Raw genomic sequence first — 55,487 nt, forward strand, 5'->3', positions numbered from 1 at the left:
CGGCCCCTTCGCCCCCGCCCCCGGCGGGCGCCTCGCGGGGGTCGATGCGCGCCTCGCCATGCCCGGCCACGTGGCGACCCCCGGCGGGCGCGGCGGCGGCGCCGGGGTGCTCGCCGCCGTGCGGGCGGGACAGGTCGAGCCCACGGCGGGGTCCGTGACCTATGGCGGGTACGACCGGCGCAGCTTCGCTCCGGCCGCGCGCGCCCGCCGCATCGCCTATGCCGCGGGCGAGGCGATCCTGGTCGAGGGCCCGTTGCGCAAGAACCTGCTCTACGGGGCGGCGAGCCCGCCGGGCGACGAGGACCTCGTCGACCTCCTGCGTCTCGTCGGCCTCGACACCCTGGTCTACGCCCGCGGCCTCACCGGCCGGGTCGATCCCGCCGCCGAGCCCGAGCTCGCCCGCGCCATCGTCGCGGCCCGGGCCCGGATGCGCGACGCCCTGCGGGCCGAGAGGGCCGAGCGCCTGGTCGAGCCCTTCGATCCGGCGCTCTACAACCATCAGGCCGATCTCGGAGAAAACATCCTGTTCGGCGAGCCGGTGGGGCCGGCCTTTGCGCGGGCGCGCCTCGCCCGCCATCCCTACCTGCGGGCGGTGCTGGAGGCGGAAGGGCTTGTGCGTCCGCTCACCGAGATCGGCCTCGCGGTAGCGCGCAATTCCGTCGAGATCTTCTCCGACCTGCCGAACGACCACCCGCTCTTCGACGCCTTCTCGCTCTTCCCGGCCTCCGAGCGCGGCTATTTCGAGGATCTCGTGGTGCGCCAGCCGGACGCCACCCTGCGCCGCGGCCCCGGCGGGCAGCGCGACCGCGAGCGGCTGATCGGGCTGGCGCTCCGCTACAGCGAGACGCGCCACCGCTTCGGCCTGATGGACGAGGCCCTGGAGGAGCGGATCGTGGCGGCGCGCCACTCCTTCGCACGCATGCTGCCGGCTCCGCTGCGCGGCGCGGTGGAGTTCTACGATCCCGACCGGGTCAACCCGGCGGCGAGCCTCGAGGAGAACCTGCTCTTCGGCCGGGTCAGCACCGGCGAGGCGGGCGCCGAGGCGCGGGTGCGGACCCTGGTGCGGCGGGTGCTCGCCGAGGAGGGGCTGGAGGGCCAGGTCTACCGCCTCGGCCTCGACAGCCGGGTCGAGCCGGGCGCGGCGGTCGGCCTCACCGAGGGCGCCCTCGGCCCCCGCGAGCGCGTCGCCGTCGACCTCGTCCGCTGCCTCGTGCGCCGGCCCGACATCCTCGTCGTCGCGATCCTGCTCGAAGAGCGCAAGCCCGAGAACTTTCGCGAGCGCCTCGCCGCCCTGCGGGCCGCCCGCGCGGGCCGCGGCCTGATCGTCTGCCTGCCGGACGCGATCGAGCCGGCCGAGCTGCCGGATTTCGACGCGGTGATCCACGTGGCCGGCAACGCCCTGGTGGACGCCTGACTCCGCATCCGACCGGTGCGGATCGATCGAGACGGTCAGGCCGCCCGCAAAGCGGGGCGCCCGGATAGCTCGGGCAGCGCGCGGGCGACGATGCAGCCGAAGGTCGCGAGCGCGAAGAGCAGGCCGAAGGAGAAGCCCGTGGCGTCCATGCCGACCCGCATCATGGCGGTCAGCGGCGTCGCGATCAGCAGCCAGCGCTCGGGCGCGCGCAAGGCCCCCGCCCGGTGGGCCGCCACCACGAGGAGGGCGGTGGCCGGCACCAGCGGAGCGAGGTCGTAGACCGGCACGTAGGGCGACAGCATCGGCGCGGCGGCGAGCAGGGTCGCGGCGCGCAGGCGCGGATCCGGGCAGCTGGTCCAGACCCGCCAGGCCAGGGCCAGGGCGGCGAGGCTCACCGCGATCTGGAGTGCCCAGGCCGCCGCCATCGAGCCGCCCGCGAGGCGAACCGCGCCGAAGGCGCTGGCATTGAGGTCGAGCCCGGCCGCGGCGTTCTGGAGGATGATGCGGTTGGTCTCGCCGAGCGTGCCGAGGAAGCCGAGCCAGGGCGCCGTGCCGAAGGCCGCGAGCGCGGCGAGGCAGAGGGCGGCGACGGTGGCGAGGCAGGCGGCGAGGCAGCGCCAGCGGCCGGTCGCCAGGAGCAGGCAGGGCGCGAGCGCGGCGAGCTGCGGCTTGTAGGCGACGAGGCCGAAGCAGAGCCCGGCGATGAGCGGGCGCCGGTCCACCAGCACCGCCCCGACGGTGAGGAAGGCCGCCGTGAACAGCCCGTTCTGGCCGTAGGTGAGGTTGCAGAAGACGAGCGGATGCGCGAGCCCGATCAGCACGGCCGCGCGGCCGCCGACGAGGCGCAGCGCCAGGGCGAACAGGCTCACCGAGGCGAGGCTCCAGGCGAGGAAGGCGGCCTGGGGCGGCAGCAGGGCCGCGGCCGAGGCGGGCAGCAGGAAGACCGGCGGATAGTGCCAGGCGAAGCGGCATTCCGGCCCGAAGGCGGCGCTCAGATTCGCGAGATGGCGCTGGAGGTCGTAGCTCTCGGCCGCCGCTCCGCGCAGCGCCGCCTGTCCGGCGACCCAGACCTGGGTGAAGTCGTTGCCGAGGATGTCGCCGAGCCAGTTGCGCCGCGGCTCCGGCCCGCTGCCGAACACGATCGCCACGAGGCCGAGGGTGAGCGGCACCATCCACAGGCTCGCGAGCCGCGCGAACCAGAACAGGCGCGCGTCGCTCGTCAGCAGGTCGCGGAGATCCCGGCCGAGCGCCGGCAGGCTCGATGATACGGGCATCCATCCCTCCCGGACCATCCGGAAGCGGACAGGCTAGTCGAGGAGCGGTTCCGGGCGGGTAAACGGCCGGATCCGGCACGACAGGCCCCCTCTCCCGTTCGGGAGAGGGCTGGGGTGAGGGATGAGAATTTTTCGGAGGGGTCGCGTCGATCTGCAACGAGCCTCTCCTCCCCCTTGCGGGGAGAAGCCGGAGGTGGGGGTGGCGCAGAAGGCACCGGAACGTTTGATCCTGCGCCACCCCCACCCCTCACCCCTCCCCGCAAGGGGTAGGGGGACCCGCGCTTTGTCCGGCGGCGCTTCAGCCCCGCAGCTCGTCCTGCAAGAAGGCGCGCACGTCGTCGCGGCCGATGCCCGGGGCGATGAAGCTCTGGCCGATGCCCCGGGCCAGGATGAAGGTCAGCGCCCCGTCGCGCACTTTCTTGTCCTGGGCCATGGCGTCGAGAATCGATTCGGCGTCGCCGCTGCCGCCCGGCACGTCCTGGAGGCGCGTCGGAAGGCCGGCCATGGCGAGGTGGTTGGCCACCCGGCCCGCCTCCTGGCCCGAGCACAGGCCGAGCCGCGCCGAGAAGCGGAAGGCCAGCGCCAGCCCGATGGCGACGCCCTCGCCGTGGACGAGGCGGGCCGATTCGTAATGCGTCAGCCGCTCCAGGGCGTGGCCGAAGGTGTGGCCGAGATTGAGCAGCGCCCGCTCGCCGTCCTCGCGCTCGTCGCGCACCACGACGCCGGCCTTGGCGCGGCAGCAGATCGCCACCGCCTCGTCGCGCTCCGGCCCGCCCGAGAAGATCCCGCGCCAGTTGGCCTCGCACCAGTCGAAGAAACCGGGATCGGCGATGAGCCCGTATTTCGCCACCTCGGCATAGCCCGCCCGCATCTCGCGCTCGACCAGGGTATCGAGGGCGGCGGTGTCGGCGAGGACGAGGCGCGGCTGGTGGAAGGCGCCGATCAGGTTCTTGCCGTGGGGCGAGTTGATCCCGGTCTTGCCGCCGACCGAGGAATCGACTTGGGCGAGCAGGGTCGTCGGCACCTGCAGGAAGCGCACGCCGCGCCGGAGCGTCGCCGCCGCGAAGCCCGCGAGGTCGCCGACGACGCCGCCGCCGAGCGCCACGACGAGGTCGCCGCGCTCGATCCTCAGCTCCAGCAGGCGGTCGCAGACCGCGGCGTAGCAGGCATAGGATTTCGAGGCCTCGCCCGGCGGTACGGCGATGATCCCGCAGCGCAAGCCCGCCTGTTCGAGGCTCGCGCGGATCCGCTCGCCGTAGAGCGCGGCCACGGTCTCGTCGGTGACGATGCCGGCCGCCTTCGCCCCGAGGGCGGCGGCCTGCGCGCCGACCGCATCCACGAGGCCGCGGCCGATCAGGATGTCGTAGGCTCGGCCCCCGTCGAGGGGCACGTGGACGCTGAGATGGGACATGGTCGCTTCTGTCACTGGGCCGCCACGGCGGGCGGTCCGAGATAGGCGTCGAGGGCTTCGAGCACGTCCTGCACCACCCGGTCATGCGCCACGTCCCGGGAAAGGACCATGATCTGCGACTGGGCGTAGACTGGGTGACGCGCCTCCATCAGGGCGCGCATGGTCGCCTCCGGGTCCTCGGTCTCGAGGAGCGGGCGGTTGCCGCGCTTGCGCACCCGGCGCATCAGCACGTCGAGCTCGGCCTTCAGCCAGATCGAGACGCCGAGCTCGATGATGCGGCCGCGGGTGGAATCCCGCATGAAGGCGCCTCCGCCCGTGGCGAGCACCATCGGGCCGGCGCGCAGCAGGCGGGCGATGACGCGCTCCTCGCCATCGCGGAAGCTCGGCTCGCCGTAGATCGCGAAGATGTCGGGAATCGTCAGGCCGGCCGCGGCCTCGATCTCGATGTCGGCGTCCTTGAAGATCAGGCCGAGCCGCTGCGCGAGGCGCCGGCCGACGGTGCTCTTGCCCGCGCCCATGAGGCCGACGAGCACGATCGACCGGGCCCCGAGGGCCCGGCGGATGCGCGCTTCGATCGGTTCTTCGCCCGGCGCCGCCGGCTCGTTCATCGCGACTGACATGGTATCGAGGCGGGGTCTTAGCGCGTTTGTCAGATACAGGGAACGGCCGCGCGACGCGTCGGCGGCGGGCCGCGCCGCTGTGGCATCACGGGTCTTGCCTTCGCCGCCAGCGCGTGATGCAACCCCCTCGCCCCTCTCGGTTGCCTTCTCCTCCCGGCACCGCCCCGTCCGATCGAGACCGAACCGACGTGCCGACGCTGTTCCGCTTCTTCGCGACCATCGCGATCCTGGCCGGCCTGATCTTCGCGGGAATGTTCGCGCTGGCGACCTTCGTGAAGCCGGTGCCGCGCGAGATGAGCGTGACGATCCCGCCGGCCAAGTTGCAGCCGGGCAACCGGTGAGCGCGGGCCCGGAGGTCGCGGCCTATCTCGACATGCTGGCCGCCGAGCGCGGCGCGGCGGCCAACACCCTCCAGGCCTACCGGCGCGACCTCGACCACTATCTCGCCTACCTCAACGCCGCCGATCTCGACCTCGACGCGGTCGAGGCCGGGACGCTGCGGGCCTACCTCGTCGGCCTGGAGGAGCAGGGCCTGAAAGCGTCCTCGGCGGCGCGGCGGCTCTCCTGCGTGCGCGGCTTCCACAGGTTTCTGTACGCGGAAGGGCTCGCGGAATCCGATCCGAGCGCGCCGGTCTCCGGCCCGCGCCGCGGCCGGGCCCTCCCGAAGGTGCTCGATGTCGCCGAGGTCGACCGGCTGCTCGCCGTCGCCCGCGACGCCGTCACCGCGGCGAGCCGGCCGGGCGAGGCCGCGCGCGCCCGGCGCATGCACAGCCTGCTGGAGCTTCTCTACGCCACGGGCCTGCGCGTCTCGGAACTCGTGGCGCTGCCGCGCTCGGCCGCGACCACGCAGGAGCGCACCCTGGTGATCCGCGGCAAGGGCGGCCGCGAGCGGCTCGTGCCGCTCACCGACCTCGCGCGGGCGGCGATGCGGGCGCATCTCGACGGCCTCGCCGACGAGGGGTCCTGGCTGTTCCCTGCCGACAGCGAGAGCGGCCACCTGACCCGGCAGGCCTTCGCCCGCGACCTCAAGACCGTGGCCACCGCGGCCGGGATCCGCACCGACCGGATCAGCCCGCACGTCCTGCGCCACGCCTTCGCGAGCCATCTCCTCCAGAACGGCGCGGACCTGCGCATCGTGCAGGAATTGCTCGGCCATGCCGACATCTCCACGACGCAGATCTACACCCACATCCTCGACGCGCGGCTCAAGGGCATGGTCCGCGACCTGCACCCGCTGATGGACGACGCGCGCAGCGAATGAGAACGGCCCCCGGACAGGTTCGTCCGGGGGCCGCTGTCGGCTTCATGGACCGACTGGCCTCAGGCAGCCGAGACGTCCACGCGGATGTTGCCGCGGGTGGCGTGCGAATAGGGGCAGACCACGTCGGCGCGGCGGACGAGGTCCTCGGCCTGGGCCTTGTCGATGCCCGGCAGGGTGGCCTTGAGGGTCACGGTGAGGCCGAAGCCGGTGCCGTCGTCGCGCTTGCCGATGCCGACCGTCGACTCGACCTTGGCGTCCTCTGAGATCTTCAGCTTGTCCTGCGCGGCGACGAACTTGATCGCGCCGAGGAAGCAGGCGGCGTAGCCGGCCGCGAAGAGCTGCTCGGGATTGGTGCCCTGGCCACCGCCGCCGCCAAGCTCCTTCGGGGTGGCGAGGCCGATGCTGAGGCGCCCGTCATCGGTCGCGGCGGAACCCTCGCGGCCACCGGTGGCGTGGGCATGGGCGGTGTACAGAGCCTGCATGGTGTCCTCCTGTCTCGCGGCGCGGCCCGCTCCGGGCCCAGCCGCCTCGATTGCGCACAATCGAGATAGCGCGTCTCGCACGAACCTGCATTGCGCGCAATCGATACGGGACCTGCGCTGAATTCATTGTGCACGGGTGGTGTTCTGGCTACGATATTGCTTTACCTACCCCGGCGTGCAGCGCCGTGCGGGCTGCCCCATGGGAGTTGTATGCGATGTCAGCTCGGCCAGAGCCGCAGGCGCGGGCTCCACGCGCCGTCAAGGTCCGGGACCCGGCGGAGGTTCCGCATACGGTCGACGCCAACGATCCCCAGCGTCTCGACAACCAGCTCTGCTTCGCCGTCTATGCGGCGGCGCACGCCTTCGGGCGCGCCTATCGTGCTCTGCTGAACGAGCACGACCTCACCTACCCCCAATATCTCGTCCTGCTCGTCCTCTGGGAGGAGGAGGGGCTGACGGTGAAGGAGATCGGCAACCGCCTCTTCCTCGATTCCGGGACGCTGACCCCGCTGCTCAAGCGGCTGGAAGCCTCGGGCCGGGTGCGCCGGGCTCGCGACCGCACCGACGAGCGCCAGGTCAGCATCTTCCTCACGGAAGGGGGCCGGGCCCTGCGCGAGTTGCTCGCCTGCGTGCCGAACCAGGCCGGCGGCATGACCGGGCTCGAGATGGAGGATCGCCGCGCCCTGCTCGACCGCCTCGTCTCGCTCCGTGACGGGCTCCACGCCGGCGTGCATGCCTGAGGGTCTGAAGACTCCAGCAGGCGCCCACGAACACGAAAAAGACCGCCTCCGTGGAACGGAGGCGGCCAGAACATCGGACCCGCGCGCCCTGCGCGGATCGATCTCGCCGATGGCTCGCGCTCCCTGACGCCGAACCGGAAACCGATTCCGGCGGGGAGCGCGCGCCGCTCAGCCCTTGGTCTTGAGGTAGGCGATCAGGTCGTCGAGCTTCTTGTCGTCCTTGATGCCCGGGAAGACCATCTTGTTGCCGGGGACCTTGGCCTTCGGATCCTTGATCCACTCCTTCAGGTTCGCCTCGTCCCAGGTCAGGCCCGAGTTCTTGAGGGGAGCGGAGTAGTTGTAGCCCTCGTAGACGCCCGCCTTGCGGCCGACGATGCCCTTCAGGTCCGGACCGACGCCGTTCTTCTCGAAGTTGTGGCAAGCCTTGCAGGGAGCGAACGCCTTCTCGCCGGCGGCCGCATCGCCTTCCGCCTGGGCGGCGACGGGCAGGAGCAGCGCGAGGGCGGCGCCGAGGATCACGTGACGCATGGATTTTCCTCCGTTGGGCAGCTAGGGCCGCCGTGGCTTATGGCAGAGCTTTTACGATTAGAACAGGTCGAGACTGAGCATCGCTGCGGATCTAGGGCATAATCGAGAAAGTGAAGCCCACACCCTCGTGAGCGGACGCCGGACGAGGCCCCCGCGGCCCCATCGCGCGTGCGCTCCGCGGCCCTATCGGCTAGCATGCCGGCAAATGGCGCCCTCCCCTTTCGCCCTTCGGATCCTGCACGGCCGAAGCTGAGCGGAGGCTGAAGCGGGGCGGCCAGGGACGAACGCACGAAGGGTCAGAGCCCATGTCGATCCGCTTTCCGGAGCCCGATCCCGGGATCCTCGCCCGCCGCGAGGCGATCCTGGAGGGCCTGCGCCCGCTGGTGGGGCCCGAGGCCCTGGTCACCACCGAGGACGAGCGCCGCGCCTTCGAGACGGACGGGCTCACCGCCTACCGCAAGATGCCGCTCGCCGTGGTGCTGCCCTCGACCACCGAGGAGGTCTCGGCGGTGATGGCCTATTGCCACGCCAACGGCGTGCGCGTGGTGCCGCGGGGCGCCGGCACCTCGCTCGCGGGCGGGGCCATCGCGCAGGAGGACGCCATCATCCTCGGCGTCGGCAAGATGACCCGCGTCCTCGACATCGATTTCGAGAACCGCGCGGCGCGGGTGCAGAGCGGCATCACCAACCTCGCCATCTCGGGTGCGGTCGGCCACGAGGGCTTCTTCTACGCCCCCGACCCGTCGAGCCAGCTCGCCTGCACCATCGCCGGCAACATCGCCATGAATTCGGGCGGGGCGCATTGCCTGAAATACGGCGTGACGACCAACAACCTCATGGGCGTGACGCTCGTCATGAACGACGGCACCGTGGTCGAGATCGGCGGCGACCATCTCGACGCCGCGGGCTACGACCTGCTCGGCCTGATCTGCGGCTCGGAGGGGCAGCTCGGCATCGTCACCGAGGCGACGGTGCGGATCCTGCGCGCGGCGGAAGGCGCGCGGCCGGCGCTGGTCGGCTTCTCGAAGGTCGAGGATGCGGGCGACTGCGTCGCGGCGATCATCGCGGCCGGCATCATCCCCGTCGCCATCGAGTACATGGACCGCGAGGCGATCCTGATCACCGAGGATTTCGCGAAAGCCGGCTACCCGCGCGACGCCGAGGCGATGCTGATCATCGAGGTCGAGGGCTCGGACGAGGAGTGCTCGTCCATGCTCGCCCGCATCGAGGCGATCGCGCAAGGCTTCCGCCCGACCAGCCTGCGCGTCTCGAAGTCGGAGGCCGAATCCGCTGCGATCTGGAAGGGCCGCAAATCCGCCTTCGGCGCCACCGGCCGGATCTCGGACTACATCTGCATGGACGGCACCATCCCCACCGGCCAGCTCGGGCCGGTGCTGGAGCGCATCGGCGCGATCTGCGCCGAGAAGGGCCTGCGCGTCGCCAATGTCTTCCACGCGGGCGACGGCAACCTGCACCCGCTGATCCTGTTCGACATCAACAGGCCGGGCGAGTTGCAGAAGGCCGAGGCGGCCGGCGACGAGATCCTGAAGCTCTGCGTCGAGGTCGGCGGCTGCCTCACCGGCGAGCACGGCGTCGGCATCGAGAAGCGCGAGCTGATGCGCTTCCAGTACGATCAGGCCGACCTGGAGCAGCAGATGCGGGTCCGCAACGTGTTCGACCCGCACTGGCTGATGAACCCGGCCAAGGTCTTCCCGCTGGAGGGCCGCGTGGCGGCGTGAGCCGCTCCCCTCCCCCTTGCGGGGAGGGGCCGGGGGGGTCGTTCAGGATGGAACGCCGAGCATTGGTCGGCACCGCCCCCGCCTCCCAGTCCTCCCCGCAAGGGGGAGGAGAGCCCGCCCGGCCCGGCGCGGACGAGCTGACTTACGGAACGGCCGTCACAGCTTCACGCCATGCTCCGCCACGTGCTGCGCCACGATGGCGTCGAGGGAGGCGTCGGCCGTGAAGCCGAGCCGGTTCGCCGCCTGCGTGTCGAAGGCCTCCGGCCAGGTCTCGATGATGCGCATCACCGCCGGGTCCGGCTCGTGCCGGATCAGGGCGACGGCCTTGTCGCCCGCGACGCGGCGCAGGGCCTCGATCTCCTCGGCCACCGTCGCCGAGATGCCGGGCATCGTCATGGTGCGGCGGGTGCCGAGGCCCGAGAGGTCGAGGCCGGCGGCGTGGAGGAGGAAGTTCGTGGCCGCGCCGGGGCTGGCGAACCAGTGCCGCACCGTGTCCGGCACCGGCAGAACGGCCGGCAGGCCGGCGAGGGGCTCGCGCAGGATCCCGGAGAAGAAGCCCGAGGCCGCCTTGTTCGGCTTGCCCGGCCGCACGCAGATGGTGGGCAGCCGCAGGCCGATCCCGTCGAGGAAGCCGCGGCGGCTGAAATCGGCGAGCAGCAACTCGCCCATCGCCTTCTGCACGCCATAGGACGAGGCCGGGGCCGGGATGAAGTCGTCGCCGATCACCGGCGGCAGGGGCTGGCCGAACACGGCGAGCGAGGAGGTGAACACGACCCGCGGCCGGTAGCCCTCGGCCTCGCTCAGCGCACGGATCGCCTCGAAGAGCAGGCGGGTGCCGTCGAGGTTGACCCGGTAGCCGAGATCCATGTTCGCCTCGGCCTCACCCGAGACGACGGCCGCGAGATGGAACACGATGCCGGGCCGCTCGGCGAGAGCCGCCTCGGCGGCGCCGGGGAGCGAGAGGTCGGCGGCCTCGGCCCGGACCGGGCCGCTGAAGCCCGCCGGCACCTCCGGCTGCACCACGTCGACCAGGGTGAGCGCGCTCAGCGGCTCGTTGCCGACGCGGCCGGATTCGACCAGGGCGGCGGTGAGGCGCCGGCCGATCATGCCGGCGGCGCCGAGGATCAGGGCGTGCATGGGGATCTCCTCTGAGGACGTAGCCATCGTTTCCCCCACCCCCAACCTCATCCTGAGGCCCGCTTCGCGGGCACCTCAGGATGAGGTCGGGAATGGGGGAAGCCCAATCGGCTGGGCATCACCCGCAACGGGCTGGGACTTGGCGGTCTCAGCGCATCATCCCGAGGGCGCGGCCGAAGAAGTCGCGTCCGCCGAAATTGCCGGATTTGAGGGCGAGCAGCATCGGTTCGCCGGCGGCGGTGCGCAGCACCGGCACCCCGGCCGCGATCTCGGGGCCGACCCGGAAGGCGCGCAGGCCGAGATGGTCGACCACCGCGCCCGAGGTCTCGCCGCCCGCCACCACGAGGCGGCGCACGCCGCGCGCGACGAAGGCGGCGGCGAGATGCGCCAGCGCGCCCTCGATGGCGTGGCCCGCCCGCTCGACGCCGTGGCGGGCCTGGAGCGCGCGCACCGCCTCCGGGCTTGCGCTGCTCGCGATCAGGACCGGGCCGGACTCGACCCGCTCGCCCGCCCAGGCAAGGGCCTCCTCGATCGCGGCGCCCTCCGCGATCAAGCGCTCGGGGTCGAGGCGCAGCACCGGCATCAGGGCCTCCGCCGCCTCGATCTGCTGCAGCGTCACTTGCGAGCAGCTTCCGGCGAGGCAGGCGGCCAGCCCCCCGACCGGCTCGGCGAGCACGTCCGCGGCCGGATCCGCGGAGCCGGGCTGCGCCAGCGCCCGGGCGAGGCCGAGCCCGAGGCCCGACGCACCGCAAGAGACCTTATGCGCCAGCGCGGCGCGGCCCAGCGTCTCGAGGTCGGCGTCGAAGATCGCGTCGGCGATGGCCGCCGCCTTCCCCTCCCCGGCCAGGGCCGCGAGACGCTCGCGCACGGAATCCGCACCCTTGGCAACGGTCGCCATGTCGATCAGGCCGACCGGGCCCGCGCTCTGGCGGGCGAGCACGCGCACGAGGTTGGCATCCCGCATCGGGTTGAGCGGGTGGTCCTTGAGCGGGCTCTCGTCGAGCGGCACGGCGCCCACGAAGAGGTGGCCCTGGTAGACGCTGCGCCCGGTCTCCGGGAAGGCCGGGGTGACGAGGGCGATGGCCTCGCCCGCATCCTCGCGCAGGGCGTCGAGGACGGGGCCGATATTGCCCTGATCCGTCGAATCGAAGGTCGAGCAGATCTTGAACATCACGTGGGCGGCCCCGCGCCCGCGCAGCCAGGCATCCGCCTCACGGGAGAGAGCAACCGCTCGGTCGGCAGGGATCGAGCGGCTCTTCAGGGCAACGACGACGGCGTCGACCTCAGGCAAGGCAAGGTCGTCGGCCGGGATGCCGATGGTCTGGACGGTGCGAAGCCCGGCCTTGGTCAGGGTGTTGGCGAGGTCGGAGGCGCCCGTGTAGTCGTCCGCCACGCAGCCGAGGGAGAGGGTCATGCGCGCTCTCCCCGGTAGGACGTGAACCAGCCGAGGCCCTCGACCGTGCCCGCGGCCGGGATGTACTCGCAGCCGACGAACCCGTCATAGCCGAGCCGGTCGAGCTCCGCGAACAGGAAGGCGTCGTCCATCTCGCCGGTGCCGGGCTCGTGGCGGTCCGGCACGCTCGCGGTCTGGACATGGCCGACGATCGGCATCAGCGCGCGCAGCCGCATGGTCACGTCGCCATGCAGGATCTGGCAATGGTAGAGGTCGAACTGGAGCTTCAGGTTCGGCAGGTTCAGTTCGCGGATCAGCGCGGCGGCGGCGCCGAAATCGTTGAGGAAGTAGCCCGGCATGTTGCGGGCGTTGATCGGCTCCAGGACGAGGTCGAGGCCCTTCTCGGCGAGCCGTTCGGCCGCGTGAATCACGGCTCGGCGATAGGCGGCCTGCGCTTGCGGATCGGCCGCGTCGGCGAGGCCCGCCATCATGTGGAGGCGCTTCACGCCGGTGGCCTCGGCGTAGCGCAAGGCCGTCTCGACGCCGGCCTTCACCTCGTCGAAGCGCTCGGGCAGCGCTGCGAGGCCGCGCTCGCCCGCGGCGAAGTCGCCGGGCGGCAGGTTGAACAGGGCCTGGGTCAGGCCGTGGCGGGTCAGGCGCTCGGCGATGGCCTCGGGCGGGTGCTCGTAGGGGAACAGGAACTCGACGGCGGTGAAGCCCGCATCCGCGGCCGCGGCGAAGCGGTCGAGGAAGGCGTGCTCGTTGAACATCATCGAGAGGTTGGCGGCAAAGCGGGGCATCGGTTCTCCTCGAAGTCTCGCGCCTCGGCATCGACGGATCGGTTCCGAGGCGCGGTCCGGCGCATGAGCGCCGACGCCCGTTCGGGCTTGCGCCGCGCCTTCGGACGGCTGAAGGCGCGGCGATCTCAGGCCTTGGACGGGGGGAGCGTCGCCCCCGAGAGCTGCGCGTAGATCCGCGCCACCGAGGCGTCGTCGTCGCGGCCCATGCCGGCGCCCGAGGCTGCCAGGAACATCTGCAGCGCGGCCGCCGCCACCGGCACGGGGTAGCGCTCGGTTCGGGCCATGTCCTGCACGATGCCGAGATCCTTCACGAAGATGTCGACCGCGCTCTTCGGGCTGTAATCGCCGTCGAGCACGTGCGGCATCCGGTTCTCGAACATCCAGGAGTTGCCGGCCGAGGCGGTGATGACCTCGTAGACCTTGGCGAGGTCGAGGCCCTGCTTGGCCGCGAAGCTCATCGCCTCGCTGGCGGCGGCGATGTGCACGCCGGCGAGCAGCTGGGTGATCATCTTGAAGGCCGCGCCCTGCCCGGCCGCGTCGCCGAGCTCGTAGAGCTTGCCCGCCATGGCATCGAGGGCCGGCCGCGCGGCGGCGAAGGCCTGCCCGGAGCCCGAGGCCAGGAAGGTCAGCGTGCCCTCGGCGGCCCGCGCGGCGCCGCCGCTCATCGGGGCGTCGAGATAGAGCCGGCCGGTCTCTTCGAGCCGCGCGGCGAGGCGCCGGGCGATGGCCGGGTCCATCGTCGCCGAGGAGACGAAGACGGCGCCCGGCCGCATGGTCTCGGCCGCACCGCCGGGGCCGAACAGGACCGCCTCGGTCTGGGCCGCGTTCACCACGACGCAGACCACCACGTCGGCGCCGTCGGCCGCCTCGGCCGGAGTGGCGACGCCGCGCCCGCCCGCGGCCTCGAAGCGCGCCACCGCCTCGCGGTTCACGTCGCAGGCGGCCACGGAGAAGCCCGCCTTCAGGAGCGAGCCCGCCATCCCGGCGCCCATGGAGCCGAGGCCGATCACCGCGGCGCGGCCCGTCTGTGGTGTGGTGCTCATCGGATTCCGTCCTGTGGTCCTGACGATGTGGCGTCCGCCCCCTCCCCCTTTGCGGGGGAGGGTGGCCCCCGAAGGGGGTCGGGAGAGGGGAGGCGACGGCGCCGCAGGGGTCTCGCGCCCGTCACACCCGCCCAGCCCTTGTCTGAAGCGGGGTTCGCTTCTCCCGCCTCGCTCCGCTCGGCACCCTCCCCCGCAAAGGGGGGAGGGTTGAGGTCGCGGCTCAGCGGTTCACCAGCCCCTTCGGCGTGACGAAGACGCAGAGGGCACCGACCACCAGCATCACGGCGAGCGCGTACATGCCGGCCGCCGTGCTGCCGGTGCTGTCGCGCAGGGCCCCGATCACGTAGGGGCTGACGAAGCCGGCGAGGTTGCCCACCGAGTTGATCAGCGCGATGCCGGCCGCCGCGCCGGTGCCGGCGAGGAAGGCGGTGGGCAGCGACCAGAACAGGGGCGCGCAGGTGAGCACGCCGCCGGCCGCCACCGAAAGCGCCGCGATGGCGACGACCGTGCTGCCCGTGCCCGCTGCGACGACGAAGCCGACGGCGCCCAGCAGCGCCGGGACGATCAGGTGCCAGCGGCGCTCGCGCATCCGGTCGGCGCTGCGGCCGAGCAGGATCATCACGAAGACCGCGAACAGGAACGGGATCGCGCTGACGAGGCCGATATTGAGGTTGCCCTGGATGCCCGACGCCTTGACGATCGTCGGCATCCAGAAGGTCAGCCCGTACTGGCCGGTGACGAAGGCGAAGTAGATCAGGCTCATGAACCACACGCGGCCGTTGCGGAACACGGTGGCGATGGAGTGTGGGCTCTCGGTCTTGCCCTCGCGCTCGGCGGCGATGTCGCGCTCGATCACTGCCTTCTCCGGCTCGGAGAGCCAGGTCGCGTCGGCAGGCTTGTTGTCGAGATAGAAGAACACGGCCGCGCCGACGAGGATGGCGGGCACCGCCTCGATCAGGAACATCCACTGCCAGCCCGACAGGCCGTGGGCGCCGTTGAACGCGTCCATGATCCAGCCCGAGAGCGGGTTGCCGAAGATGCCGGAGACGGGAATCGCCGACATGAACACGGCGATGACCCGGGCTCGCCGATGAGAGGGGAACCACGAGGTCACGTAGAGGATCACGCCCGGGTAGAAGCCCGCCTCAGCGAGGCCGAGCAGGAAGCGCATGATGTAGAAGGAAGTGGCCGAGTTCACGAACATGAACGCGCCGGAGATCAGGCCCCAGGTGATCATGATCCGCGCGATCCAGACGCGCGCGCCGACCCGGTGCAGGATCACGTTCGAGGGGACCTCGAACAGGAAGTATCCGATGAAGAACAGGCCCGCGCCGAGACCGTAGACCGTCTCGCTGAACTGCAGCTCCTGCGACATCTGCAGCTTGGCGAAGCCGACGTTCACGCGGTCGAGATAGGCGATCACGTAGCAGAGCATCAGGAACGGCACGAGGCGCCAGAACACCTTCGTGTAGGTCTGCTCCACGAAATCCTTCTGCGGCACGGCGCCGGGCGCCGCAGCGGCTTGCACGGACATGAGCGTTCTCCCTGGCCGACCGATTCCGGGCGGCTGCACGATTCACCGCTCGTCCGGCGGCGCTGGAGTGATGCGTACCATCGGTTTGGCAGCGCTGCCAACTTTTTTTGGCAGCGCTGCCAATTTGGTTGTGACGGCTGCGCGCGCTTGTTATGCCTTCGCAGCCGCTCCAGCCCCTCGTCCCGACGCGCCCTCGCGCGCCGAACCGGCGGCCAGTTCGGCTCGGGAGCGCTCCAGGGCCCGGCATGACCATCCATCAGACACCCGGACGCCTCGTCACCATCGCCGACGTGGCCCGCGAGGCGGGCGTCGGCGAGAGCACGGTCTCGCGCGTGCTGCGCGGCCACGGCTCCTTCTCGAAGAAGGCGGGCGAGCGCGTGCTGGAGGCGGCCACCCGGCTCGGCTACGTGCCGAACCGGCTCGCCGGCTCACTCGCGGGCAACGCCGCCTCGGGGGGCTCGGGGCTGGTGGGCATCATCATCCCCTCGCTCGCCAACATCGTCTTCCCCGACCTGCTGCGCGGGCTCACGGGCGCGCTCGACGTCACCGGATTCCAGAGCGTGATCGGGGTGAGCGACTACGATCCCGAGCGCGAGGAGGCGCTGGTCTCAGGGCTCCTGTCCTGGCGCCCCGCCGCCCTGGTGCTGACGGGGCTGGAGCACACGCCGGCCACGGTGACGCGCCTGCGCACGGCCGGCATCCGGGTCGTCGAGATGATCGATACGGACGGACCCGGCCTCGACCTCGTGGTCGGCTTCTCGAACCGGGCGGTGGGCCATGCCAGCGCCCGCCACCTGATCGGGCGCGGCTACCGGCGCATCGCCTATGTCGGGCACGATCTCGGGCGCGACCTGCGTGCGGCCAAGCGGCTCGCGGGGTTCGAGGCGGCGCTCGCCGAATCGGGCATGGCCCTCCACGCGAGCGAGCTCGTCGACGGTCCCTCCTCCTCGGCGGCGGGGCGCGCGGCCCTCGACGCGCTGATGGCGCGGGTGCCGGATGTCGACGCGGTCTACTTCTCCAACGACGACATGGCGCTCGGCGGCTATTTCTGCTGCCTCGGCCACGGCTGGGCCGTGCCGGGCCGGGTCGCCCTGTTCGGCTGCCACGCCCTCGACATCACCGCGTCGATGCCGCAGCCGCTCTCGACCATGCGCACGCCCCGCCTGGAGATCGGCCGCACCTGCGCCGAGCGCCTCACGGCGGGCGGCCCCCCGGGCACGGTCGATCTCGGATTCGAACTCAGCGAAGGAGCGACGGCATGAGCGGCGAGGCACGTCTGCGCGAGGAGATCTGCCGCTACGGGCGCTCCCTGTTCGAGCGCGGCCTGACCCCGGGCTCGTCGGGCAACATCTCGCTGCGGCTCGACGACGGCGGCTGGCTGGTGACGCCGACCAACGCCTCCCTCGGCTTCCTCGACCCGGCCCGGATCGCCCGGCTCGATGCCGGCGGCAACCTCGTCTCGGGCGACAAGCCGACCAAGGAGATCCCCCTTCACACCGCCCTCTACGAGAGCCGGCGCGAGGCGCGGGCCATCGTCCACCTGCACTCGACGCATTCCGTGGCGGTCTCGATGCTGCCGGGGATCGACCCGAAGGCGGTCCTGCCACCGCTGACGCCCTATTACCTGATGCGCACCGGCGGCACGGCGCTCCTCCCCTATTTCCGCCCCGGCGACCCGGCGGTGGCCGACGCCATCCGGGGCCTCGCCGGGCGCTACAGCGCGGTGCTCCTCGCCAACCACGGCCCCGTGGTGGCGGGCGAGAGCCTGGAGGGCGCGGTCTTCGCCACGGAGGAGCTGGAGGAGACGGCCAAGCTCTACCTGCTCCTGCGCAACCTCAACCCGCGCCACCTGAGCCCCGCCCAGGTGCAGGACCTCGTCGCGCATTTCGGCCTGACCCTGCCGGAGCACGATCATGACCATGACCATGGGCACGACCACGGCTGAACGCGGGAATCGGCGCCGGCCGGCGAGGCGCTCGACCGGTATTGCGGCAGGTTCTCAACCGCTCGCGGGCCGCAGCAACCCTAACATTTAACGTTAAGCCCAGCTTAAGATCTTGGGTCCATCATCCGAAGAGTCATCCGGAGCCGGTCGACACTGCTTCCGGCACGCTTTCGAGTGAAGGAAACGTTAATGGCCCGCTCCAAGCTCGTCGTCTTGGCGCGCTCCCTCACGCTCGCTGCGAGCGTCGGCGCGCCGTGCCTCGCCCATGCGGCCGACCTGCTTCCGCCCCCTCCCCCGCCGCCCATGGCGCCCCCCCCGGTCGATGTCGGCGGCGGCTGGTACCTGCGCGGCGATGTCGGCGTGAGCGCGCTGCGCCTCAACAAGTTCGAGGGCACGGACCGGGCCGGCTTCATCGGGCCCGAGGGCGGCTATCAGCGCGAGCAGACCGAGATCGGCGACCAGGCCTTCGCGGGCGCCGGCGTCGGCTACCAGTTCAACGCCTGGCTGCGCGGCGACGTGACAGCCGAGTACCGCACCTCCGCGAGCCTGCGGTTCGGCGAGAGCTACGCCAACTGCTTCTCCGGAAGCTGCAGCGGCCTGACCCCGCCCTTCCCGCGCGGCTACGACTTCTACAACGGCCACATCTCCTCGATCGTCGCCATGGCCAACGGCTATGTCGATCTCGGCACCTGGTACGGCGTCACGCCCTTCATCGGCGCCGGCGTGGGCTCCGCCTTCCACCGCACCAGCACCATGACCGATTTCGGCGCCGGCACGGCGCTCGGCGGCATCGGCGTGATCCGGGGCCGCGACACCACCAGCCTCGCCTGGGCGCTCCATGCCGGCCTCGCCATGAACGTGACGCCGAACCTGAAGCTCGAGGTGGGCTACCGCTACCTCAACATGGGCACGGCGAAGACCGGCACGCTGCAGTGCTTCGAGACCTCGATCTGCCCCGACACCACCTACAAGTTCAAGGATATCGAGGCGCACGACGTCAAGGTCGGCTTCCGCTACATGCTCGGCGGCTTCGTCGCGGCGCCGCTGCCGCCGATCATGCCCGAATACCAGCCCGCCCCCGGCCCGCTGGTGCGCAAGTACTGAGCCCGACGAAGGCTCGCGATCTCGGGGCGGCGCGGAGCAGATCCGCGTCGCCCTGATCGCATTTACGGTCTTCCTTCATGCTCCGGAAACCGTGGGCATTAGGGTTAAGCAGTTCACAAGCTTTATCGTTCAGTCTCGCCGGGAGGCCGGCAGCGATCCGGTCGCTGCGTCGTCCGGAGTCTTCCATGAACGCCTTCGAGGTCCGCCCGGTCCTTGCGGCCCTGCTTCTCGCCGCCGGGCTCGGCCAGGCCCAGGCGGCCGACCTTCTGCCCACGATGCCCCCGCCGCCGCCGGAGCCCGTCCCGGTTGAGATCGGCTCAGGCTGGTATCTGCGCGGCGACTTCACCCAGGCCCATTACGGCCGGCCCCGCGACGACACGCGGCCCGACCCGAACGATCCGGGCGTGCCCCCCCTCGTCGGCCTGCGCGTCAGCGATGCCGGCGGCTATGGCGGCGGCATCGGCTACCGCATCAATCCCTGGCTGCGCATCGACGCCACGGTCGACCAGCGCGTGGACAGCCGCTTCCGCACCTTCTCCTCGCGCTCGAACTTCGTCACCGGCGGCAATATCGAGACCGGCCGCGTCGATGCCCTCACCGCTCTCGTGAACGTCTACGCCGATCTCGGCACATGGTGGGGCTTCACCCCCTATATCGGCGCGGGCGTCGGCATCGCCGATATCGGCACGACCCGCTCTTTCACGCAGACCTCCTGCTTCATTGATGCCTGCGACGGGACGCCCGGCGTCGGCCCCCGCGAGGCGGTGAAGCGGGCCGACCGCTCCGTCGCCTCGCTCGCCTGGTCGCTCACCGGCGGCGTGTCCGTCGCCCTCGGCCGCGGCTTCAGCCTCGACGCGGCCTACCGCTATGTTGACCTCGGCAAGATGCGCACCGGCGTCGACAGCTTCGGCTACGGCACCCGCCTCAAGAGCCTGACGTCGAACGAGTTCCGTATCGGCCTGCGCTACGACTTCGCCGCGCTTTCGCAGGTGCTGCCGGTCGGCGCCAGCGCCTACGGCAACTGACGGACGCATCCGATCTGATCGAAGCTTGCGGCCCGGCGGTCCTCATGGACCGCCGGGCCGTCGTCGTTTTCTGGCGACGCGTGGCATCGTGCAGAATTCGGAACGCCGGACCGGGCATCCGAAACGGAGAATTAAGGTTACCAGGGCAAGAATCGCATCGAGCTTCGTATTACGGCGGCGCGTCCGCCACGGGGATCCTCCGATGCGTACCGCGTTCTTCGCAATGTTGGCAGCCTGCACGACCATCGCCCCGGTCCGGGCCGCCGATCTCGGCTACGACTTCCTGCGCGGCGCGGATTACGACGAGCCGGTGGTGGCCTCCACGCCGATCATCGATTGGGGCGGCCTCTATGTCGGCGCGCATGGCGGCTACAGCAACGCGGCTTTGGGCTTCCGGAACGTGTTCCAGCCGCTGGTCTACAGCGAATCGCGCAACACCACGGGCGAGTCGAACTTCAACGCCTCGACCCTGCTCCAGCCGCAGTCGAAGCGGGCCCGCGGCGGCAGCTTCGGCGCCTATGCCGGCTACAACATCCAGTACGGCGACGTGGTGTTCGGCTTCGAGGGCGACTACACCCGCTTCGATCAGGTCGGCGCGACCTTCGACTCGCAGGCGCGCGTCCTCTCGCGGGCCGACGGCATCCTCGAGCGGGTCTCCATCGACGGCATCTCGAGCACGCGGATCAACGAGTACGGCACGGTCCGCGGGCGGCTCGGCTACGCCTATGGCAGCTTCCTGCCCTACATCACCGGCGGCCTCGCGATCGGCAACATGCAGATCAACGACAGCGTGAACTACCGGAACTACGGCTACAACCTCGCGACCTACAACGCGAACCTGGCGCTCGCCTCCGGCAACCCGGCCTACGTCACCCGGTTCGGCTACGCCGCCTTCAACCCGAACAACCCGGATGCGAGCCAGCCCTATACCTACGTGCTGGGACGCAACAATTCCAAGATCGTCGGCGGCGTCGCCCTCGGCGCCGGCGTCGAATTCGCGTTGACCTCGAACATCATCCTGCGCGGCGAGTACCAGTACGTGCTGTTCGACGACTTCAACGGCCACAAGGCCAACGTGAACACCCTGCGCGGCGGCGCGGCGGTGAAATTCTGAGGCCGCCGATGCGCCGCTTCCATCCGGGCCCCGCCCGCTCCCCGCTCGCGCCGGCCCTGCTCGCCGCCCTCGCCTGGATGCTCGCGAGCCCGAGCCCGGCCGCCGCCCAGGGCTACCGGCCGGTCCGGCCCTGCGGCCCGCCGCCCTGCCGGCCCCTGCCGCCGCCCGGCCCCGGCTACTATGGCCCGCCGGCCCTCATCCGCGGCTACCTGCCGCGCCCGCACACGCTGCCGATGTACAACGAGCCGCCCGCGCGGCCGCCGGCCTACTGAACCCGCCCGAAGGTCCTTACCCCGCCGATCCTCGTCTCGACCTCATCCTGAGGTCGCGGGCGGGAGCGACGGGGCGAAACCCGCAGGTTCCGCTCAGACGCCCTACTGAAGCCTCAGCTCTCCAGCTCGCTGTCCCAGTAGAGGTAGTCGAGCCAGGTGTGGTGGTACTGGCGGTGGTCGAATTCCGGCTGCCGGGGATGCAGCTCGTAGCGGGGCGGGCGCCGCGGCTCGTTGAGGAGCGGCATGTCGGCCTCGGCCGGCGTGCGGTTGGCCTTGCGCAGGTTGCACGGGCTGCAGGCGGCGACCACGTTCTCCCAGCTCGACAGGCCGCCGCGGGAGCGCGGCACCACGTGGTCGAAGGTCAGCCCGCCGGCGGGCAGGCGCAGGCCGCAATACTGGCAGGCGAATCCGTCGCGCAGGTAGATGTTGTAGCGGGTGAAGGCCGGGCTGCGCGCCAGCGTGACATAGTTCTTGAGCGCCACCACGCTCGGCACCCGGAGCGCCCGGCTCGGCGAGCGCGCCTCGACGTCGTAGCTCGCGACCAGGGTGACGCGGTCGAGGAACAGGGCTGTGAAGGCGTCCTTCCAGGACCACAGGGACAGCGGATTGTAGGAGAGCGGCCGGTAATCCGCGTTCAGGACGAGGGTTTGGAGGTCCATCATCGGCACGGCTCTTCGAACGGCGGCCCTGCCGGACAACGCGCGAGCCTGTGCCTGCGCGCCGGACGGGGGCGGAAATCGACGGGAAGGGCTGGAAGCGGCCGCCGCGTCGCGGAGCGACGGCACGATGACGGACGGAACGGCGGGCGCCCGGGGCGGCCCGGCGGGGGGTAGGGATCCGGCGCGTGGCGGGACCGTTGCGGCGTACCGCTCGGCCGCGCCCCCTCGCCCGGTGACGAAAAGGCCCTGTCCATCGACCCTTAGTCTAATATCACGGTGACACCCTTGTGAAGCCGCGCCCCCGCGCGGCGCACAGGTGCCTCCGCGCGCCGGGCATGCCGGCCGGCGGGCATGGTGGGTGGGCATGGGCAGGCTTTCGCCCTATTGGTCCGGCAGAGATCGCCGCGCGGCCTGTTCCGTGCGGGCCATGCCCGTTCGCCGGGCAGCCCCGAGGCGGCACATTGCCGCCGACCAGAAGGATGCCCGACCGAGAATGCCGATGCGCCTGAGCCCGAGCCGCTGCCCATCCGCGCCCGCCCCGACCGGACCGCGACCCCGACCGAGCCGGCCGCGCCTCGCCCTGGCCTTCGTCGCGGCCTTGCTCCTCGCACCCGGCGCGCTGGCGCAGCAGCCGGCCCCCGCGCCCGCCCAGGCTCCCGCCCAGCACGCGCCCGCCCCGGCGCAGCCCCCCGCCGCGCAGGCCCCGGCCGCCAAGCCGGCGGAGGCCAAGCCCGCGGAAGCCAAGCCCGCGGAAGCCAAGCCCGCGCCGCAGAAGCCGGAGATGTCCGAGCAGGGCAAGCAGGTCCGCGCCAAGCTCGACGCCGCGAAATCCGAGCTGGAGCGGCGCGAGAAGGAATTGCAGCGGCCCGACCTCACCGCCGCCGATCTCGCCGCGGTGCGCGACGGCGTCGGCCCGGTCACCGACCAGATCCGCACGATCATCAGCCAGCTCGACGCCCCGCTGGAGGCGGCCCGCGAGCGCCTCACGCAACTCGGGCCGAAGCCGAAGGATGCCGAGGAGAGTCCCGAGGTCGCCCAGGAGCGCGTCGAGCGCGAGGCCGCCGTCGCCCGCATCGACGAAGCGCAGCGCCTCGCCCGCTCCCTGCTGGTGCAGGGCGACCAGATCATCGACCGGGTCTCGAACAAGCGGCGCGAATCCTTCACCCGCGGCCTGTTCGAGCGCACCCAGCCGCTCGTGAGCCCCGGCCTGTGGACCCGCGTGACGGCGGACCTGCCGCGCGACACCCGCTCCCTGCAGAGCGCCTTGTCCGATATCGGCGTCCTGTTCGCGCGCAACGGCACGATCTGGAACCTGATGCTGCTCGGCGTCGCCTTCGGCGTCTCGGTGGCGCTCTATCTCGGGCGCCGCAACATCGCCCCGCGCCTCGGCCGCCGCGACGCCACCGACACCGCGCCCTCCCGGCGCGCCACCCTGCTCGGCGCCTGGCGGGTGATCCTGCTCGGCACCCTGCCGGCGGTGGCGGGCAGCTACGCGGTCTACTACGCCCTCGACGCCACCGACCTCCTGCCCTCCCGCCTCCTGCCCTTCGCGGGTGCGGTGCTCGGCGGCTTCGCCTTCATCGCCTTCGTGGAGGCGCTCTGCGACGGCCTGCTCTCGCCGGAGAAGCCCGCCTGGCGGCCCGCTCCTGTAAGCGACGCCGCGGCGACCCGGGTGATGCGCCTAGCGGTCGGCATCGCCACGGTCATCTCCGTCGTGAAGGCGATCGAGGCGCTCAACAGCGGCATCTCGGCGGCGCTGCCCGTCTCCATCGCCACGCGCGGCATCGGCGCCCTCGCCATGGCGGCGATGCTCGCCATCGGCCTCCACCGATTCGCCGACACGGAGGAGGAGGAGGAGGCCTGCTTCGGCCCCTACGTGCCCACCAAGACCACCACCGGCATCGGCGGCCCGGCCCGCCTGATCGGCTGGGCCGCGGTCGGCATCATCGCCGCAGCGGCGGCGGGCGGCTATGTCGCCTTCGCGAGCTTCCTGATCGACCAGCTCGTCTGGGCGACGAGCGTCCTCGTGCTGCTCTACCTGCTCGTGCAGAGCGTCGAGGCCTTCGTCGGCGGCTCGCTCAGCGACGGGGCGCGCTTCGCCACCACGCTGCAGGCCAATACGGGCCTGCGCAAGCGCTCGCTCAACCAGATCGCGGTGCTGACCACGGGCGCGGTGCGCGTCGTGCTGTTCCTCGTCGCGGCCCTGCTGATCCTCGCGCCCTGGGGCCTCGATTCGACGGACGTGATGTCCTCGGTCCGCTCGGCCTTCTTCGGCTTCAAGGTCGGCGACGTCACGATCTCGCTCTCCACCATCGCGATGGCGGTCGGCATCATGGTGCTGGGCGTCGTCGTCACCCGGGCGATCCAACGCTGGCTCGACGGCACCTACCTGCCGGCCACCGACCTCGATGCGGGCCTGCGCAACTCGATCTCGACGGTCTCCGGCTATTGCGGCTTCCTGATCGCGCTCGCGGTCGCCTTCTCCTATCTCGGCCTGAGCCTGGAGAAGCTGACCATCGTGGCCGGCGCCCTCTCCGTCGGTATCGGCTTCGGCCTGCAATCCATCGTCAACAACTTCGTCTCCGGCCTGCTCCTGCTCTGGGAGCGCCCGATCCGCGTCGGCGACCAGGTGCTGATCGGCGACAGCGAGGGCATCGTGAAGCGCATCTCGGTGCGCTCCACCGAGATCCAGACCTTCGACCGCTCGGCGGTGATCGTGCCGAACTCGAACCTGATCTCGGGCGTCGTGAAGAACCGGGTCCGCGGCGACCGGGCGGGCCGGGTGACCATCACCGTCAACGTGCTGCGCAACCAGGATCCGGTGCGCGCCGCCGAGCTGATGGTGCAATGCGCCGCCGCCCTCCCCGAGGTGCTGAAGGATCCGGCCCCGCGGGTGGTGTTCCGCAAGATCGGCGACCCCTTCCTCGAGTTCGAGCTGATCGCGATGATCGTCGACGTCTCGCTGTCGCTGAAGGTGCAGAACGACTTGAACTTCTCGGTCTTCAAGACCTTATCGGGGGAAGGCTTCATCCCGCCGATGGGTCCGGGCGCCAGCATCGTCACGGTCCAGGGGCTCGACGGGATGCAGGACGCCATGTCCGAGATCGCGAACCGGTTCGGGCGGGGTGGCACGCCGAAGCGCGAGGCGGCCGAGTAGGCCGCGACCGGAGGACGGGACGGTGGTCAGGCGGATCGGGATCGGGATGGCCGGCGCGGCGGCGCTGCTTCTGGCGGGCTGCGCGGCCGATGCGCCCACCACCTCCGCGATCCCGGCCCTGTACCTGCCGCTCGCCAATACCAGCGCGCAGGTGGACGCGCAGACCGCGCGCGACATGATCTCGGCCTATCGCCGCAACCGCGGCGAGGGCCCGCTCACCGTCGATCCGGAATTGCAGCGCCTCGCCGAGGCCGAGGCCGCCGCGATGGCGCTCGCCGACCGGCCGAGCAAGGCGCAGACCGTGAAGGGCGCGGTGGGCCGCCTCGGCTACGCCTCGCCGAACGCCAACCTCTCGGCCGGCTACCACACCCTGGCCGAGGCCTTCTCCGGCTGGCGCGACAGCCCGCCCCACAACGCGGTCCTGCTCGATCCGGAGGCCCGACGGATGGGCATCGCCACCGCCTTCGCCCCGGGCTCGAAATACAAGGTCTACTGGGCGCTGCTCACCGCGAAGTAGGCGGCCTGCCTCAGGGCAGCCCCTTCAGCGGGGTCGGAGGCGCTTCCTTGAGGAGCGTCACGGTCACGCGGCGGTTGGCGGCGAGGTAGGGGTTGTCGGGAAACAGCGGCTCCGTATCCGCCTTGCCCGAGACCGAAGCGAATCGGTCGTCCGGCACGCCCGATCCCGCCAGGATCTCGCGCACGCTGATGGCGCGGCTCGCCGAGATCTCCCAGGGCGGCGCCAGCCGGCGCTGGCCCGGTCGGTCGGTCGCGGTGAAGCCGGTGACCGCGATGCGGTTCGGCATCTGCCGCAGGACCGGCGCGAGCGCCTCCAAGAGGCGGCGCGTCCGCTCCGTCGGCCGGCTCGACCCGTCCGGGAACATCGAGCGCCCGTCCTGGTCGACGATCGACACGTCGAGGCCCTGCTCGGTCTTGGCGACGATGACGTGCTTGGAGAGCTCCGCGATCTCGGGCAGGTCCTGCAGCGCCTGGCGCAGGGAGGCGGCCGCGAGCCCGAAATTCTCGGGGTCGCCCTGGTTGTCGAGCCCGTCCTCCGCGCTCGGCACGTCGCGCGGCGGCGTGGTCCGGTCCGAGGCGCGCTCGGGCGGGATGTCGCGCAGGTATTTCAGCTTGTCGGCCGCCGGCAGGCCCTTGTAGTCGATCACGCCGGCGAAGCGCGATTCCTTGTTGACGCCGAAGGCGTCGCGCATCGAGCCCGCCACCGCCTGCATCTTCTTCTGATCCTGCGTCGAGTACGCCGCGATCATCACGAAGAAGCTCATCAGGAGCGCCATCAGGTCCGCGAAGGTCACGAACCAGCCGTGGCCGCCATGCGCACCGCCGCGCTTCTTCTTGGCCACCTCACCGCACTCCGCTCAAGTGTCGCCGGCCCCGGCCGGCGAACGCCGCCGCACGCGCGGCGGCGCGCGGTCGCGCTTGCCGGGTGCGGGTCACGCGGCCGCCTCGGTGAGCGATTCGCGGTGGTTGTGCGGCAGGTAGGCGACCAGCATCTCGCGCACCAGGGTCGGGCTCTTCTGGTCGCGGATCATCAGGATGCCGTCGATGATGAGCGAGCGGGAGACGTCCTCCTCCTCCAGCTTCACGTGCAGCTTGTCGGCGATCGGCAGGGTGACGAGGTTGGCGATGAGCGCGCCGTAGAGGGTGGCGAGCAAGGCGGTCGCCATGGCGGGGCCGAGCTTCGAGGGGTCCGACATGTTGGCGAACATCGTCACCATGCCGAGGATGGTGCCGATCATGCCCCAGGCCGGGGCGCAGTCGCCGAAGGCGCGGTAGATCTTCGAGCCCTCGTCGAGATGCATCAGGAAGTTGTCGCGGTCCCGCTCCATCGTGTCGCGGATGAACTCGCGGTCGTAGCCGTCGGCGATGTAGCGCGCGCCCTGCGCCAGGAACGGGTCGGCGATCTCCATGTTCTCCAGCGCCATCGGCCCGCTCTTGCGGACCACGTCGGCGATCTTGGTGATCTCCTCGATGAGGTCGTGCGGCTTCACCGCGCGCATGGTGAAGGCGTAGCGCAGGCCCATCGGCAGGCCGTGGGCGATGGTCGAGAAGGGAAAGCGGATGATCGTCGCCATGACGGATCCGCCGAAGATCACGATCACCGCGTGCTTGTCGAAATAGGCGGCGAAGTTGCCACCGTCGATCATGATCAGCGTGAACACGACGCCGATGCCGCCGAGCAGTCCGACTCCGGTTGCGAGATCCATCGGGACACGACCTGACGCGCGAATTCGGATGGGCAGAGGCGCCGCGGCGCTTGTCGCGGGCTCGCCCCCAGCGTTAGGAAATCTTGCTGAACGAACCGTAAAGGCGCCGTCCCCTGAAGGGCCGCGTCATGCACCGTTCAGGCTGGGCCGGGCATAAGCCCTTCTGCAACGGGGAGAATGCCGGCACACGGCAGCGCTTCCCGCGGCGAAGGGAGCACGACCCGGCCTGCATCCTGCGGCACGGGTACAGGAGAAGCGGCGCGGATGCCCGAAGGGGCCCGGCGCCGAGAGCGGGCAACCGGAGTGTCCATGTCGCTGGTTCGTCTCTACGCGCGCGTGCTGGGACTGCTCGGCACCGACCGCAGACTCGCCTGGGGGCTGGCGGGCGCCAACGTCATGCTGGCGGTCACGGCCTTCGCCGAGCCGCTGCTCATGGGCCGCATCATCGATCAGCTCACGCATCTGAAGCGCGGCGGCGACGCCATGGGCACGATGCTGCCGCTCATCCTCGCCTGGGTCGCCTTCGGCTTCTTCACCATCGCCGCGGGCGTCGCCATCGCGCTGCATGCCGACCGACTCGCCCACCGCAACCGGCTCTCGGCCATGGCCGGCTATTTCGAGCACGTGCTCGACCTGCCGCTCGCCTTCCATGCCAGCACCCATTCCGGCACCGTGCTCAAGGCGATGCTGGAGGGCGGCAACGGCATGTCCACCTTCTGGCTCGGCTTCTTCCGCGACCATTTCGCGGCGCTCGTCTCGCTCGGCGTGCTGCTGCCGATGACCCTGTTCGTGAACTGGAAGCTCGGCCTCATCCTCGTGGTGCTGGTGCTCGTCTTCACGGCGCTCACCACCTTCGTGATGCGCCGCACCGAGACGCTCCAGGGCCGGGTCGAGCTGTACAATTCGGGGCTGGCCGCCCACGCCTCCGACGCGCTCGGCAACGTCGCCGTGATCCAGTCCTTCACCCGCGCCAAGGCGGAGAAGGATGCGATGCGCGACATCATCGGCAACCTGCTCGCGGCCCAGATCCCGGTCCTGTCCTGGTGGGCGCTCGCCAACGTGGCGACCCGCGCTTCGGCGACCATCACCATGACGGCGATCTTCGTCACCGGCATCATGCTCTACCAGGCCGGCACGACCACGGTCGGCGAGGTCGTGGCCTTCATGGGTCTCGCCACCGCCTTCGTCGGCCGCCTCGACCACGTGGTCGGCTTCGTCAACGGCGTGTTCCAGCAGGCCCCGAAGATCGCCGAGTTCTTCCAGATCTACGACACGGTCCCGGCCGTGCACGACCGGCCGCACGCCAAGCAGGTCGCCCGCCTGAACGGCGAGGTCAGCTTCGAGGGCGTCGAGTTCTCCTACGACGGCCGCCGCCAGGCGCTGGACGGGGTGTCCTTCTCGGCGCGTGCCGGCGAGACGGTGGCGCTCGTCGGCACCACGGGCTCGGGCAAGTCGACCACGCTCGGCCTCCTGCACCGCAGCTTCGACCCGGCCTCGGGCGCCATCCGGGTCGACGGGATGGACATCCGCGACATCGGCCTCGCCTCCCTGCGCCACAACATCGGCGTGGTCTTCCAGGAGCCGATGCTGTTCGCCCGCTCGATCCGCGAGAACCTCCAGGTCGGCCGCCCCGACGCGACCGATGCCGAGATACTCGACGCGCTGGACCGCGCCCAGGCCTCCGCCTTCATGGCGCGCCAGCCCGACGGTCTCGACACGGTGATCGGCGAGCGCGGCCGCTCGCTCTCCGGCGGCGAGCGCCAGCGCCTCTCGATCGCCCGGGCGCTCTTGAAGAACCCGCCGATCCTGATCCTCGACGAGGCCACCTCGGCCCTCGACGCCGCCACCGAGCGCAAGCTCCAGGCGGCTCTGGAGACGGTGATGGAGGGGCGCACCACCTTCGTGATCGCCCATCGGCTGGCCACGATCCGCAACGCCGACCGCATCCTCGTCTTCCACGAGGGGCGGATCGTGGAGAGCGGCACCTTCGACGAGCTGGTCGATCAGGACGGCCGCTTCGCGGAGCTCGCTCGGGCCCAGTTCATGGCCGCCGAGGCCGAGACCGACGACGACCTCGCCATGGCGGCCTGAGGCGCGCGACCTCGAGGCACGCAAAAAGAGGCCCGCCGGAAGGCGGGCCTTTTGCAGGTGCTCTGGGGATCGCATGGAGTGCAAGGTGAATGCGCCGGCACCGCCTGGGTTCCGCTGCCCGTGTGTGATCCGGCACCTCCGGGTTTCCAAAGGGATCATCCCTTTGGTGGGGTGTCGGGGCGAAGCCCTGACGGAAGATCCCGGGCTCTGTCCGTCCCTTAGAGAGGGATGATCCCTCGCGACACCCGGATCAGGGGGCCGGCAGGCCGGCGCGGCGGGCCTGCATCTTGGCCTGGAGGCGGGCGCGGCGGGCCGCGATCACCGTGCCGTTGATCTCGCCGCCGAACAGGAACATCGCCGCGAGCCAATAGAGGAAGACGAGGAACACCATCGCCGTGGCGAGGCCCCCGTAGGTGGAGGCGTAGGCGCTCGAGAAGCGGTCGAGATAGAAGCCGAAGCCGAGCCCGGCGAGGAACCAGAGCAGCAGCGTCGCGGCGATCCCCGGCAGCACCATCAGGATCGGCCGGCGCCCCGCCGCCACGAATTTGTGGGCGATGACGAGCACCAGCACGAGGAGGAAGGCCGTCACCGCGATCCGCCCGATCGCCACGGTCAGGCTCAAGGGCTCCAGACCCGGCGCCACGTTGATCAGGGTGCGCCAGATCAGCGGCCCGAGCACCACGAGGAAGGCGAAGGCCAACATCGCGAAGGCACCGCAGATCACGTAGCCGATCGATTCGAGGCGCGTCAGCCACCAGGGCCGCATCTCGCGGATGCCGTAGGCGCGGTTCAGGCCGACCCGCAGGCTCTCCACCCCCGAGGACGAGAAGTAGAGGGCGAGCAGCGCGCCGAGCGTCAGCACGCCGCCGCGCTGCTCGGTGAGCACCCGGTGCACCTCGCCGACGATGGGCTTGGCCACCTCCTTCGGCCAGGCGTCGAGGATCAGCACCCCGGCCTCGTCGGCGAGCGACTTCGAGCCGAATACGCCGGCGAGCGCCGCGAGCAGGATCAGGAAGGGGAACAGCGAGGTCAGCATCGACAGGGCGATGTGGCTCGCGATGGCCCAGCCGTCATGGGCGACGAAGCGCTGCGCGGCGATCGCAGCGATCTCGAGGGGGCGGCGCGGGCGCGGAGTGGGAGGCATGTCGGGTCCGGTCTCTACACCGGATCCGCGCCGGGGCGGGAGTGCCTGCCCCCCGGCCTCCCCAGGCGCGGCGCCGGGCTGGCTCGCGGGCTGAGTCCCCGATACAGGGTCCGGGCCTCCCTCCCCCAAGCATCCCCATGGCACGATCCGCATCCGAATCGGCGAACCCGGCGCTGCGCCTCGTCCCCGGGCTCTTCGTCGTGATCTGGTCGAGCGGCTTCATCGTCGCCCGGCTCGTCGCGCCCCATGCCGAGCCCTTCACCTTCCTGTCCCTGCGCTTCCTGCTCACGGTCTGCGTGCTCGGGACGGTGGCGCTGCTCGCCGGCGCGCGCTGGCCGGTGGGCTGGCGCGGCTGGCGGGACGCGCTGCTTGCCGGGATCCTGCTGCAGGGCCTCTATCTCGACGGGGTGTTCTGGGCGGTGAGCCACGGCCTTCCCGCCGGACTGACCGCGCTGATCACGAGCCTGCAGCCGCTGCTCGCGGCCCTGGTCGCCGGCCCGCTGCTCGGCGAGCGAGTCTCGGGACGGCGCTGGCTCGGCATCGGGATCGGCGCGCTCGGGGCCGGGCTGGTTCTCGTGCCGAAGCTCGGCCCCTCCGCCGACGCGATCCCGCCCGCCGCCCTCGCCGTCTGCTTCGCGGCGACGCTCGCGCTCACCGCCGGCACCCTGTGGCAGAAGCGCTTCGCCGCGGCGGTCGACCTGCGCACCAACGCGGCCGTGCAGTTCCTCGGAGCCGCGCTGCTGACCGTGCCCCTCGCCCTCCTCCTGGAGGACGGGCGCTTCGACCCCAACCCGCCCGCGCTCGCCGGGCTCGCCTGGGCGGTGCTCGGCCTCTCGGTGGGCGGGGTCCTGCTCCTGCTCGGGCTGATCCGGCGCAAGGCGGTCGCGGGCGTCTCCGCCCTGTTCTACCTCGTGCCGGCGGTCTCGGCCGTCATGGCCTACGCCCTGTTCGGCGAGACCCTCACCCCCGTGCAGGTCGGCGGCATGGTGATCGCCGTGCTCGGCGTGGCCCTGGCGAGCCGGGACTGATCCGAACGGCGACGCGCCCGCCGCATCGCCATCTGCCCGCGCGACGGCGGGCTCCCATATTGCACCATGGTGCAATGCGGCGCGAATTCACTTTCGTTCAGAGCCGGTGCAAATAAAAAAATATCTCCACCTCGGCGTAGCGCCCTATAACGGGGCCCGAGAACCAATCGCTTACACAGGTGCGCACATGTCAGCCTCCCCCGCTCTCCAGACCGAACCGCAGGACATCGTCGCCCTGGCGACGGAGGCCGGGGCGGCGGCCGGGAAGCTCGTCGCCGAGGCCACGCGCCGGGTGCGCGCCCGGGTGCTCGGCCAGGACGGCAAGATCGACGCCGCCAAGCTCGAGACCGAGCAGCACGCCACCCACGGCCTCGCCTGGCTCGCGGTCTACGGCGAGGCGGTGCGCGAACTCGGCGCCTACGCGGCGAGCCTCCAGGCCGCCGGCCGCCTCGGCGAGACCGAGACGCTCCTCGTGAGGATCGGCGCGGGCGAATACCTCGACCAGATGTTCGGCGGCATCCCGATGAGCCAGGGCGAGATGGTGCGCCCCGTGGGCTCCCTCGGGCTCTCGGCCAAGGAGCTGGCGCAGTTCCGCACCGACGCCGTCGAGGCGATGATCGCCACCGGCAACACGCCCCAGAACCGCGCCGCGCTGGTCGCCAAGATCCGCGAGGGCGGCGGCTCGGCGACGATCGGCGATTCCGGCCTCGACGAGGACATGGAGGCGATCCGCTCCGAGATGCGCCGCTTCGGCAAGGCCGAGGTGGTGGAGCAGGCCCACGAATGGCACCTGAAGAACGCCTACATTCCGATGGAGATCATCGAGAAGATGGCCGAGCTCGGCGTGTTCGGCCTCACCATCCCCGAGGAATACGGCGGCATGGGCATGCCGAAGGCCGCCATGTGCGTGGTCTCGGAGGAGCTGTCCCGCGCCTATATCGGCGTCGGCTCGCTCGGCACCCGCTCCGAGATCGCGGCCGAGTTGATCCTCGGCGGCGGCACCGAGGAGCAGAAGCAGAAGTTCCTGCCCAAGATCGCGAGCGGTGAGATCCTGCCGACCGCGGTCTTCACCGAGCCGAACACCGGCTCCGACCTCGCCTCGCTGCGCACCAAGGCGGTGAAGGACGGCGACACCTGGAAGATCTCGGGCAACAAGACCTGGATCACCCATCCCGTGCGCGCCGACATCATGACCGTCCTCGTGCGCACGAAGCCCGAGGAGAAGGGCCATCGCGGCCTCTCCATGCTGATCGCCGAGAAGCCGCGCGGGGACGACGCGAACCCCTTTCCCGTCGAGGGCCTGTCCGGCGGCGAGATCGAGGTGCTCGGCTACCGCGGCATGAAGGAGTACGAGCTCGCCTTCGAGAACTTCGCCGTGCCGGGCGAGAACCTGCTTGGCGGCGTCGAGGGCAAGGGCTTCGCCCAGCTCATGCAGACCTTCGAATCGGCCCGCATCCAGACCGCGGCCCGCGCCATCGGCGTGGCCCAGTCGGCCCTCGACATCGGCCTGCGCTACGCCGAGGAGCGGGTGCAGTTCGGCAAGGCGCTGATCAACTTCCCCCGCGTCGCCGACAAGCTCGCGATGATGGCGGTGGAGATCAACATCGCCCGCCAGCTCACCTATTTCTCGGCCCGCGAGAAGGACGAGGGCAAGCGCTGCGACCTCGAGGCCGGCATGGCCAAGCTGCTCGGCGCCCGCGTCGCCTGGGCGGCGGCGGACAACGCGCTCCAGATCCATGGCGGCAACGGCTTCGCCCTGGAATACAAGATCAGCCGCGTCCTCTGCGACGCCCGCATCCTCTCGATCTTCGAGGGCGCAGCCGAGATCCAGGCCCAGGTCATCGCCCGCCGCCTGCTCGAGACGGCCTGATCCCGGAACTGCTGCTCTCATGTCCCCTCCCCTTGCGGGAAGGGGTTCGGGGTGGGGGTGGTTCAGGATGAGGCGTAGCGGTGCCTCCTGGCCCACCCTCACCTCCGGCTCCTCCCCGCAAGGGGGAGGAGAGGCCCAGCGCGATCCGACGTGATCGCTCGTGCACAAGTCTCCATTCTCGAGCGTGCTGTTCTCCCGTTCCTGATCCGCTTCAGCCGCAGACCTCTGGGCGATATCCGGATCCTTCGATGCGTTCATCCCGATACGAAGCCGGCATATGAACTCGCTGTAAGGAAATGTGCTTCTAGATCGCGCATCGAGATCTTCGGAGCGAACTCGCGTGTCGTCGCACATCGCAGCCCGCGTATCGGGTAACCTGGTCCAGCACTGGCAGGACAGCCGGCGTGCCGGCGGTGCGATCCCGAGCTACGAGAGCGTCGTGCTCGGGCGCCTCGGGCGACTGGCCGACCGCTGCGCCCTCGTGGCGACCCGCGACGGGCGGGCGTCCACCATCCTGTGGGGCGGGAAGGGCTTCGCCGACTGGCTCGATCAGGACGTCCGCGGCCTCTCGCTGGCGGCCCTGCCGGACGAGGTGCGCCGCTCCGTCGAGGAGGTGGTGATCTCGGCAGCCCGGGCCGCCGCGCCGGCGGAGGCGCGCTGCGACCGCCTCGCGGAGGGCGTCGTCACCACCCATCGTCTCGTCGGCGTGCCCCTGTCCCAGGGCGGCGCCGATCCGCTGATCCTCATCCATCTCGGCGACGAGGCGGTGCGGACCGAGCTGGCCCGGGCCCTGTTCGGCGCGACCGAGCAGGGGATGCTCGCCCTCACGGCCCTGCGCGACGCGTCCGGGGCCATCACCGACTTCGAGGTCGTCGCCCTCAACCAGGGCGCCGCCCAGATGTTCGGCCGCGCGGAATCCGAGCTGCAATGGCAGCACCTCGGCGCGCTCGTCCCGCCCCGCCCCGGCGTGGACACGGTCGGCCGCCTCGCCGAGGCCCTCGCAAACCCTGGGCGCAGCGTGTTCGAACTCGCCTATCCGCGCCTGGACGGCCGCGTGCTGCACCTCAAGGTGGAGGTCGGCGCGGTCGGCGACCTCGTGGCGGTGACGCTCACGGATGTCGGCGACATCAAGGCCCGCGAGGATTCGTTCCGGCTCCTCTTCGAGGACAACCCGCTGCCGATGTGGCTGGTCGATCCGGCCGCCGGCCGCTTCGTCGCCGTGAACGCGGCGGCCGTGGCGCATTACGGCTACGACCGCGAGACCTTCCTCACCCTCGGCCCGGCCGATCTCGCCGTCGCCGACGCGGGGGACGGCGATGCGGTCCTGCGCCACCGCCGCGCCGACGGCTCCGTCATCGAGGTCAGCCTGTTCGAGCGGGCGATGCCGTTCGAGGGCCGGCCGGCGCGCCTCGACGCGGTGGTCGACGTCACCGAGAGCCGCCGCAACGCGGCGCGGGTCGCCCATATGGCGCATCACGACGCGCTGACCGGGCTGCCGAACCGCGTGCTGTTCGCAAGCCGCCTCGGCGAGGCGATCGCACGGCAGCAGGCCCGGGGCAGCGGAGCGATCCTGTTCTGCCTCGACCTCGATAAGTTCAAGATCGTCAACGACACGCTCGGGCACCCGGTCGGGGACGCGCTCCTGCGCGAGGCCGACACCCGCCTCGCGGGCTGCCTGCGTGAGGAGGACTGCGTCGCCCGCCTCGGCGGCGACGAGTTCGCCGTGCTGATCACCCGGGCCGCCGAGCCCGGGCTCGTCCAGAACCTCGCGGGCCGCATCATCGCCGAGATGGCGACGCCTTTCCGCATCGCCGGGCAGGATTGCCATATCGGCACGAGCATCGGCGTCGCCTGCCTGCCCCGCGACGGCGAGGACCCGGAATCGCTCCTGCGCAACGCCGATCTCGCGCTCTACCGTGCCAAGGCCGATGGCGGCGGCACCTTCCGCTGCTTCAAGCCGGAGATGGATGCCTGGGTCCAGGCCCGCCGCCGCCGCGAGAACGACCTGCGCGAGGCCTTCGCCCGGGGCGAGCTGTCCCTCGCCTACCAGCCGCTCGTCGACGCCCCCACGCAGCGCATCTGCGCCTTCGAGGCCCTGCTGCGCTGGACCCACCCGGTCGAGGGACCGATCTCGCCGGGCGAATTCATCCCGCTCGCCGAGGAGACCGGGCTGATCGGGCCGATCGGCGCCTGGGTGCTGCGCCAGGCCTGCAACGAGGCGGCCGCCTGGCCGGACCATGTGCGGATCGCCGTGAACCTGTCGCCGATCCAGTTCCGCAACCGCGATCTCGTACGCACGGTCGCCGAGGCGCTGGAAGCCTCGGGCCTCGCCCCGCAGCGGCTGGAGCTGGAGATCACCGAATCGGTGCTCCTGGCCGAGAACGAGGCCAACGTCGCCACCCTGCACGCCCTGCGCGCGCTCGGCGTGCGCATCGCCATGGACGATTTCGGCACGGGCTATTCGAGCCTCGGCTACCTGCGCTCGTTCCCGTTCGACAAGATCAAGATCGATCGCTCCTTCATCAGCCAAGTCGGCGAGAACCCGCATTGCAACGCCATCGTGCGGGCGGTCGCCGGCCTCGGGGCGAGCCTCGGCATCGCCACCACCGCCGAGGGCGTCGAGACCGCGGCGCAGTTCGCGCATCTGCGCGCCGAGGGCTGCAGCGAGGTGCAGGGCTTCCTGTTCAGCCGCCCCCTGACCGCCGCCGACGCCCGTACCCTGCTCGACCAGGACGCCTCCACCCGCCGCCTCGACACGGCCGCCTGAGCGGCGGGGCGGGTGCACCCCCCACGACGCGCTCCCTCTCCCCTTCGGGGAGCAGCGTGCGCACGAGCGTTGGCGCCGGCCCGGCCGCCGCGGATCCCCTTTCCCCGCTTGCGGGGAGAGGGGGGCGCCACACTCCGAAGCGAAACCGGAAGTGCTATCAGGGCATGAGCCCGGCGATGCTGCCGAGGGGAAGGCCGCCCATCGAATCGCTCATGCCGCCGCTGAGGCCGCTCAGCGTACGCATCCAGTACATCGCCTGCGCCATCTCGGAACCGGAGCCGCCCGCACGCCGCACGGCGTGGCGGCGATGCGCCGCCGCGGTGTAGGGGGACGCGTGGCGCACAGGGCGCGCCGCCACGCGGGCCGAGCAGGCGCAGACGGGGGCGGATCGCGCGACACCCCGGTTGCCGGCATGGGCGGCGCGCCGCGGCGTCGCGCCCCGGACGGCCGGGCCCGGCGTGCGCCGCTCCGTCCCCCGCTCGCGCCGCTGCGGCGGGGGCGCCTCCGCCTGACGGGGCGCTCCCGCCTCGTCCATCACCGTGCGGCAGGCCGGGCTCAGCCGGGCATGCTCCCGCGCGAGGCAGGCCTTGATGGTGCCGACATTCGGGATGGCCGAGGCGCAGAGCCGGAACACGTCCGGCATGCAGGCGGAGCGTTGCGCCTCCGTCCCCTGCGCCAGCGCCTGCGGCGCGGCCAGGAGGGGGATCAGCAGCGCGAGCGCGTGACTGGTCTTCATCGTCGGGTCTCTCCTCGAAGATGGGGCCCTGTCTCGCGACGCGGGATTCCCCATCTGCGACTTCATCCCGGATCCATCGACTTGGCCGTGTCGTCACGCACGGCCCGTCGCGGCCGGGACGGCCGAGACCTGAATTCTGCCAGCAGTCGGGCGGCCAAGACAGTCGAGATTCGGTCCTCCCCTACTTCGTCACCTTCACCGAGACTGGATCGCTCGAGGGGAAGGTCTCCTCCAGGGCCTCGTCGAGGCGCTCGCTCAACTTGCCCTGCTTGTTCTCGGGATTGGCCTTGTCGCCGGGCTTGGCCGAGCCCTGCTGGAAGCCGGCCTTGCCGGAATTCTGCGGCTTGCCCGGGCTCTGGGACATGGTTCGCTCCTCGGTTCGGTGTCGCTGCGGCTCCCAGGCCGCGCCTGTCGCACCTCAACGCGAGGCGGGCGCAGGCGTTGCAGGCGGGGCGTTTACCGGGCGGCAGCGCGGACGGGCCTAACCTGCGTCCGCAACGCAATTGCCGCCGGACCCGAACCATGCACGTCGTCATCCTCGCCGAGTTCGCGGGCGTCAGCGGCGGAGCCGAGAAGGTGGCCCTCGAATCGGCCCGCGGCCTCGCCGATCTCGGGCTCTCGGTCACCTATCTCCAGGGCATCGACGGGCCGGTCGACCCGCTCCTCGACCATCCCCGCATCCGGCGCCTCTGCCTCGGCCTGCCCGACATCTGGAGCCGCGGGGCGCTGGCGGGCGCCGCCTCCGGCATCTGGCACTTCACCGCGGCCGAGCGGGTCGCGGCGGCGCTCGCCGGCCTCGAGCGGATCGACGCCCTCCACCTCCACCAGTGGACGCGCAGCCTGTCGCCCAGCGTGTTTCCGGTTCTGGCGGGCGCGGGCGCGCCCGTCTTCGTGACGCTGCACGACTACTTCCTCGCCTGCCCGAACGGGGTCTACTACCGGTTCGACCGGACCGAGCCCTGCGCGCTGAAGCCCATGTCCGCCGCCTGCATCGCGGCGCCCTGCGATTCGAAGAGCCGGGCGCACAAGATGGTGCGCGTGGCCCGCAGCGCGGCCTTGCGGCAGGCCCTCGCCGGGCGCGCGCTCCACGTGATCCATGTCTGCGATGCGAGCCAGCAGCGGATGGGCGCGCTGCTCGGCGGCTACCGCCTGCGGCACCACCGCGTCGACAATCCCGTGCGCACAATCCCCGGGCCGCCGGCCGCCCCGGAGCGGGGCGACGCCATCGCCTATATCGGCCGCCTCACCCGCGAGAAGGGCGCCGACCTCGTGGCCGAGGCGGCGGCCGCCGCCGGGCTCACCGCCCTGTTCGTCGGCACCGGCCCCCTGGAGGCCGAGCTCGCCGGCCGCCCCGGGGTGGAGATGCTGGGCTGGCAGGCGCCGGAGGTGGCCCAGGACGTCCTGCGCCGGAGGGCGCGGGCGCTCGCCGCGCCCTCGCGCTGGTTCGAGACCGGGCCGCTTACCGTCTACGAGGCGCTCGCCGCCGGCATCCCCGTGGTCGCCTCGGAGCGCGCGGGCGCCTCGGAGAAGGTGCGGAACGGCGAGACCGGCTTCGTGGTGGCGCCGGAGGTGGACGCCCTCGCCGGGGCCTTCCGCGCCCTGCGGGACGACGCGCTGGCCGCCCGGCTCGGCCGCGCCGCGCAGGCGCGCTTCGAGGCCGCGCCGATGGGGCTCGACACCCATGCCCGGACGCTGTCCGAGCTCTACGGGCGAGTGCTGCGCGAGGCGGCCTGTGCGGCGCAGCATGCGCAGCCCGCCACACCGGCGGCGGCCGAATCGGGCAATCTCTGATTTATTGCATTCATTATTTACCCGATTCGCAACGAGGCTTGCGCATCGGGCGTTTCCGGGCCAAGCTCGACCCCGTGCTTCGGTTGAATTCGCCGGCTCAGCGAAGCGCAACTGAACTTCGACTGTTTCGCGCCGCCACCGACAGGGGCGCGACCGCGGCGGATGATCCGCCGGACCATGCATTCGCACCGCTAACATTTGATATGATCCGTCGCGAAGGCCACGAACCGCGCGAAGAGGCCTCTTGACCTTTTTGTTGCGATGCAACATAAATCCGCCCGCCAGTCATGGCCGATCGGGCCGGGCTGCGCCCGGTCATCGAGCGGAGAGAAACATGTCGACCCCGAACTACGAGATTCCGACCGAGCTGCGCGACTTCGCCGAGAAGAGCGTCGACCAGGCGCGCAACGCTTTCGGCGCGGCGATCACCAACGCCCACAAGGCCGTCGATCAGTTCCAGACGAACAGCAAGACCTTCCAGTCGACCTTCCAGGCCGCCGTGGCCAAGGGCTTCGACCACGCTCAGACCAACGCCTCCGCCGCCTTCGACCACGCCCAGAAGCTGGTTCGCGCCAAGGACTTCCGCGAGGCCTACGAGCTGCAGACCGAGTTCGTGCGCAGCCAGATCGCCACGCTCCAGGCCCAGGCCAAGGAGTTCGGCGGCCTCGCCCAGAACGCGGCGCACTGAAGCGTCGAGGCCCTCAGGGGCCGACAGGCCGGGAGTCCCGAGCGGGGCTCCCGGATCAGGCCGACCCGCAGGGTCGAGGCTCCGACGGCGACGGCTGGTCCACATGATCGCGTTCCGGCCGGAGGATTCTTCGAGGGATACGAGCGATGGGTAAGCAGCGCACGCCACAGGGTCCGCGTCGGAGGCCGCCCGTGCGGCGCAGCCCGGCCGCGCCCGCTCCGATCGCCGGCGGCGGCGCCCCCGAGACCGAGGCGCTGGATTCCATCGAGACGGACGAGGCGGTGACCGAGGCGGCCGCCCCCGAGACGCTCGAAGCCGCCCCGGCCGAGACGGCTGAGATCGAGGCCGAGGCGCCCACTGAGGCCGCCGTGCCCGCCGAATCGGAGCCCGAGAACGCGGTCGAGGCGCCTGAGCCGGCCGCCGTCGAGGCCGCTGCCCAGGAGGTCGCTGCCCAGGAGGCCGCCCCCGCCGAGGCACCGGAAGAGATCGCCGAGGACGAGGCCGAGGAGCCGGTGCACGCCGCGTCCGAGGAGCCCGCCGAGCCGGTGACCGAGGCCCCCGCCGAGGAGCCCGTCACCATCGCGGCCGCCGCCCCCGCGCTCGCAGCACTCGCCACCGAGATCCCCGCCGCCGCCGCGCCTGAAGCGCCCGAGGCGGCCAAGGCGCAGGGCTTCGCCTATAGCTTCAGCTTCAAGCCGACCTATCTCGACGTCGAGGGAATCGGCACGATCCTGCTGAACTACGTGCAGACCGAGAGCGCCGCGGCCCTGTCGCACATGCGCGCCCTCGGCGAGGTCCGCACGCCGGCCGACATGATCCGCCTGAACGTCACGGAGATGCAGCGCGCCGCCGACGCCTCCCTGACCTGCTGGATCGCCGTCGCCCGTCGCGCCAGCCGCCCGGTCTCGGCCCACTGAACGACCCGCCACAGCGGGTCCCCGACCATAATTTCGACGCGCCGCCGGTCCAAGGGGCCGGCGGCGCGTCGCCGTTTGCGGCTGTCGTCGGCACGCCACAGGCCTGGACGCATCGCGCGCATCCCGGCAACCATCGGTTAACCCTGCCGCCCCTATGCCCTAACGAGGGCCCGGGAGACAGCACAGAACGATGCCGAGCCGCGCGCGCCTGATCCGCACTCTCCTCCTCGCCGCCCTCCTCGTCCCGGCACTCACCGGTCCGCGCCCGGTCGCCGCGCAGGACAGCGAGCGGGTCGTCGCGATCGCGGCCGAGCTTGCGGGTGGCGCCGCCGGCACCAAGCTCACCATCACCCTCTCGAAGCCCGTCGAGGCGCGCGCCTTCGTGATGGAGCGGCCCGACCGGGCGGTGATCGACCTGCCCGAGGTCAATTTCCAGCTCGGCCCCGAGGCGGGGCGCCGCCGCGAGGGCCTGGTTCAGTCCTTCCGCTACGGCCTGTTCGCGCCCGGCCGCTCACGCATCGTGGTGGACCTCGCCGGCCCCGCCAGCGTCGGCGCCATCGAGACGGTGACGCGCCCCCGCGACGGCGCCGTGCTCCTCACCATCCCGTTCCAGAAGGTCGAGCGCGAGGCCTTCCGCAAGGCCGCTGCCGCGAGCGACCCGGCGCCCGCGCCGAAGGCGGTGGTGCGTGAGGCGGCCGACCAGCGGCCCCTGGTGATGATCGATGCGGGCCATGGCGGCACCGATCCCGGCGCCATCGCGGTGGGCGGCGTGTTGGAGAAGGACATCGTCTTCGGCTTCGCCCAATCCCTCGTGACGAAGCTCGAGGAGAGCGGCCGCTACCGCGTGCGCATGACCCGCGACCGCGACGTGTTCGTGCCGCTGGCCGAGCGGGTGCGCCTCGCCCGGGAGGCGAAGGCCGACCTGTTCGTCTCGATCCACGCCGATTCGATCTCTTCGGCACCGCAGGTGCGCGGGGCCACGATCTATACGGGCTCCGAAAAGGCGACCGACGCCGAATCGGCCAAGCTCGCCGAGCGCGAGAACAAGGCCGACGCCGCCGCCGGCGCCGATGCGGGCGAGGGCCCGCCGGAGATCACCGACATCCTGCAGGAGCTGACGCTGCGTGAGACCCGCGGCTTCTCCTCCGGCTTCGCCCGCACCCTGATGGGCCAGCTCAACCCGGTGATGGAGATGAGCACGAAGCCGCACCGTGAGGCGGGCTTCCGGGTGCTGCGCTCGCCCGACGTGCCGAGCGTGCTGGTGGAGCTCGGCTATCTGTCGAGCAAGCGCGACCTGGAGATGCTGCAATCGCCCGAGTGGCGCGCCGGCGTCACCGGCTCGATGGCGAAGGCGATCGAGCTGTTCTTCGCCAACCGCGCCACCCTCGGGCGCCCCGTCGCCACGGCGCGGCGCGCGGCGGCAATCGCCCCAGTTTCACCATAGATCCAGTGTGGATACGGGGCATCGAGATTGCCCCGTCGCGCCGCCGTCAGGATGCGAGCGGCCGGGGCCTCATGGCGGTCGCCCGCAAGGTTCTCTAAAAGCCTTCCGGAACGCGTCCGCCGTCCCAGCCGAGACAGGGCCGTGCGCGGCCGAGCCACCGACAGGCGGAATACCGGATGCGCTTGATCCTTCGCTTCTTCGGCTTCCTGTTCAGCATCGGCGCGGTGCTGTTCGTGGTCGCCGCGGCCGTGGGCGCGTTCTTCTACTGGAAGTACAGCCAGGACCTGCCGGACCACGCGGCGCTCGCCAATTACGAGCCGCCGGTGATGACCCGCGTCCACGCCGCGGACGGCTCGCTGCTGGCCGAATACGCGCGCGAGCGCCGGCTCTATCTGCCGATCCAGGCCATGCCGAAGATCGTGGTCGCGGCCTTCCTCTCGGCGGAGGACAAGAACTTCTACAAGCACGGCGGCATCGATCCCGAGGGCATCGTGCGCGCGGTGCTCACCAACGCCAAGAGCGGCAAGAAGCAGGGCGCCTCCACCATCACCCAGCAGGTGGCCAAGAACTTCCTGCTCTCCTCCGAACAGACCTACGACCGCAAGATCAAGGAGGCGCTGATCGCGCTCCGGATCGAGTCGGCCTACTCGAAGGACAAGATCCTCGAGCTCTACCTCAACGAGATCTTCCTCGGCACCATCGTGCCGGGCCGCAACCTGCACGGTGTCGCGGCGGCCGCGCTCGATTATTTCGGCAAGTCCGTTCACGAGCTGACCGTCAACGAGGCGGCCTATCTCGCGGCGCTGCCGAAGGGACCGAACAACTACCACCCCTACCGCAAGACACAGGCCGCGCTCGACCGGCGCAACGAGATCATCCGCCTGATGCGCGAGAACGGCTACATCACGCGCGAGGAGGAGGAGACCGCCAAGAAGCAGCCGCTCGGGGTCAACCCGCGCGTCGCCTTCCCGAACGCGGCCAACGCCAACTACTTCACCGAGGAGGTCCGCCGCGAGATCTCCGAGCGCTACGGCGAGAAGAAGCTCTACGAGGGGGGCCTCTCGGTGCGCGCCACCCTCGATCCGAAGATGCAGGCCTGGGCGCGCCGGGCGCTGATCGACGGCCTCGTGCGCTACGACCAGGCGCATGGCTGGCGCGGCCCCGTGGCGAAGGTGGATCTCGCCGGCCGCGACTGGGGCATGGCGGCAGCCGAGGTCGCTGCGCTCGGCGACGTGGCGCCCTGGCGGCTCGCCGTGGTGCTCGGCACCGGCGCGGGCGGCCTGCAGATCGGCCTCCAGCCCCGCCGCGAGGCCTCCGGCCAGGTCTCCAAGGACCGCGAGACCGGCGTGATCCCGCCGGAGGGCATGCGCTGGGCCGGCCGGGCCGGCCTCACCGCCGGCGACATGGTCTATGTCGAGGCGATGGATGGCGGGCGCGGCCAGTACCGCCTGCGCCAGAAGCCCGAGGTCTCCGGCGCCATCGTCGCCATGGACCCCTATACCGGCCGCGTGCACGCCATGGTCGGCGGCTTCTCCTACGACGAGTCGGAGTTCAACCGGGCCACGCAGGCGATGCGCCAGCCGGGCTCCTCGTTCAAGCCGATCGTCTACTCGGCGGCCCTCGACAACGGCTACACGCCCTCCTCGATCGTGCAGGATTCGCCGATCACCATCGAGGCCGGCCCCGGCCAGGAGGCCTGGACGCCCTCGAACTATGACGGCAAGGCCGGCGGCCCGCACACCCTGCGCTACGGCATTGAGCACTCGAAGAACCTGATGACCGTGCGTCTCGCCAAGGACGTCGGCATGCCGCTCATCGCCGAGTATGCCCGCCGCTTCGGCGTCTACGACGACATGCTGCCGGTTCTGCCGATGTCGCTCGGCGCGGGCGAGACCACGGTGATGCGCATGGTCACCGCCTACTCGATGCTCGCCAATGGCGGCCGTCGCATCCGGCCCACCCTGATCGACCGCATCCAGGACCGCATCGGCGAGACGATCTACCGGCACGACACCCGCAAATGCGTCGGCTGCGACGCCGAGAAGTGGTCGGGCCAGGATGAGCCGAAGCTGGTGGACGATTCCGAGCAGGTGCTCGACCCGCTGACCGCCTACCAGATGGTCTCGATCATGGAGGGCGTGGTCCAGCGCGGCACCGCGACGATCCTGAAGCAGATCGGCAAGCCGCTCGCCGGCAAGACCGGCACGACGAACGACGCCAAGGACGCGTGGTTCGTGGGCTTCTCGCCGGATCTGGCGGTGGGCATCTATATCGGCTTCGACAAGCCGCGCTCGCTCGGCGACCGGGCGACCGGCGGCGGCCTCGCGGCCCCGATCGCCCTCGACTTCCTGAAGAGCGCCCTCAAGGACAAGCCGCCGACGCCCTTCCGCGTGCCGCCGGGGATCAAGCTGATCCGCGTCAGCGCGTCCTCGGGCATGCGCGCCGGCTCCGGCGAGGGCGGCGGCACCATCCTCGAGGCCTTCAAGCCCGGCACCGCCCCGCCGGACGCCTACGTGGCCCGCCCCGATGGCCCCGGCGCCCCCGCCGCGGTGCCGGCGGACGCCGACCGCGCCGCCCAGGCCGGCGGCCTGTACTGAGACCGACTTTCCGGATCGACCAAGGCAGAGCTCCTCCCGCCACCGGCGGGAGGGGTTTTTCGGTTCCGACTTCTGCAATCTGCCTTTCATCCGCTGGCCCGGAGGTACGCTCCAGCGACCGGAGCGACGGACGGCTTGCGGATGGCGGCAATCGATGACCACATGTGCGCACTATCGATGTACACATGAAGGTGACGTGTGACCGACCCTTTCCCGGATCGGAAGCCCGAGGCCCGCAAGCTCGGCGTGCGTGAGTTCCGAACGAACATCACCGCCGTTCTGCGTGAAGCCCAGCGGGGCAACTCGTTCGTCATCACTTCGCGCGGCGAGGTCGTGGCCGAGATCCACCCGCCCTCGGTGGCGACTCGCCCCCGCCGCGTGCCGGGCACCCTGCGCGGAAGAATCCGCCTGGCTTCCGACTTCGATGTGCTCCCGCCCGACATTCTCGCGGCAATGGAAGGCGAGCCGGAGTGAGGCTCCTCCTCGACACGCACGCACTGCTCTGGTGGATGGCCGACGATGCCAAGCTCGGGCACCGGGCAAGAGACCTTATCGCCGATCCCGACAACGACATCTTGGTCGGCGTGGCATCGCTCTGGGAGATCGTCGTCAAGGTCCGCATCGGCAAGCTGGGCGCCGAGATCGCCGAGATCCTGAATGCCCTCGATCGGCAGGGCTTCACCCTGCTGGACATCGCGCCCGCGCATCTGGCGAAGCTCGTCGACCTGCCACGGCACGGCGATCACCGCGATCCCTTCGACCACCTGCTCATCGCCCAGGCGATCGCGGAAAGTGCGACCTTCGTCTCGGAAGATCGGAATGCCGGCCGTTATCCGGTCCAGATCGTGACCTGCTCCGACTGAGCATCGGCAGAGCTTCGCCGGTCTATCCTCGACCTCATTCGGAGGTGTGCGAAGGAACGAGCGGGGTTGTCGATCGACCGAGCCCAAGAAAAAAGCCGCTCCGAAGAGCGGCTTGAAAGAGTCATCAGGGAGGCATCAAACAGAGTGGACAGAAATCCCACTCGACATCCAGACCATCTGGACTGACTCTCTTGATAAATCGGAAACGTTAACGCAGCGTTAACATGCAACTCGGGCGCGAGTCTTCGCTCTTCCCAAACGACGACCTCATCCCGAGGCCGCCAGCGCGGCGCCTCAGGATGGAGACGTCGAGAATGGGGATGAGCGGCTGTCGGCCCGAGGATCCGCCTCTCAGGCCGCCAGGCTCTCGAACAGGCCGCGCCCGTCCATGCCGCCGACGAGGCCTTCGACGAAGTTCTCGGGATGCGGCATCAGGCCGAGCACGTTGCGGGTCTCGGAATAGATGCCGGCGATGGCGTTGATCGAGCCGTTGCGATTGGCGTCGATGGTCAGCGCGCCGGTCGGGTCGCAGTAGCGGAAGGCCACGCGGCCCTCGCCCTCGATGCGGGCGAGCGTCTCGGGATCGGCGAAGTAGTTGCCCTCGCCATGGGCGACGCAGACGTCGATCACCTGGCCGCGCGCGTAGGCGCTGGTGAAGCGGGTGTCGTTGCGCTCGACCCGCAGGGTCTGGCGGTGGCAGATGAAGCGGCGGTTGACGTTGCGCATCAGGACACCGGGCAGCAGCCCCGATTCGCACAGGATCTGGAAGCCGTTGCAGATGCCGAGCACGAGGCCGCCGCGGGCGGCGTGGGCGCGGACCGCATCCATGGCCGGGGCGCGGCCGGCGATGGCGCCGCAGCGCAGGTAATCGCCGTAGGAGAAGCCGCCGGGCAACACGGCAAGGTCGGTGCCGGCGGGCAGCTCCGAGTCCGCGTGCCAGACGCTGACCACCTCAGCCCCCGCGAGCCGGAGCGCGCGGGCCACGTCGGCATCGCGGTTCGAGCCGGGGAAGACGACGATCGCCGCGCGCATCAGGCGATCTCGATCGCGTAGTTTTCCACCACCGTGTTCGCCAGGAGCTTCTCGCAGGCCGCCTTGAGGGTAGCCTCCGCGCTCGCCCGGTCGCTGGCGTTCACGTCGAGGTCGAAGACCTTGCCCTGGCGAACGCCCTCGACGCTGTCGATTCCGAACGACTTCAGAGCGGCCTCGATCGCCTTCCCCTGAGGATCCAGAACACCTGTCTTCAGGGTGACGATGATGCGGGCTTTCATGATCGGGATGCTCTTCGCGTGTCGGAGACTGGACCAGAATCCGGAATGACGTGCCGTCGCAATCTACTTAGATTTATCGCCGCCCCGCGATCAACCCATCGCGGCGCGGGGCTGCCCTTCCGAGCCCTAGCGCGAGGCGCGAGCAGGAGACCGGATCGGCTCGATGCTCGTGGCGCGGCGCCAGAGCTGGACCATGACCCAGGCCGCCACGAGGCTGAACAGGCCCATGAGGATGTGGCCGACGCGGTCGCCGAGGTCGAGCAGGCCGGCGAGCGCCCAGCCCGAGGCGATCGCCACGGCGAAGACCTCGGTCCCGACTAGCACCATCATGCTGACGATCGTGATCAGGTTTCGGATGTTCACGGATCCAAGTCTCTTCCAAGTCTCTTGCGGCCCCGGGGTGTCTCGTGCGGGCACTAGCGTGATTGGCCGTGCGCGCGCAAGCCGTCAGCCCGGCCCGGGGAGCCGGGCCGGGCGGGAGGCTTCAGCGCGGGGCGCGCTTGGCCAGGATCCGCTGCAGGGTGCGGCGGTGCATGTTGAGGCGCCGCGCGGTCTCGCTGACGTTCCGGCCGCAGAGCTCGTAGACGCGCTGGATGTGCTCCCAGCGCACCCGGTCGGCGGACATCGGGTTCTCGGGCGGGTCGGCGCGCTCGCCGGGCTGGGCCATCAGCGTGCCGTGGATCTCGTCGGCATCGGCGGGCTTGGCGAGATAGTCGAAGGCGCCGAGCTTCACCGCGTTCACCGCAGTCGCGATGTTGCCGTAGCCGGTGAGGATGACGCCGCGCGCCTCGGGACGCTGCTCCTTCAGGCGAGCGATCACGTCGAGGCCGTTGCCGTCGCCGAGGCGCATGTCGATCACCGCGAAGGCGGGGGCGCGGGTCTCCACGGCGGAGAGGCCCTCGGCCACGCTGTCGGCAACCTGCACTTGATAGCCGCGGCTCTCCATGGCGCGGGCGAGCCGCGTCGAGAAGGGCTTGTCGTCGTCGACGATGAGGAGGCTGCGGTCGGAGAAGGCGGCCAGCGGGTCGGTGCCAGCGGCCGTGGCATCGGAGATCGGCGCCGGGGTTCCGGTCTGCGTCAGCATGAGACGCGTCCTTTCGATTCCTCTGTACTGATAGGGTCTTATATAGGTGCGGCATCACCTGTCGGGAGAGGCGCCGCGCGCGGAATTTCAGGCGCGTGCCGCGGAGCCGCCCCGCGCTCGAAGACGTGGCGCGCCCAGGAGATGCGCACCACCGCACCGTGCGTCCCGGCCCGTACCACGTTCGAGAGGGCGATCTGCGCGCCCGAGCGCTCGATCAGGGTCTTGGCGATGAACAGGCCGAGGCCGAGGCCGCCGCCGACGCCCTCGCCGCCGCGGTTGCGGCCGCGGGTGGTGACGTAGGGCTCGCCCACGCGCAGCAGCACCTCGGCGGGAAACCCCGGCCCGTCGTCGCGGATCTCCAGCGACACCCGCTCCGCGGTCCAGCGCGCCTCCAGGCAGACCTTCGCCTCGGCGAAGTCGAGGGCGTTGTCGAGGATGTTGGCGAGGCCGTACATCACCCCCGGGTTCCGGCGCCAGACCGGCTCGGGCCCCTCCCCCGCGCTCGACAGGTCGAGGGCGACGCCCATGGCGCGCTGGGGGGCGGCGAGCTCCTCCACGAGGTGGCTGAGGCTCACCGTCTCGAGGAAGCCGCCGCCCTCCCCCTCGCCCTCGGAACCCAGCGAGGTGAGCTTGCCGAGGATGCCGCGGCAGCGGTCGACCTGCTCGCGCAGGAGGTCGAGGTCGTCGCGCACCGCGGGCGTCGCGGTCGGCCCGAGCTGGCGGATCAGCTCCTTCGAGACCACCATGATGGTGCCGAGCGGCGTGCCGAGCTCGTGCGCGGCGGCCGCGGCCAGCCCGTCGAGCTGCGACAGGTGCTGTTCGCGGGCGAGCACCAGCTCGGTGGCCGCGAGCGCCTGGGCGAGCTGGCGCGTCTCCTCCGAGACCCGCCAGGCATAGACCCCGGTGAAGGCCGTGCCGAGCAGGATCGCCGTCCACACCCCCGAGACGTAGAGGAAGGGCAGCTCGATCCGCCCGTCCGCGAACCAGGGCAGCGGCCGGTGCACCAGGGCGAGCAGCGTCGCGAGCCCCACCGCGAGCAGCCCGAGGGCGAGCGTCCGCTCCGGCGGCAGCGCGGTCGCCGAGATCAGGACCGGGGCGAGGAAGAGCAGCGAGAACGGGTTCTGCAAGCCCCCGGTGAGAAAGAGCAGCGCCGCGAGCTGCACGATGTCGAAGGCGAGGAGCAAGGCGGCCGAATCGTCGCTCAGCCGGTAGCTCGCCGGGAAGCGGATACGCAGGGCGAGGTTCAGCCAGGACGAGGCCGCGATCGCCAGGAAGCACCAGCCGAAGGGCAGCGACAGACCGAGGCCGAACTGCGCGCCGATCACCGCCGCGCTCTGCCCGGCGATGGCGAGCCAGCGCAGGCGCACGAAGGTGTCGAGGCGCAGGTGGCGCGCGTCGCGGAGCAGGCGGGAGGGATCGCTGTCGGGCATCGTCTCTCGTCGGGCGTCGGGGCGGGCGCGGCGCCGGGCCGCTCCTCCCGCGAGGGAACGGAGGTGGCGCCCCGAAGTTGCGGCAACAGGCCCCGAGGTCTTCCCAGATCCCCGGGGTGTCGCCGCTCCACGACCTCCCGTGCCGTCAGCGCGGGGTGACGCGGGGCCTTGATTCCCGTCGCGCGCGATCATGACATTTGATCGATGCCGGCGACACGCGGCCCTCCCGGGCTGCAATCTTCGCGCAACGCTGACCACGCACCCTGCCCGGACATGCCTGCGCATCGACCGGGCGGGCTTCGGGGGGAACGACGATGGACCTGGCTTATTTCTGGTACGAGGGAGCGCGGGCGCTGATGGCGCCGGCCCGGATCGCGGCCGACGTCACCCGCTACGCGGTGCAGAACCCGGCCAACCCGATGGCCTACTCGCCCTATGCCCGCTCGATCGCGGCGGGCTGCGAGATGTTCGAGCGGGTCACCCGCCGCTACGGCAAGCCGCATTTCGGCCTCGACAGCACGGTGGTGGACGGCGTCTCCGTGCCGGTCACCGAGCGGGTGGTCTGGGAGCGGCCCTTCTGCCGGGTCGTCACCTTCGACCGCGGCTTCCTGCGCCCGCCGGCCGAGCCGCAGCCGAAGCTCCTCATCGTCGCGCCGATGTCGGGCCACTACGCCACGCTGCTGCGCGGCACCGTGGAGGCGATGCTACCGAACCATCAGGTCTTCATCACCGACTGGGCGGATGCCCGTATGGTGCCGGTCACCGCCGGGCGCTTCGACCTCGACACCTATATCGACTACCTGCAGGAGATCTTCCGCGACCTCGGCCCGGACCTGCACGTGATGGCCGTGTGCCAGCCGGCCGTGCCGGTGATCGCCGCGGTCGCGGTGATGGAGGCGCGGGCGGCGCACACCGTGCCCGTCTCGATGACCCTGATGGGCGGCCCGATCGACACCCGCCGCTCGCCCACCGCCGTGAACTGCCTTGCCCAGGAGCGCGGCCAGGCCTGGTTCGAGCGCAACACCATCGCCTACGTGCCGCCGACCTTCCCCGGCGCGTGGCGGCGCGTCTATCCGGGCTTCCTGCAGCTCTCCGGCTTCATGGCGATGAACCTCGACCGGCACGTCACCGCCCATGCCGACATGTTCGATCACCTCGTGAAGGGCGACGGCGATTCGGCCGAGAAGCACCGCGAGTTCTACGACGAGTACCTCGCGGTGATGGACCTCACGGCGGAGTTCTACCTCCAGACCGTCGAGACGGTGTTCGTGGAACACGCCCTGCCGCGGGGCACGATGAGGCACCGGGGCGAGCCGGTCGACCTCGCCGCCATCCGCACCTGCGCGATCCTCGCGGTCGAGGGCGAGAAGGACGACATCTCGGGCGTCGGCCAGACGCTGGCGGCCCTCGACCTCACGCCGAACCTCCCCGACGCGCGCAAGGCCTACCACCTGCAGGACGGCGTCGGCCATTACGGCGTGTTCAACGGCTCGCGCTACCGCTCCGTCATCGCCCCGCGCATCGCCGCCTTCATCCGCGAGATGGCGGCCGAGCGGCAGAGCCCCGTGGCCCGGGTGCCGCACCTGCGCGCGGTGAGCTGAGGCCTCCCTCCCCTCCCAGGCCTGTGCATCCAGGCCTCCTCCCCGAGGCCTGGATCCGACACTGACGCCAAGCGCGACGCACCCCCCTCTCCCGTTCGGGAGAGGGAACCCGCGCCTCGCTCGGGAACGCCGCGGGCGGGAATGTTGCGTGAATGCGCTCCCCTGCGGCAACGGAGAGCGCGGCACTTGAGCGGCGCCCGACCCGGCTGGCAAATGGCCGAGCCTGCAGTAGAGTGCGGCCATGCTCTCGGCCCTGCTGCGGCGCGTCGATCCGGCTCCCGCCCCCGACCACATCGAGATCGCCCATGCGGGCGAGACCTTCCGGATCCTGCTGCGCCGGCGCGACACGGCGCGGCGGCTGACGCTGCGGGTCTCCTCGGCCACCGGCGAGGTGGTGATGACGCTGCCGCCGCGCACGGGCCTCACCACGGCCCGGCGCTTCGCGGCGAGCCATGGCGGCTGGATCGCGGCCCGGCTCGCCCGGATGCCCGAGCGCATCGCCTTCGCGGAGGGGGCGGAGATCCCGGTGCGCGGCACCCCGCACCGGATCGTGCGCCGCGGCGAGCGCAGCGGCGCCACCCGGATCGAGGATTCCCCCATCGGCCCCATCCTCTCGGTCTCCTGCGGGGAGGCGCATGTGGGGCGGCGGGTGCGCGACTTCCTCCAGGCCGAGGCACGCCGGGACCTCGGCGCCGCCATCGCCCGCTACACCGCGTCCCTCGGCCAGGGCCCGACCCGCGTGACTCTCCGCGACACCCGCAGCCGCTGGGGCTCCTGCACGGCGCGGGGCGAATTGAACTTCTCCTGGCGCCTGATCCTCGCCCCGCCCCTGGTGCTCGACTACCTGGTGGCGCACGAGATGGCGCACTTACGCGAGATGAACCACTCGAACCGCTTCTGGACCCTCGTCGGCCGGATCTGTCCCCATGTGGACCCGGCCGAGGCCTGGCTGAAGCGCGAGGGCGCGGGGCTGCACCGCTACGGGTGAGACCGGGCAGCATGCCTCTCTCATCCGCGGGACGCCGGGGAGCCGGTGTTGTGCGCATACCGTTCAGGGTTCCGCGGCGTCCCGCGTCTCCCTCTCCGGCCAGGCCTCCGGCATCGCCAGACGCGCGGGGACGAAGCCGCTTGCCCGGAACAGCCCGGCTTGGCCTCGCCTGGCCGCTTCGCTAAGCGGGGGGCGACCCGCTCGGCAGGACGAGCCCGACAGGACGAGGACCGCGATGTTTCCCAAGCCGCTGCCCGCGCTCGAGCCCAACACCTTCGCCTTCGAGCAATTGCCCCTGGTGAAGCCCACGGGATTCCGCGAGTACGACGCGCGCTGGCTGTTCCCCAAGGAGATCAACCTGATGGGGGTGCAGGCGCTGGGCCTCGGCATCGGCACCCTGGTGCACGAGCTCGGCGTGCGGCCCGACATCGTCACCGGCCACGATTTCCGCAGCTACTCCTCCGCGATCAAGCTCGCGCTGATCGCCGGCATGCAGGCGGCGGGCCTGCGCGTGAAGGATATCGGCCTCGCCCTCTCGCCGATGGCCTATTTCGGCCAGTTCGCCCTCGACTGCCCCTGCGTGGCCATGGTCACCGCCTCGCACAACGACAACGGCTGGACCGGCGTGAAGATGGGCGCCAACCGGCCGATGACCTTCGGCCCCGACGAGATGGGCCGCCTGAAGGAGATCGTCCTCGGCGGCACCTACCAGTACCGCGACGGCGGCTCCTACGAATTCGTGGAGGGCTTCGCCGAGACCTACCTGAAGGACCTCAAGACCCGGGCCAAGCCCATCACGCGCAAGCTCAAGGTGGTGGCCGCCTGCGGCAACGGTACCGCCGGCGCCTTCGCGCCGCGGCTCCTGGAGGCGCTGGGCGTCGAGGTGGTGCCCCTCGACGTCGAGCCCGACTACACCTTCCCGCGCTACAACCCGAACCCCGAGGACATGGAGATGCTCCATGCCATCGCGGCCAAGGTGAAGGAGACCGGCGCCGATGTCGGCCTCGGCTTCGACGGCGACGGCGACCGCTGCGGCGTGGTGGATAACGAGGGGGAAGAGATCTTCGCCGACAAGATCGGCGTCATGCTGGCCCGCGACCTCGGCAAGCTGCATCCCGGCGCGACCTTCGTGGTCGATGTGAAGTCCACCGGGCTCTACAACACCGATCCCGAGCTTCAGGCGGTCGCAGTCAAGACCGATTACTGGAAGACCGGCCATTCCTACATCAAGCGCCGGGTCAACGAGCTCGGCGCGCTGGCGGGCTTCGAGAAGTCGGGCCACTTCTTCTTCAACGAGCCGATCGGGCGCGGCTACGACGACGGGTTGCTCACCGCGATCAGCGTGATCGAGATGCTCGACCGCAATCCCGATAAATCCATGGCCGACCTCTACCGGGCCCTGCCCAAGACCTGGGGCTCGCCGACCATGTCGCCGCATTGCGACGACGAGGTGAAGTACGGCGTGGTGGAGACGGTGACGAAGCGCTTCCGGGCGATGAAGGAGGCCGGCGAGGCGCTGGCCGGGCAGAAGATCGTCGACCTCGTCACCGTGAACGGCGTGCGCATCACCGCCGAGGACGGCACGTGGGGGCTGGTGCGCGCCTCCTCGAACAAGCCGGAACTGGTGGTGGTGATCGAGAGCCCGGTCTCGGAGGCGCGGCTGCGGGCGATGTTCGCGGCGGTCGACGGGGTGCTGCGCGAGAACGCCGAGGTCGGCGCCTACAACCAGACGATCTGACCGGACGCGGCCCCGGGAGGCTACTTCTCGGGGCCGGCACTGCCGATGGCGAGCTTGCGGCGCTGGTCGGCCTGGCTGCTCACCTGCCCGAAGTAATCGGCCGTGTCGCCGAGCTGCATGGAGGGCTGGCAGATCGGGGTGCAGGAATAGGAGTTGCGCTCGCTCGGCCCGCGCTGGACCGTGACCACCGAGCTCTGCGACGCCTCGACTCGGATCATGGTCTCGGCGATCATCGCGCCGGCCGCATCGAGGGCGATCAGGTTGGTGGCGCCGAAGCTCTTGCCGGTGAGCACGAGCACGCCGTTCTTCTGAAGGGTCACGTCGGCGATGAGCGGGTTGCCGACGATCACCGTCTGCGCCTTCTCCGGGAGCCGCATCACCTTGGCGTTATCGACGCTCACGCTCACCACCGGCAGGGCGGCCTCCGCGGCGCGGCCCGGGCCGGCGCCGCCGGGCAGCGCGGCCGAGGCCGCGAGCAGGCCTGCGGCGAGGCGGAGGACGGAACGGCGCATCGGGCGTTGGCCTTCGGATTTCCGCGGGCGGGACGGGGAGGCAGCACGGCGAGCGCGCCGCCCCCGCGCAGCGAAACACCGGATTGGTGAAAGAAGCGCTAAGGCGGCCTCGCCCCCGTTCATCCTTACGTCGTGCCGGGCGGCCCACGGCCCTCGGCAAGCGTCGCCGATGGTATTGCTGCATCAGCGATATCGGGCTCCGACTGTCGTTCCGCTTACGATCTCTTCACCACGACACGGCTGTGCTGGCCATCGCTTCCCGCAGCGAGACGATTTAACCGATTTTCAAGGGCGGTGCTGGCATTCTTCCCCTGCCGCCGATCGAGACGAAGATCTTCGACGGCCCCCTCGCAGGTCGTTCCTCCAAGGATCTCAGCCATGAAGTCTGTGTTCAAGCGTTTCGCTGCCGACGAGTCCGGCGCCACCGCGATCGAGTACGGCATGATCGCCGCCCTCATCGCCGTCGTCATCATCGGCACCCTGAAGATCATCGGCACGCAGCTCAACGCGAAGTTCAACGCGATCTCCGCCCAGCTGAACTGATCCGCGTCGCGGCACGCCCGGCGGCACCGTTCGCGCTCCGGCCCGCCCCCAGCGGGGGTCCGGGACCGGGCGCGGCACCGGTTGGGCGGACCTGAACAGCGCGCCGCCGCCGTGGCCGTTCCCGTGGAAGGCGGGACCGGCCACGGCTGCGTTTCGACCGGGGCCCGCGCACCCCCTCCCCTGCCCGGACAAGGTGACGCGATGGCCTCCCTCGGCATCCTGGTCGTGTTCCCGTTCCTGATGGCCTATGCGGCCGCCAGCGACCTCTTGACCATGCTGATCCCCAACCGGATCTCGCTCGCCCTCATCGCCGCCTTCGCCGCCCTCGCCTGCACCGGCCTGATGTCCTGGACCGAGCTCGGCCTGCATCTCGGCGCCGCGGCCCTCGTGCTCACCGTCTGCTTCACGCTCTTCGCCTTCGGCGTGATCGGCGGCGGCGACGCCAAGCTCGCCGCGGCGACCGCGCTCTGGCTCGGCTTCGACGGGCTGCTCGACTATCTCCTCGTGGCCTCGATCCTGGGCGGCGGCCTGACGCTGGCGATCCTCGCGGCCCGCTCCCACCCGCTGCCGCAGGCCATCGCCCGGATGCCCTTCGCGCTCCACCTGCACGACCGCGCCACCGGTATCCCCTACGGCATCGCGCTCGCCGCCGCGGCCCTGCTCGTCCTGCCGGAGACCACCGTCTGGGCGCGCACCTTCGCGGCCTGATCCGGATCCGGGCGCGGCCAGCATTCGTCGCCTCGCGCCACCGCATTGGCCCCCGGCGCAGCCGCCGAAACGGTCCGGATCGACTGGGAGAACCGCTTTCGGACGCAGCGGGCAAGCGTCCGGTGACGTCTCCTTAACCCTAATTACACGAATGCCGCGGCACTCTGGCGGCGACGGCGCAGTCCGAGCCGTCGTCCTTGCCGTGGTCTGCCGATGCAACCAGCACGCCTTGCCGTTCTCGCCATAGCCCTCGTCGCGGGCGGCGGTGCGGCGCTGCTCATGAGCGGCGGTGATCCGCCGCCGCCGCCCCCGCCCGTCGCCCGGGTGGAGCCGCCGCCGGCCCCGGTGACGGAGGTGCTGGTCGCGGCCGCCGAGCTTCCCATGGGGCAGGTGCTTCAGGCCGCCGACCTGCGCTGGCAGAAATGGCCCGAGGACGCGCTGACCCCGGGCTACATGACCCGCAAGCTGAATCCGAAGGCCCTGGAGGAGGCGGTCGGCGCCACGGTGCGCGCGCCCTTCCTCGTCGGCGAGCCCGTGCGCCCGCAGAAGCTGGTGCGCCCGGACAGCGGCTTCATGGCCGCGATCCTGCCCCAGGGCATGCGCGCGGTGGCCATCGTCACCGATACCCGCGGCACCAACTCGGCCGGCGGCTTCATCCTGCCGAACGACCGCGTGGACGTTATCCGCACCTACCGCGACGAGGAGAACTCGCGCGCCACCGGCACCGACGTGCAGCTCTCGCAGACCATCCTCTCCGACATCCGGGTGCTCGCGGTCGGCCAGCTCATCCAGGAGAAGAACG

Annotated in this window: 51 protein-coding genes and 1 pseudogene (1 of these 52 running past the window's edge); 30 read left to right on the forward strand and 22 right to left on the reverse strand. The window is 71.0% G+C overall.

Annotated features, from left to right (window positions below; translation table 11 throughout):
* Positions 1-1,414 (forward strand): annotated as a pseudogene (locus MTDSW087_RS10290) (ABC transporter ATP-binding protein); the annotation flags it as partial.
* Between the two features lie 35 nt (positions 1,415-1,449).
* On the opposite strand, the gene MTDSW087_RS10295 reads toward MTDSW087_RS10290, so the two are convergent.
* The 3 genes from MTDSW087_RS10295 to MTDSW087_RS10305 form a co-directional block, all read right to left on the reverse strand.
* Complete coding sequence (locus MTDSW087_RS10295) at positions 1,450-2,688, reverse strand: glycosyltransferase family 87 protein (RefSeq protein ID WP_238179227.1); 1,239 nt, start codon at positions 2,686-2,688, stop codon at positions 1,450-1,452.
* A 298-nt stretch (positions 2,689-2,986) separates the two neighbouring features.
* A complete protein-coding gene (gene aroB, locus MTDSW087_RS10300) occupies positions 2,987-4,099 on the reverse strand; it encodes a 3-dehydroquinate synthase (RefSeq protein WP_144763459.1) in 1,113 nt (370 codons plus the stop codon).
* Positions 4,100-4,110: 11 nt separating this feature from the next.
* A complete protein-coding gene (locus tag MTDSW087_RS10305; RefSeq protein WP_238179225.1) occupies positions 4,111-4,719 on the reverse strand; it encodes a shikimate kinase in 609 nt (202 codons plus the stop codon).
* A gap of 188 nt (positions 4,720-4,907) precedes the next feature.
* Between MTDSW087_RS10305 and MTDSW087_RS30780 the strand changes: the two genes are divergently transcribed.
* Positions 4,908-5,060 carry a histidine kinase gene (locus MTDSW087_RS30780; protein ID WP_144763461.1) on the forward strand — a complete coding sequence of 51 codons (153 nt, stop codon included), beginning with the start codon at positions 4,908-4,910 and terminating at the stop codon, positions 5,058-5,060.
* The gene (locus MTDSW087_RS10315) at positions 5,057-5,980 is read left to right on the forward strand and encodes a site-specific tyrosine recombinase XerD (RefSeq protein WP_280525263.1); all 924 of its coding nucleotides are present in this window, start codon (positions 5,057-5,059) and stop codon (positions 5,978-5,980) included. The genes MTDSW087_RS30780 and MTDSW087_RS10315 overlap by 4 nt, the downstream gene beginning before the upstream one ends.
* Before the next feature lie 59 nt (positions 5,981-6,039).
* Here MTDSW087_RS10315 and MTDSW087_RS10320 read toward each other — a convergent pair whose 3' ends face one another.
* Positions 6,040-6,462: an organic hydroperoxide resistance protein gene (locus tag MTDSW087_RS10320; RefSeq protein WP_144763462.1), complete on the reverse strand. Its 423-nt coding sequence runs from the start codon at positions 6,460-6,462 to the stop codon at positions 6,040-6,042.
* A 215-nt stretch (positions 6,463-6,677) separates the two neighbouring features.
* On the opposite strand from MTDSW087_RS10320, the gene MTDSW087_RS10325 reads away from it, so the two are divergent.
* Positions 6,678-7,202 carry a MarR family winged helix-turn-helix transcriptional regulator gene (locus tag MTDSW087_RS10325; protein WP_144763464.1) on the forward strand — a complete coding sequence of 175 codons (525 nt, stop codon included), beginning with the start codon at positions 6,678-6,680 and terminating at the stop codon, positions 7,200-7,202.
* Between the two features lie 168 nt (positions 7,203-7,370).
* Here the strand turns inward: MTDSW087_RS10325 and MTDSW087_RS10330 are convergent, their stop codons facing one another.
* Positions 7,371-7,730 (reverse strand): c-type cytochrome, encoded by a 360-nt coding sequence (locus tag MTDSW087_RS10330; protein WP_144763467.1) that lies wholly within the window; start codon positions 7,728-7,730, stop codon positions 7,371-7,373.
* A 305-nt stretch (positions 7,731-8,035) separates the two neighbouring features.
* Here MTDSW087_RS10330 and MTDSW087_RS10335 point away from each other — a divergent pair, with 305 nt between their 5' ends.
* Positions 8,036-9,469, forward strand: coding sequence for an FAD-linked oxidase C-terminal domain-containing protein (locus MTDSW087_RS10335; RefSeq protein WP_144763469.1), 1,434 nt, complete (start codon positions 8,036-8,038; stop codon positions 9,467-9,469).
* Positions 9,470-9,625: 156 nt separating this feature from the next.
* Here MTDSW087_RS10335 and denD read toward each other — a convergent pair whose 3' ends face one another.
* The 5 genes from denD to MTDSW087_RS10360 all read right to left on the reverse strand — a co-directional run bounded on the left by denD (position 9,626) and on the right by MTDSW087_RS10360 (position 15,376).
* The gene (gene denD / locus MTDSW087_RS10340; protein WP_144763471.1) at positions 9,626-10,606 is read right to left on the reverse strand and encodes a D-erythronate dehydrogenase; all 981 of its coding nucleotides are present in this window, start codon (positions 10,604-10,606) and stop codon (positions 9,626-9,628) included.
* Between the two features lie 148 nt (positions 10,607-10,754).
* Positions 10,755-12,020, reverse strand: coding sequence for a 3-oxo-tetronate kinase (gene otnK, locus MTDSW087_RS10345; RefSeq protein WP_144763473.1), 1,266 nt, complete (start codon positions 12,018-12,020; stop codon positions 10,755-10,757).
* Positions 12,017-12,799 (reverse strand): 2-oxo-tetronate isomerase, encoded by a 783-nt coding sequence (gene otnI / locus MTDSW087_RS10350; RefSeq protein ID WP_144763475.1) that lies wholly within the window; start codon positions 12,797-12,799, stop codon positions 12,017-12,019. The genes otnK and otnI overlap by 4 nt, the downstream gene beginning before the upstream one ends.
* 125 nt (positions 12,800-12,924) lie before the next feature.
* Complete coding sequence (gene ltnD, locus MTDSW087_RS10355) at positions 12,925-13,842, reverse strand: L-threonate dehydrogenase (RefSeq protein ID WP_144763477.1); 918 nt, start codon at positions 13,840-13,842, stop codon at positions 12,925-12,927.
* Between the two features lie 220 nt (positions 13,843-14,062).
* A complete protein-coding gene (locus tag MTDSW087_RS10360) occupies positions 14,063-15,376 on the reverse strand; it encodes an MFS transporter (RefSeq protein WP_144763479.1) in 1,314 nt (437 codons plus the stop codon).
* A 245-nt stretch (positions 15,377-15,621) separates the two neighbouring features.
* Between MTDSW087_RS10360 and MTDSW087_RS10365 the strand changes: the two genes are divergently transcribed.
* From MTDSW087_RS10365 to MTDSW087_RS10390, 6 genes are all read left to right on the forward strand, one after another.
* Entirely contained in the window at positions 15,622-16,638 is a 1,017-nt protein-coding gene (locus MTDSW087_RS10365; RefSeq protein WP_144763480.1) for a LacI family DNA-binding transcriptional regulator, read from the forward strand.
* Positions 16,635-17,321: a 3-oxo-tetronate 4-phosphate decarboxylase gene (gene otnC / locus MTDSW087_RS10370; protein WP_144763482.1), complete on the forward strand. Its 687-nt coding sequence runs from the start codon at positions 16,635-16,637 to the stop codon at positions 17,319-17,321. The genes MTDSW087_RS10365 and otnC overlap by 4 nt, the downstream gene beginning before the upstream one ends.
* A 189-nt stretch (positions 17,322-17,510) precedes the next feature.
* Positions 17,511-18,425: an outer membrane protein gene (locus MTDSW087_RS10375; RefSeq protein ID WP_144763484.1), complete on the forward strand. Its 915-nt coding sequence runs from the start codon at positions 17,511-17,513 to the stop codon at positions 18,423-18,425.
* Between the two features lie 185 nt (positions 18,426-18,610).
* Positions 18,611-19,450, forward strand: coding sequence for an outer membrane protein (locus MTDSW087_RS10380; RefSeq protein ID WP_144763486.1), 840 nt, complete (start codon positions 18,611-18,613; stop codon positions 19,448-19,450).
* Positions 19,451-19,652: 202 nt separating this feature from the next.
* Complete coding sequence (locus tag MTDSW087_RS10385) at positions 19,653-20,564, forward strand: outer membrane protein (protein WP_144763488.1); 912 nt, start codon at positions 19,653-19,655, stop codon at positions 20,562-20,564.
* A gap of 8 nt (positions 20,565-20,572) precedes the next feature.
* Positions 20,573-20,836, forward strand: a complete 264-nt coding sequence (locus tag MTDSW087_RS10390) for a hypothetical protein (protein ID WP_144763490.1) — start codon at positions 20,573-20,575, stop codon at positions 20,834-20,836.
* A gap of 113 nt (positions 20,837-20,949) precedes the next feature.
* Here MTDSW087_RS10390 and MTDSW087_RS10395 read toward each other — a convergent pair whose 3' ends face one another.
* Positions 20,950-21,498: an HNH endonuclease gene (locus MTDSW087_RS10395; RefSeq protein WP_144763492.1), complete on the reverse strand. Its 549-nt coding sequence runs from the start codon at positions 21,496-21,498 to the stop codon at positions 20,950-20,952.
* A 496-nt stretch (positions 21,499-21,994) separates the two neighbouring features.
* Here MTDSW087_RS10395 and MTDSW087_RS10400 point away from each other — a divergent pair, with 496 nt between their 5' ends.
* Together MTDSW087_RS10400 and MTDSW087_RS10405 are read left to right on the forward strand one after the other, a co-directional pair.
* The gene (locus MTDSW087_RS10400) at positions 21,995-24,652 is read left to right on the forward strand and encodes a DUF3772 domain-containing protein (protein ID WP_144763700.1); all 2,658 of its coding nucleotides are present in this window, start codon (positions 21,995-21,997) and stop codon (positions 24,650-24,652) included.
* Positions 24,653-24,698: 46 nt separating this feature from the next.
* Complete coding sequence (locus MTDSW087_RS10405) at positions 24,699-25,169, forward strand: CAP domain-containing protein (protein ID WP_144763702.1); 471 nt, start codon at positions 24,699-24,701, stop codon at positions 25,167-25,169.
* A 10-nt stretch (positions 25,170-25,179) separates the two neighbouring features.
* On the opposite strand, the gene MTDSW087_RS10410 is transcribed toward MTDSW087_RS10405, so the two are convergent.
* On the reverse strand, positions 25,180-26,010 hold the full coding sequence (locus MTDSW087_RS10410) for an OmpA/MotB family protein (protein ID WP_144763494.1): 831 nt from the start codon (positions 26,008-26,010) through the stop codon (positions 25,180-25,182).
* A gap of 90 nt (positions 26,011-26,100) precedes the next feature.
* Positions 26,101-26,874, reverse strand: a complete 774-nt coding sequence (locus MTDSW087_RS10415) for a motility protein A (RefSeq protein ID WP_144763496.1) — start codon at positions 26,872-26,874, stop codon at positions 26,101-26,103.
* Positions 26,875-27,183: 309 nt separating this feature from the next.
* Here MTDSW087_RS10415 and MTDSW087_RS10420 point away from each other — a divergent pair, with 309 nt between their 5' ends.
* Positions 27,184-28,965 carry a glucan ABC transporter ATP-binding protein/ permease gene (locus MTDSW087_RS10420; protein ID WP_144763498.1) on the forward strand — a complete coding sequence of 594 codons (1,782 nt, stop codon included), beginning with the start codon at positions 27,184-27,186 and terminating at the stop codon, positions 28,963-28,965.
* Between the two features lie 250 nt (positions 28,966-29,215).
* Here the strand turns inward: MTDSW087_RS10420 and MTDSW087_RS10425 are convergent, their stop codons facing one another.
* The gene (locus tag MTDSW087_RS10425; RefSeq protein ID WP_144763500.1) at positions 29,216-30,109 is read right to left on the reverse strand and encodes a YihY/virulence factor BrkB family protein; all 894 of its coding nucleotides are present in this window, start codon (positions 30,107-30,109) and stop codon (positions 29,216-29,218) included.
* A gap of 137 nt (positions 30,110-30,246) precedes the next feature.
* On the opposite strand from MTDSW087_RS10425, the gene MTDSW087_RS10430 reads away from it, so the two are divergent.
* The 3 genes from MTDSW087_RS10430 to MTDSW087_RS10440 all read left to right on the forward strand — a co-directional run bounded on the left by MTDSW087_RS10430 (position 30,247) and on the right by MTDSW087_RS10440 (position 35,774).
* Entirely contained in the window at positions 30,247-31,137 is an 891-nt protein-coding gene (locus tag MTDSW087_RS10430; RefSeq protein ID WP_144763502.1) for a DMT family transporter, read from the forward strand.
* 187 nt (positions 31,138-31,324) lie between these two features.
* Positions 31,325-33,007: an acyl-CoA dehydrogenase family protein gene (locus MTDSW087_RS10435; protein ID WP_144763504.1), complete on the forward strand. Its 1,683-nt coding sequence runs from the start codon at positions 31,325-31,327 to the stop codon at positions 33,005-33,007.
* A 340-nt stretch (positions 33,008-33,347) separates the two neighbouring features.
* Positions 33,348-35,774 carry a putative bifunctional diguanylate cyclase/phosphodiesterase gene (locus MTDSW087_RS10440; protein WP_373321972.1) on the forward strand — a complete coding sequence of 809 codons (2,427 nt, stop codon included), beginning with the start codon at positions 33,348-33,350 and terminating at the stop codon, positions 35,772-35,774.
* A gap of 157 nt (positions 35,775-35,931) precedes the next feature.
* On the opposite strand, the gene MTDSW087_RS10445 is transcribed toward MTDSW087_RS10440, so the two are convergent.
* Positions 35,932-36,510 carry a hypothetical protein gene (locus MTDSW087_RS10445; protein ID WP_144763506.1) on the reverse strand — a complete coding sequence of 193 codons (579 nt, stop codon included), beginning with the start codon at positions 36,508-36,510 and terminating at the stop codon, positions 35,932-35,934.
* A gap of 181 nt (positions 36,511-36,691) precedes the next feature.
* Entirely contained in the window at positions 36,692-36,874 is a 183-nt protein-coding gene (locus MTDSW087_RS10450; protein WP_144763508.1) for a hypothetical protein, read from the reverse strand.
* A 158-nt stretch (positions 36,875-37,032) separates the two neighbouring features.
* Here MTDSW087_RS10450 and MTDSW087_RS10455 point away from each other — a divergent pair, with 158 nt between their 5' ends.
* The 7 genes from MTDSW087_RS10455 to MTDSW087_RS10485 all read left to right on the forward strand — a co-directional run bounded on the left by MTDSW087_RS10455 (position 37,033) and on the right by MTDSW087_RS10485 (position 44,810).
* A complete protein-coding gene (locus MTDSW087_RS10455) occupies positions 37,033-38,301 on the forward strand; it encodes a glycosyltransferase (protein WP_144763510.1) in 1,269 nt (422 codons plus the stop codon).
* A gap of 334 nt (positions 38,302-38,635) precedes the next feature.
* Positions 38,636-38,989 (forward strand): phasin, encoded by a 354-nt coding sequence (locus MTDSW087_RS10460; protein ID WP_144763512.1) that lies wholly within the window; start codon positions 38,636-38,638, stop codon positions 38,987-38,989.
* 191 nt (positions 38,990-39,180) lie between these two features.
* A complete protein-coding gene (locus MTDSW087_RS10465) occupies positions 39,181-39,906 on the forward strand; it encodes a hypothetical protein (protein WP_144763513.1) in 726 nt (241 codons plus the stop codon).
* 190 nt (positions 39,907-40,096) lie between these two features.
* Positions 40,097-41,350, forward strand: a complete 1,254-nt coding sequence (locus MTDSW087_RS10470; protein WP_144763515.1) for an N-acetylmuramoyl-L-alanine amidase — start codon at positions 40,097-40,099, stop codon at positions 41,348-41,350.
* Positions 41,351-41,526: 176 nt separating this feature from the next.
* Positions 41,527-43,947: a penicillin-binding protein 1A gene (locus MTDSW087_RS10475; RefSeq protein ID WP_144763517.1), complete on the forward strand. Its 2,421-nt coding sequence runs from the start codon at positions 41,527-41,529 to the stop codon at positions 43,945-43,947.
* Between the two features lie 198 nt (positions 43,948-44,145).
* The gene (locus MTDSW087_RS10480; RefSeq protein ID WP_144763519.1) at positions 44,146-44,421 is read left to right on the forward strand and encodes a type II toxin-antitoxin system Phd/YefM family antitoxin; all 276 of its coding nucleotides are present in this window, start codon (positions 44,146-44,148) and stop codon (positions 44,419-44,421) included.
* Positions 44,418-44,810 carry a type II toxin-antitoxin system VapC family toxin gene (locus MTDSW087_RS10485; RefSeq protein ID WP_144763521.1) on the forward strand — a complete coding sequence of 131 codons (393 nt, stop codon included), beginning with the start codon at positions 44,418-44,420 and terminating at the stop codon, positions 44,808-44,810. Before MTDSW087_RS10480 ends, MTDSW087_RS10485 begins: the two co-directional genes overlap by 4 nt.
* Positions 44,811-45,161: 351 nt before the next feature.
* On the opposite strand, the gene purQ is transcribed toward MTDSW087_RS10485, so the two are convergent.
* From purQ to MTDSW087_RS10510, 5 genes are all read right to left on the reverse strand, one after another.
* On the reverse strand, positions 45,162-45,842 hold the full coding sequence (purQ, locus tag MTDSW087_RS10490; protein WP_144763523.1) for a phosphoribosylformylglycinamidine synthase subunit PurQ: 681 nt from the start codon (positions 45,840-45,842) through the stop codon (positions 45,162-45,164).
* Entirely contained in the window at positions 45,842-46,081 is a 240-nt protein-coding gene (gene purS, locus MTDSW087_RS10495; protein ID WP_144763525.1) for a phosphoribosylformylglycinamidine synthase subunit PurS, read from the reverse strand. The genes purQ and purS overlap by 1 nt, the downstream gene beginning before the upstream one ends.
* A gap of 126 nt (positions 46,082-46,207) precedes the next feature.
* Positions 46,208-46,438 carry a hypothetical protein gene (locus MTDSW087_RS10500; protein ID WP_186383803.1) on the reverse strand — a complete coding sequence of 77 codons (231 nt, stop codon included), beginning with the start codon at positions 46,436-46,438 and terminating at the stop codon, positions 46,208-46,210.
* A 127-nt stretch (positions 46,439-46,565) separates the two neighbouring features.
* Entirely contained in the window at positions 46,566-47,165 is a 600-nt protein-coding gene (locus MTDSW087_RS10505; RefSeq protein ID WP_144763529.1) for an ActR/PrrA/RegA family redox response regulator transcription factor, read from the reverse strand.
* Positions 47,166-47,203: 38 nt separating this feature from the next.
* Positions 47,204-48,595, reverse strand: a complete 1,392-nt coding sequence (locus MTDSW087_RS10510) for an ActS/PrrB/RegB family redox-sensitive histidine kinase (RefSeq protein WP_144763531.1) — start codon at positions 48,593-48,595, stop codon at positions 47,204-47,206.
* 314 nt (positions 48,596-48,909) lie between these two features.
* On the opposite strand from MTDSW087_RS10510, the gene MTDSW087_RS10515 reads away from it, so the two are divergent.
* From MTDSW087_RS10515 to MTDSW087_RS10525, 3 genes are all read left to right on the forward strand, one after another.
* The gene (locus tag MTDSW087_RS10515; protein WP_144763533.1) at positions 48,910-50,196 is read left to right on the forward strand and encodes a polyhydroxyalkanoate depolymerase; all 1,287 of its coding nucleotides are present in this window, start codon (positions 48,910-48,912) and stop codon (positions 50,194-50,196) included.
* 241 nt (positions 50,197-50,437) lie between these two features.
* Positions 50,438-51,184, forward strand: a complete 747-nt coding sequence (locus tag MTDSW087_RS10520) for a M48 family metallopeptidase (RefSeq protein WP_144763535.1) — start codon at positions 50,438-50,440, stop codon at positions 51,182-51,184.
* 235 nt (positions 51,185-51,419) lie between these two features.
* Positions 51,420-52,922, forward strand: a complete 1,503-nt coding sequence (locus MTDSW087_RS10525) for a phosphomannomutase/phosphoglucomutase (RefSeq protein WP_144763536.1) — start codon at positions 51,420-51,422, stop codon at positions 52,920-52,922.
* A gap of 20 nt (positions 52,923-52,942) precedes the next feature.
* Here the strand turns inward: MTDSW087_RS10525 and MTDSW087_RS10530 are convergent, their stop codons facing one another.
* On the reverse strand, positions 52,943-53,434 hold the full coding sequence (locus MTDSW087_RS10530) for a pilus assembly protein N-terminal domain-containing protein (protein ID WP_144763538.1): 492 nt from the start codon (positions 53,432-53,434) through the stop codon (positions 52,943-52,945).
* A gap of 378 nt (positions 53,435-53,812) precedes the next feature.
* Here MTDSW087_RS10530 and MTDSW087_RS10535 point away from each other — a divergent pair, with 378 nt between their 5' ends.
* From MTDSW087_RS10535 to cpaB, 3 genes are all read left to right on the forward strand, one after another.
* A complete protein-coding gene (locus tag MTDSW087_RS10535; RefSeq protein ID WP_142581899.1) occupies positions 53,813-53,977 on the forward strand; it encodes a Flp family type IVb pilin in 165 nt (54 codons plus the stop codon).
* A gap of 201 nt (positions 53,978-54,178) precedes the next feature.
* Positions 54,179-54,685 (forward strand): A24 family peptidase, encoded by a 507-nt coding sequence (locus MTDSW087_RS10540; protein WP_144763540.1) that lies wholly within the window; start codon positions 54,179-54,181, stop codon positions 54,683-54,685.
* Between the two features lie 213 nt (positions 54,686-54,898).
* Positions 54,899-55,487: the 5' portion of a Flp pilus assembly protein CpaB gene (gene cpaB / locus MTDSW087_RS10545; protein WP_144763542.1), read on the forward strand. Its footprint extends 212 nt past the window's final position; only the first 589 of its 801 coding nucleotides appear in the window; the start codon lies at positions 54,899-54,901; its stop codon lies beyond the right edge, outside the window.

The organism is Methylobacterium dankookense, from assembly GCF_902141855.1.
GTDB classification, from domain to species: Bacteria; Pseudomonadota; Alphaproteobacteria; order Rhizobiales; family Beijerinckiaceae; genus Methylobacterium; species Methylobacterium dankookense.

Bases quoted from the DNA above. Each gene is read 5' to 3' on its own strand.
- MTDSW087_RS10335 (WP_144763469.1), top strand. From the start codon at position 8,036: ATGTCGATCCGCTTTCCGGAGCCCGATCCCGGGATCCTCGCCCGCCGC.
- MTDSW087_RS10395 (WP_144763492.1), bottom strand. From the start codon at position 21,498: ATGATGGACCTCCAAACCCTCGTCCTGAACGCGGATTACCGGCCGCTC.
- MTDSW087_RS10305 (WP_238179225.1), bottom strand. From the start codon at position 4,719: ATGTCAGTCGCGATGAACGAGCCGGCGGCGCCGGGCGAAGAACCGATC.
- MTDSW087_RS10380 (WP_144763486.1), top strand. From the start codon at position 18,611: ATGAACGCCTTCGAGGTCCGCCCGGTCCTTGCGGCCCTGCTTCTCGCC.
- MTDSW087_RS10405 (WP_144763702.1), top strand. From the start codon at position 24,699: ATGGCCGGCGCGGCGGCGCTGCTTCTGGCGGGCTGCGCGGCCGATGCG.
- otnI (WP_144763475.1), bottom strand. From the start codon at position 12,799: ATGCCCCGCTTTGCCGCCAACCTCTCGATGATGTTCAACGAGCACGCC.
- MTDSW087_RS10460 (WP_144763512.1), top strand. From the start codon at position 38,636: ATGTCGACCCCGAACTACGAGATTCCGACCGAGCTGCGCGACTTCGCC.
- MTDSW087_RS10470 (WP_144763515.1), top strand. From the start codon at position 40,097: ATGCCGAGCCGCGCGCGCCTGATCCGCACTCTCCTCCTCGCCGCCCTC.
- MTDSW087_RS10385 (WP_144763488.1), top strand. From the start codon at position 19,653: ATGCGTACCGCGTTCTTCGCAATGTTGGCAGCCTGCACGACCATCGCC.
- MTDSW087_RS10450 (WP_144763508.1), bottom strand. From the start codon at position 36,874: ATGTCCCAGAGCCCGGGCAAGCCGCAGAATTCCGGCAAGGCCGGCTTC.
- MTDSW087_RS10540 (WP_144763540.1), top strand. From the start codon at position 54,179: ATGGCCTCCCTCGGCATCCTGGTCGTGTTCCCGTTCCTGATGGCCTAT.
- MTDSW087_RS10375 (WP_144763484.1), top strand. From the start codon at position 17,511: ATGGCCCGCTCCAAGCTCGTCGTCTTGGCGCGCTCCCTCACGCTCGCT.
- MTDSW087_RS10325 (WP_144763464.1), top strand. From the start codon at position 6,678: ATGTCAGCTCGGCCAGAGCCGCAGGCGCGGGCTCCACGCGCCGTCAAG.
- MTDSW087_RS10515 (WP_144763533.1), top strand. From the start codon at position 48,910: ATGGACCTGGCTTATTTCTGGTACGAGGGAGCGCGGGCGCTGATGGCG.
- MTDSW087_RS10360 (WP_144763479.1), bottom strand. From the start codon at position 15,376: ATGTCCGTGCAAGCCGCTGCGGCGCCCGGCGCCGTGCCGCAGAAGGAT.
- MTDSW087_RS10330 (WP_144763467.1), bottom strand. From the start codon at position 7,730: ATGCGTCACGTGATCCTCGGCGCCGCCCTCGCGCTGCTCCTGCCCGTC.
- MTDSW087_RS10530 (WP_144763538.1), bottom strand. From the start codon at position 53,434: ATGCGCCGTTCCGTCCTCCGCCTCGCCGCAGGCCTGCTCGCGGCCTCG.
- MTDSW087_RS10520 (WP_144763535.1), top strand. From the start codon at position 50,438: ATGCTCTCGGCCCTGCTGCGGCGCGTCGATCCGGCTCCCGCCCCCGAC.
- MTDSW087_RS10365 (WP_144763480.1), top strand. From the start codon at position 15,622: ATGACCATCCATCAGACACCCGGACGCCTCGTCACCATCGCCGACGTG.
- MTDSW087_RS10435 (WP_144763504.1), top strand. From the start codon at position 31,325: ATGTCAGCCTCCCCCGCTCTCCAGACCGAACCGCAGGACATCGTCGCC.
- purQ (WP_144763523.1), bottom strand. From the start codon at position 45,842: ATGCGCGCGGCGATCGTCGTCTTCCCCGGCTCGAACCGCGATGCCGAC.
- MTDSW087_RS10420 (WP_144763498.1), top strand. From the start codon at position 27,184: ATGTCGCTGGTTCGTCTCTACGCGCGCGTGCTGGGACTGCTCGGCACC.
- denD (WP_144763471.1), bottom strand. From the start codon at position 10,606: ATGCACGCCCTGATCCTCGGCGCCGCCGGCATGATCGGCCGGCGCCTC.
- purS (WP_144763525.1), bottom strand. From the start codon at position 46,081: ATGAAAGCCCGCATCATCGTCACCCTGAAGACAGGTGTTCTGGATCCT.
- MTDSW087_RS10445 (WP_144763506.1), bottom strand. From the start codon at position 36,510: ATGAAGACCAGTCACGCGCTCGCGCTGCTGATCCCCCTCCTGGCCGCG.
- otnC (WP_144763482.1), top strand. From the start codon at position 16,635: ATGAGCGGCGAGGCACGTCTGCGCGAGGAGATCTGCCGCTACGGGCGC.
- MTDSW087_RS10430 (WP_144763502.1), top strand. From the start codon at position 30,247: ATGGCACGATCCGCATCCGAATCGGCGAACCCGGCGCTGCGCCTCGTC.
- MTDSW087_RS10455 (WP_144763510.1), top strand. From the start codon at position 37,033: ATGCACGTCGTCATCCTCGCCGAGTTCGCGGGCGTCAGCGGCGGAGCC.
- MTDSW087_RS10535 (WP_142581899.1), top strand. From the start codon at position 53,813: ATGAAGTCTGTGTTCAAGCGTTTCGCTGCCGACGAGTCCGGCGCCACC.
- MTDSW087_RS10425 (WP_144763500.1), bottom strand. From the start codon at position 30,109: ATGCCTCCCACTCCGCGCCCGCGCCGCCCCCTCGAGATCGCTGCGATC.
- MTDSW087_RS10505 (WP_144763529.1), bottom strand. From the start codon at position 47,165: ATGCTGACGCAGACCGGAACCCCGGCGCCGATCTCCGATGCCACGGCC.
- MTDSW087_RS10400 (WP_144763700.1), top strand. From the start codon at position 21,995: ATGCGCCTGAGCCCGAGCCGCTGCCCATCCGCGCCCGCCCCGACCGGA.
- MTDSW087_RS10295 (WP_238179227.1), bottom strand. From the start codon at position 2,688: ATGCCCGTATCATCGAGCCTGCCGGCGCTCGGCCGGGATCTCCGCGAC.
- ltnD (WP_144763477.1), bottom strand. From the start codon at position 13,842: ATGAGCACCACACCACAGACGGGCCGCGCCGCGGTGATCGGCCTCGGC.
- otnK (WP_144763473.1), bottom strand. From the start codon at position 12,020: ATGACCCTCTCCCTCGGCTGCGTGGCGGACGACTACACGGGCGCCTCC.
- MTDSW087_RS10415 (WP_144763496.1), bottom strand. From the start codon at position 26,874: ATGGATCTCGCAACCGGAGTCGGACTGCTCGGCGGCATCGGCGTCGTG.
- MTDSW087_RS10475 (WP_144763517.1), top strand. From the start codon at position 41,527: ATGCGCTTGATCCTTCGCTTCTTCGGCTTCCTGTTCAGCATCGGCGCG.
- aroB (WP_144763459.1), bottom strand. From the start codon at position 4,099: ATGTCCCATCTCAGCGTCCACGTGCCCCTCGACGGGGGCCGAGCCTAC.
- MTDSW087_RS10510 (WP_144763531.1), bottom strand. From the start codon at position 48,595: ATGCCCGACAGCGATCCCTCCCGCCTGCTCCGCGACGCGCGCCACCTG.
- MTDSW087_RS10320 (WP_144763462.1), bottom strand. From the start codon at position 6,462: ATGCAGGCTCTGTACACCGCCCATGCCCACGCCACCGGTGGCCGCGAG.
- MTDSW087_RS10390 (WP_144763490.1), top strand. From the start codon at position 20,573: ATGCGCCGCTTCCATCCGGGCCCCGCCCGCTCCCCGCTCGCGCCGGCC.
- MTDSW087_RS10525 (WP_144763536.1), top strand. From the start codon at position 51,420: ATGTTTCCCAAGCCGCTGCCCGCGCTCGAGCCCAACACCTTCGCCTTC.